At 38.7% G+C, this 47,540-nt stretch carries 38 protein-coding genes and 3 pseudogenes; 10 read left to right on the top strand and 31 right to left on the bottom strand.

The genetic code is table 11. The annotated features are described in order from the left end of the window. Positions 1 to 313: 313 nt before the first annotated feature. The 5 genes and pseudogenes from EUBHAL_RS13190 to aroE all read right to left on the bottom strand — a co-directional run. Positions 314 to 1,711 carry an alanine/glycine:cation symporter family protein gene (locus tag EUBHAL_RS13190; protein WP_005350935.1) on the bottom strand — a complete coding sequence of 466 codons (1,398 nt, stop codon included), beginning with the start codon at positions 1,709 to 1,711 and terminating at the stop codon, positions 314 to 316. A gap of 304 nt (positions 1,712 to 2,015) precedes the next feature. Further along, positions 2,016 to 3,041 carry a ribitol-5-phosphate dehydrogenase gene (locus EUBHAL_RS13185; protein ID WP_005350933.1) on the bottom strand — a complete coding sequence of 342 codons (1,026 nt, stop codon included), beginning with the start codon at positions 3,039 to 3,041 and terminating at the stop codon, positions 2,016 to 2,018. Then, positions 3,041 to 3,751, bottom strand: coding sequence for an IspD/TarI family cytidylyltransferase (locus tag EUBHAL_RS13180; RefSeq protein ID WP_022170333.1), 711 nt, complete (start codon positions 3,749 to 3,751; stop codon positions 3,041 to 3,043). The genes EUBHAL_RS13185 and EUBHAL_RS13180 overlap by 1 nt, the downstream gene beginning before the upstream one ends. A gap of 94 nt (positions 3,752 to 3,845) precedes the next feature. Then, entirely contained in the window at positions 3,846 to 4,340 is a 495-nt protein-coding gene (locus tag EUBHAL_RS17015; RefSeq protein ID WP_081452309.1) for an HD domain-containing protein, read from the bottom strand. A 195-nt stretch (positions 4,341 to 4,535) separates the two neighbouring features. Further along, positions 4,536 to 5,405: pseudogene (gene aroE / locus EUBHAL_RS17010) on the bottom strand (shikimate dehydrogenase); the annotation flags it as partial. Positions 5,406 to 6,122: 717 nt separating this feature from the next. On the opposite strand from aroE, the gene EUBHAL_RS13170 reads away from it, so the two are divergent. The 3 genes and pseudogenes from EUBHAL_RS13170 to EUBHAL_RS13160 all read left to right on the top strand — a co-directional run bounded on the left by EUBHAL_RS13170 (position 6,123) and on the right by EUBHAL_RS13160 (position 8,868). Then, positions 6,123 to 6,830 (top strand): DUF421 domain-containing protein, encoded by a 708-nt coding sequence (locus EUBHAL_RS13170; RefSeq protein ID WP_005350927.1) that lies wholly within the window; start codon positions 6,123 to 6,125, stop codon positions 6,828 to 6,830. 517 nt (positions 6,831 to 7,347) lie between these two features. Beyond that, positions 7,348 to 7,869 carry a 2-oxoacid:acceptor oxidoreductase family protein gene (locus EUBHAL_RS13165; RefSeq protein ID WP_005350925.1) on the top strand — a complete coding sequence of 174 codons (522 nt, stop codon included), beginning with the start codon at positions 7,348 to 7,350 and terminating at the stop codon, positions 7,867 to 7,869. Between the two features lie 128 nt (positions 7,870 to 7,997). After that, positions 7,998 to 8,868: pseudogene (locus EUBHAL_RS13160) on the top strand (thiamine pyrophosphate-dependent enzyme). Between the two features lie 172 nt (positions 8,869 to 9,040). Here the strand turns inward: EUBHAL_RS13160 and EUBHAL_RS13155 are convergent. The 5 genes and pseudogenes from EUBHAL_RS13155 to EUBHAL_RS13135 form a co-directional block, all read right to left on the bottom strand. Next, positions 9,041 to 9,487: a GatB/YqeY domain-containing protein gene (locus EUBHAL_RS13155; protein WP_021907052.1), complete on the bottom strand. Its 447-nt coding sequence runs from the start codon at positions 9,485 to 9,487 to the stop codon at positions 9,041 to 9,043. 247 nt (positions 9,488 to 9,734) lie between these two features. Next, positions 9,735 to 10,838: an RNA-guided endonuclease TnpB family protein gene (locus tag EUBHAL_RS13150; protein WP_044923567.1), complete on the bottom strand. Its 1,104-nt coding sequence runs from the start codon at positions 10,836 to 10,838 to the stop codon at positions 9,735 to 9,737. 41 nt (positions 10,839 to 10,879) lie between these two features. Further along, positions 10,880 to 11,207, bottom strand: a pseudogene (gene tnpA / locus EUBHAL_RS13145) (IS200/IS605 family transposase). A 516-nt stretch (positions 11,208 to 11,723) separates the two neighbouring features. Next, on the bottom strand, positions 11,724 to 14,135 hold the full coding sequence (gene leuS, locus EUBHAL_RS13140) for a leucine--tRNA ligase (protein WP_022170596.1): 2,412 nt from the start codon (positions 14,133 to 14,135) through the stop codon (positions 11,724 to 11,726). Positions 14,136 to 14,224: 89 nt separating this feature from the next. Continuing rightward, a complete protein-coding gene (locus EUBHAL_RS13135; protein ID WP_135960945.1) occupies positions 14,225 to 15,247 on the bottom strand; it encodes a L,D-transpeptidase in 1,023 nt (340 codons plus the stop codon). A 216-nt stretch (positions 15,248 to 15,463) separates the two neighbouring features. Here EUBHAL_RS13135 and EUBHAL_RS13130 point away from each other — a divergent pair, with 216 nt between their 5' ends. The 5 genes from EUBHAL_RS13130 to EUBHAL_RS13110 all read left to right on the top strand — a co-directional run bounded on the left by EUBHAL_RS13130 (position 15,464) and on the right by EUBHAL_RS13110 (position 23,963). Next, complete coding sequence (locus EUBHAL_RS13130) at positions 15,464 to 15,829, top strand: VOC family protein (protein WP_005350901.1); 366 nt, start codon at positions 15,464 to 15,466, stop codon at positions 15,827 to 15,829. A 29-nt stretch (positions 15,830 to 15,858) separates the two neighbouring features. Continuing rightward, positions 15,859 to 18,543, top strand: a complete 2,685-nt coding sequence (locus EUBHAL_RS13125; protein WP_005350900.1) for a transglycosylase domain-containing protein — start codon at positions 15,859 to 15,861, stop codon at positions 18,541 to 18,543. 307 nt (positions 18,544 to 18,850) lie between these two features. After that, positions 18,851 to 21,382 carry a glycyl radical protein gene (locus EUBHAL_RS13120; protein WP_044923563.1) on the top strand — a complete coding sequence of 844 codons (2,532 nt, stop codon included), beginning with the start codon at positions 18,851 to 18,853 and terminating at the stop codon, positions 21,380 to 21,382. Between the two features lie 290 nt (positions 21,383 to 21,672). Beyond that, complete coding sequence (locus tag EUBHAL_RS13115) at positions 21,673 to 22,965, top strand: PocR ligand-binding domain-containing protein (protein WP_005350895.1); 1,293 nt, start codon at positions 21,673 to 21,675, stop codon at positions 22,963 to 22,965. Next, a complete protein-coding gene (locus EUBHAL_RS13110) occupies positions 22,965 to 23,963 on the top strand; it encodes a response regulator (RefSeq protein ID WP_005350893.1) in 999 nt (332 codons plus the stop codon). Before EUBHAL_RS13115 ends, EUBHAL_RS13110 begins: the two co-directional genes overlap by 1 nt. Before the next feature lie 9 nt (positions 23,964 to 23,972). Here the strand turns inward: EUBHAL_RS13110 and spoVAE are convergent, their stop codons facing one another. The 7 genes from spoVAE to EUBHAL_RS13075 all read right to left on the bottom strand — a co-directional run bounded on the left by spoVAE (position 23,973) and on the right by EUBHAL_RS13075 (position 29,384). Next, positions 23,973 to 24,329 (bottom strand): stage V sporulation protein AE, encoded by a 357-nt coding sequence (spoVAE, locus tag EUBHAL_RS13105; RefSeq protein ID WP_005350887.1) that lies wholly within the window; start codon positions 24,327 to 24,329, stop codon positions 23,973 to 23,975. Between the two features lie 9 nt (positions 24,330 to 24,338). Further along, positions 24,339 to 25,355, bottom strand: coding sequence for a stage V sporulation protein AD (locus tag EUBHAL_RS13100; RefSeq protein ID WP_005350884.1), 1,017 nt, complete (start codon positions 25,353 to 25,355; stop codon positions 24,339 to 24,341). Positions 25,356 to 25,681: 326 nt separating this feature from the next. Beyond that, positions 25,682 to 26,443, bottom strand: a complete 762-nt coding sequence (truA, locus tag EUBHAL_RS13095) for a tRNA pseudouridine(38-40) synthase TruA (protein ID WP_005350883.1) — start codon at positions 26,441 to 26,443, stop codon at positions 25,682 to 25,684. A 25-nt stretch (positions 26,444 to 26,468) separates the two neighbouring features. Continuing rightward, positions 26,469 to 27,338, bottom strand: coding sequence for a hypothetical protein (locus EUBHAL_RS13090; protein ID WP_005350882.1), 870 nt, complete (start codon positions 27,336 to 27,338; stop codon positions 26,469 to 26,471). Positions 27,339 to 27,468: 130 nt separating this feature from the next. After that, positions 27,469 to 28,362, bottom strand: a complete 894-nt coding sequence (locus EUBHAL_RS13085; RefSeq protein WP_044923560.1) for a TlpA disulfide reductase family protein — start codon at positions 28,360 to 28,362, stop codon at positions 27,469 to 27,471. A 16-nt stretch (positions 28,363 to 28,378) separates the two neighbouring features. After that, positions 28,379 to 29,251 (bottom strand): 4Fe-4S binding protein, encoded by an 873-nt coding sequence (locus tag EUBHAL_RS13080; RefSeq protein ID WP_005350880.1) that lies wholly within the window; start codon positions 29,249 to 29,251, stop codon positions 28,379 to 28,381. Continuing rightward, positions 29,244 to 29,384: a CD1871A family CXXC motif-containing protein gene (locus EUBHAL_RS13075; protein WP_070101355.1), complete on the bottom strand. Its 141-nt coding sequence runs from the start codon at positions 29,382 to 29,384 to the stop codon at positions 29,244 to 29,246. Before EUBHAL_RS13075 ends, EUBHAL_RS13080 begins: the two co-directional genes overlap by 8 nt. A 152-nt stretch (positions 29,385 to 29,536) precedes the next feature. Between EUBHAL_RS13075 and EUBHAL_RS13070 the strand changes: the two genes are divergently transcribed. Together EUBHAL_RS13070 and EUBHAL_RS13065 are read left to right on the top strand one after the other, a co-directional pair. Beyond that, positions 29,537 to 30,214 (top strand): response regulator transcription factor, encoded by a 678-nt coding sequence (locus EUBHAL_RS13070; RefSeq protein ID WP_005350878.1) that lies wholly within the window; start codon positions 29,537 to 29,539, stop codon positions 30,212 to 30,214. After that, positions 30,211 to 31,359: a sensor histidine kinase gene (locus EUBHAL_RS13065; RefSeq protein ID WP_005350876.1), complete on the top strand. Its 1,149-nt coding sequence runs from the start codon at positions 30,211 to 30,213 to the stop codon at positions 31,357 to 31,359. Before EUBHAL_RS13070 ends, EUBHAL_RS13065 begins: the two co-directional genes overlap by 4 nt. Before the next feature lie 34 nt (positions 31,360 to 31,393). Here the strand turns inward: EUBHAL_RS13065 and EUBHAL_RS13060 are convergent, their stop codons facing one another. The 14 genes from EUBHAL_RS13060 to EUBHAL_RS13000 form a co-directional block, all read right to left on the bottom strand. Continuing rightward, positions 31,394 to 31,843, bottom strand: a complete 450-nt coding sequence (locus tag EUBHAL_RS13060) for a SpoVA/SpoVAEb family sporulation membrane protein (protein WP_005350875.1) — start codon at positions 31,841 to 31,843, stop codon at positions 31,394 to 31,396. 341 nt (positions 31,844 to 32,184) lie between these two features. Then, entirely contained in the window at positions 32,185 to 33,144 is a 960-nt protein-coding gene (locus tag EUBHAL_RS13055) for a ketopantoate reductase family protein (protein ID WP_005350874.1), read from the bottom strand. Between the two features lie 210 nt (positions 33,145 to 33,354). Next, positions 33,355 to 33,948, bottom strand: coding sequence for a ribosome biogenesis GTP-binding protein YihA/YsxC (yihA, locus tag EUBHAL_RS13050; protein WP_005350873.1), 594 nt, complete (start codon positions 33,946 to 33,948; stop codon positions 33,355 to 33,357). 143 nt (positions 33,949 to 34,091) lie between these two features. Further along, on the bottom strand, positions 34,092 to 36,398 hold the full coding sequence (gene lon / locus EUBHAL_RS13045) for an endopeptidase La (RefSeq protein ID WP_005350872.1): 2,307 nt from the start codon (positions 36,396 to 36,398) through the stop codon (positions 34,092 to 34,094). Between the two features lie 271 nt (positions 36,399 to 36,669). Continuing rightward, the gene (clpX, locus tag EUBHAL_RS13040; RefSeq protein WP_005350871.1) at positions 36,670 to 37,968 is read right to left on the bottom strand and encodes an ATP-dependent Clp protease ATP-binding subunit ClpX; all 1,299 of its coding nucleotides are present in this window, start codon (positions 37,966 to 37,968) and stop codon (positions 36,670 to 36,672) included. Positions 37,969 to 38,169: 201 nt separating this feature from the next. Further along, positions 38,170 to 38,754, bottom strand: coding sequence for an ATP-dependent Clp endopeptidase proteolytic subunit ClpP (gene clpP, locus EUBHAL_RS13035; RefSeq protein WP_005350870.1), 585 nt, complete (start codon positions 38,752 to 38,754; stop codon positions 38,170 to 38,172). A 69-nt stretch (positions 38,755 to 38,823) separates the two neighbouring features. Next, the gene (gene tig / locus EUBHAL_RS13030) at positions 38,824 to 40,143 is read right to left on the bottom strand and encodes a trigger factor (RefSeq protein WP_005350868.1); all 1,320 of its coding nucleotides are present in this window, start codon (positions 40,141 to 40,143) and stop codon (positions 38,824 to 38,826) included. Between the two features lie 271 nt (positions 40,144 to 40,414). Continuing rightward, positions 40,415 to 40,636 carry an alpha/beta-type small acid-soluble spore protein gene (locus EUBHAL_RS13025; protein ID WP_005350867.1) on the bottom strand — a complete coding sequence of 74 codons (222 nt, stop codon included), beginning with the start codon at positions 40,634 to 40,636 and terminating at the stop codon, positions 40,415 to 40,417. Between the two features lie 518 nt (positions 40,637 to 41,154). After that, positions 41,155 to 41,817 carry an HAD family hydrolase gene (locus EUBHAL_RS13020; protein ID WP_005350865.1) on the bottom strand — a complete coding sequence of 221 codons (663 nt, stop codon included), beginning with the start codon at positions 41,815 to 41,817 and terminating at the stop codon, positions 41,155 to 41,157. 212 nt (positions 41,818 to 42,029) lie between these two features. Then, positions 42,030 to 43,052, bottom strand: coding sequence for an alpha-hydroxy-acid oxidizing protein (locus EUBHAL_RS13015; protein ID WP_044923553.1), 1,023 nt, complete (start codon positions 43,050 to 43,052; stop codon positions 42,030 to 42,032). A 208-nt stretch (positions 43,053 to 43,260) separates the two neighbouring features. Beyond that, entirely contained in the window at positions 43,261 to 44,445 is a 1,185-nt protein-coding gene (locus EUBHAL_RS13010; RefSeq protein WP_044923569.1) for an AI-2E family transporter, read from the bottom strand. Between the two features lie 320 nt (positions 44,446 to 44,765). Next, entirely contained in the window at positions 44,766 to 46,160 is a 1,395-nt protein-coding gene (mgtE, locus tag EUBHAL_RS13005; RefSeq protein ID WP_044923551.1) for a magnesium transporter, read from the bottom strand. Between the two features lie 287 nt (positions 46,161 to 46,447). Beyond that, positions 46,448 to 46,603, bottom strand: a complete 156-nt coding sequence (locus EUBHAL_RS15965; RefSeq protein WP_005350850.1) for a hypothetical protein — start codon at positions 46,601 to 46,603, stop codon at positions 46,448 to 46,450. 271 nt (positions 46,604 to 46,874) lie between these two features. Beyond that, complete coding sequence (locus EUBHAL_RS13000) at positions 46,875 to 47,384, bottom strand: NUDIX hydrolase (RefSeq protein ID WP_005350848.1); 510 nt, start codon at positions 47,382 to 47,384, stop codon at positions 46,875 to 46,877. Positions 47,385 to 47,540 lie beyond the last annotated feature (156 nt).

Genomic DNA, 47,540 nt, shown 5'->3' with positions numbered 1-47,540 from the left:
AGGCGTCAGATGGTTACGGCATTCCGAGGAGTTAAAATTCTAAAGGACTGACGTTTAAACCATTACTGGAATTGGTTTAAAAATTTATTTGTTTTTACAGTTTTTTGTAGTTTTTTCGCGTTTTCAATGAAAACATCTCACTTTTCAAGAGATAAAGCTATAAACAGTTTTAAATTTCCAATTCATAAAAAAGTAGTAACCTAACCATAAATTATTGTATTACTATGATAATAGTTTATGTATCAATCCTATAGAGTTTAATTTTCTGGATATTTCTATGTCTTTGGTCTTCTTGCCTGCGGCAAATCAGAAATTATCTTTCCCTATCGATTATCTTCTGGAATGCTTTCACATCTTTCGCTATTTCTCCGCTTAACAATATCATGCAGATCAAATTCGGTATCGCCATCAACGCATTCGCAATATCTGAAAAGTTCCATACAAGTTCCAAAGTCTGTGTTGCACCAACATAAGCAACCAGTGAGAAAATAATTCGATAAACCATATTCAGTTTATGGGTTCCTACCAGATATTCAAAAGCTTTTTCTCCATGATATTCCCATCCAAGAATTGTGGAGAAAGCAAATAATGTAATACCTATTGTTACGAGATATCCACCAACTTTTCCGAGTACTGTGGAAAATGCAGCGATGGTCAATGCGGAGCCAACATAAAGCTGTCCTGTTGCCGGGTCAATCTGTCCAAGCACACCAGAACTTGCGATGGCGAGACCCGTGATCGTGCAGACAACAATCGTATCCCAAAAAGTTCCAGTCATATTAATATAAGCCTGCCTTACCGGATTATCCGTTGTTGCGGCTGCGGCTGTGATTGCAGCAGAACCCATTCCAGCTTCATTGGAAAAACACCCACGGGCTACACCGTAACGTGCTGCATTCATCATGGATGCTACGATATTTCCACATAAAGCACCACCTACTGCTTTCACACTAAATGCCATTTTAAATATCATAGAGATTCCTGCTGGAAGGTTATGTATATTTCCAAGAATGACGATAATTCCGGCAGCTACATAAAAAATAGCCATAACAGGAACTACTACGGAAGAAACTTTAGAAATGGTCTTGATTCCTCCAATAATAATTAAAAGTGCGAGTACTGTGATCACAACGCCAACCACTGTTACTGACACACCAAAGGTTGCGTGAACGGATGTTGCAATAGAATTTCCCTGTGTCATATTTCCGATACCAAAGGAAGCAATTACTGCAAACAGGGCAAACAGCCAGCCAAGTACTGCACCTAGCTTTTTATTTTTCAGCCCTTTTTTCATAGTATACATTGGTCCTCCGGACATTTCGCCTTTTTCGTTAACCTCTCTGTATTTAATCGCTAACATACATTCAGAAAATTTAGAAGAAAGCCCAAAACAGGCAGATATCCACATCCATACTAATGCTCCTGCTCCACCAGAAACCATAGCAGTTGCAACACCTACGATATTTCCGGTTCCGATTGTTGCCGCAAGGGCGGTTGTAAGTGCGGAAAACGGGGAAACATCTCCTGTTCCACGACTCTTTGTTCGCGCCTCTTTACTCAGAGTCTTTTTTAATGCCCATGGAAGATTTCTCCATGTCAGGAAGTTACAACGAACTGTTAAAAGTACTCCTGTTCCTACCAAAAGAACCAGCATCACTGGTCCCCATACAAAAGAGTCTATCTGTGATACAATGTTACTTATTTTTAGCATACTTTTTGCTCCTCTCTTTTTTTAGATTTTCGTCTACAAAAGACTTTTTCTGTTATTTCATATAAGAGTCTGCAAAAATTTTTCTGCCCTATTTTGCAATATTCCAGAGCATATTTGAAACACGCTCTAAATCTATCTCTTAAAAAGTATACGAAACAACAAAAAGGAGCAACGAAAATCGTTGCTCCTTCAACTTATGAATTAAGTATATCATATATGTCAATTATGTCAATATGCATTTTTAATTCTTAATTCCTGCATTTTTCAGTTTTATAGCTTTGAATTTCTATAATCATCAAAGCTTCTACTTGTTCCATATCATAATGGTTTTACCCATCATCTTATTAATATCCATCTCAAATGCCCTTGTCATATCTGCAATAGAGTTCACTTCAACCTGCGCTCCTACGATATTGCTGAGGTAACCGAGAATTTCTGGATATTCCTGATATAATTCAACTGTTTTCTCAAAATCGGCTCTTCCACTTCGGCTGCTTCCATAAAGATGAAGCCCCTTCTCTAATACCATACGGGTATTGATTGGAACCGCATATTCTGATACCCCAAGAAGGGCAATTGTTCCTTCTGGCTGGATAATATCAATCATCTGATCAATTGCTTTCTGAGAAGCGTCACCACCTACACACTCAATCGCATGGTCAACCTTAAGGTCTTCCGGAATCTCCCATACAAGATGGGTCTCATCGGCAAAAGTAAAACCACTCAGCTTATCTTCATTCGTTCCAAAGATAACCAGCTTGGTATCTGGATGCATATAGTGGAAAAATACTGCGGTAATGTAACCTAAGTTACCATCTCCCCAGATACCTACAACATTCTTCCTCGCGTGAGTAAAACGTTCAAAACGACGAAGGGCATGTACACTAACACTGACAATCTCTGTGAATGCAGCTACAGTTCGATCAATATCCTGCGGTAAACGCACCAGTCTGTCTCTGTCTAAAGCGACATTATCCTGCATAAATCCATCAAAACCGCTTGCACGGAACTTGGAACTTCTCAGATAATTTTCAGCGATAACATCGTCCTTCTCCACTGGTGTATTCGGAATCATAACAACAAGTTCACCCGGCTTGAATTCTCCTGTCGCATCATACACCACATCACCAATCGCCTCATGAATCAGAGCCATCGGCAGCTTCTTTGCCATAACATCCGCCGGACGTGTTCCCTGATAATAACGCTGGTCTGCATGACAGATAGATAAATGCGTTGGACGCACAACTACCTTATCACTATTTAAATCAATATCGTTAAATGCTACTTCAAATCTCCTGGGTGCTACCAGACGATACACTGTATTTAACATTATTTCTCTTCTCCTTTAATCAAAGTTTCAGCAACTCGCAAGTCATATGGATAAGTGATCTTGATATTAAAAACTTCTCCCTCTACTAAATGTACGTCCTGCCCCTTGATAACGAAAATCTTGCAGGCATCTGTAAGAATCTCTTTTTCTTCTTCTGTCAGTCCCTCGTAAAGCTCTTTTAACTTCTTTGCCTTAAAAGACTGCGGTGTCTGTCCCTGATACATAATAGAACGGTCAGGAATGTTACTGATAATCTCATGTCCTGCACTTTCTACAATAGTATCGGAGGCTGGGATAACGGTATCACAGGCACCGTATTCCTGCGCATAACGAATGTTATCTTCAATAATACGATAGGTAAGGAATGGACGAACAGAATCGTGTGTTACGATAATCGTATCATCATCCAGACCATATTCTTTTTCAATGTAACGAATAGAATTCATGATTGTCTCATTACGGGTAGAACCACCCTCAATCACTACAATCTTACTAGAATCATTAAAGTTCTTCTTAACCAGATTCTTCGTATGATTAATCCACTGAGAAGGGCAAAGTACGATTAACTTCTCAAACTTACTGTTCACATAAAACTTCTCTAATGTATGAAGAATGATCGGCTTGCCACCAACGCTAAGATACTGCTTTGGTTTCTCAACATTTCCCATTCTGCTGCCGATTCCTCCGGCTAAAATTACTCCAAAAACCATGTTTCCTCCTTTATCGGGCATCTGCCCTTTAGCAAGTAAAATAATGTAAGTTTATCATATACCAAAGAGGGAAAACTGTCAATTGAATTACTATTTAATTAAGGAATAAGCCAGAAAGATATTTCGTTCCGGTGTTGGTTTTAAAAATATTTTTCTGTACTTTTTGGGCTGCTTCCCTGCTGCTTCCGTCTTCAAAGAGATTTACTAAGAAATCAGCTTCCACAAGGATTTGGTAGTCTAGTCCTTCTATCTCGTTATATGTATGGTGGTGGGCAATAAGGAAAAGTACCCGGTCGATGACCGCTTCATCATATCCCAGTGCAAGCAACATCGGTTCTGCTACTGCAGGGCCTTCTTTTTCCTGATATTTTCCATTGGAACTTCCGTATTTTTCTTCGCTTATTTTTATTCCGATGTCATGAACAATCGCTGCGGTTCGGAGGATATGCATTGTTTCCGTATCAAGGGATTCTGACTCACCAATTAATTTTGCAAATTCGTAGACTTTGAGAAAATGCTGTACTCTTTTGGGGTCTCCGGCGTAATATTCCATCATTTTTTCTATTAGTTTTCTGTCTTGTTCATCCATGATATTCTCTTCTCCTTGTGTTGCCTGAAAACGCCCTGGGGTTCTCCTAGTATTTTCCATTATATTGACTGTATCTGTTATATCTGTTTTCATATTTTTTACTGTATCTTTTGTTACCTTTTCCTGTATCGCTATATTTTTCTGTATAGTTTTCTCTTCCTGTACAGTTTCATTTTCCAAATTAAACTCTCGTAAAAGTGCTTCTTTCATCATATCTTTCGGTGCCATATTTTCTGTCCAGAGACAATAATTTAATGCTGCCTGGTTTACTAACATACCAAGTCCGTTGACGGTAGCTGCTCCGCGAGCTTTCGCCTCTTTTAAGAACTTTGTTTCTGGTGGATTAAATACAACATCGCATACCGTCATGTTCTTCCTGATATCTTCATATGTTATATCTGGTTTATTTTCATCAGGATAAAGCCCCACATTAGTACAGTTCACGAGAACTTCTGTGCCTTCTGGAATAGGTACGCTTCCTTTCCATGTAAAATAAACTCCCTGCGCTTCTGTTTTTTCAGAAATTAAATCGGCAAGTTCTTTACCTCTTTCTTCATTGCGAGCAACAATATTAACTGTTTCCGCTCCTGAAATCGCACATTCTACAGCTACTGCTCTTGCTGCGCCGCCGCTTCCAAGTACAGTTATTATCCGTCCATTTAGTTCTATCCCTGTCTCCATTAATGATGTGACAAAGCCTTTTCCATCAGTATTTTCCCCAATGAGTTGCCCATCCTGTACACGAATGGAGTTTACTGCTCCAATAATCTTTGCCGCTGGAGAAAGTTCATCCAGAAATGGAATGACTGCAATCTTGTGTGGAATCGTAAGATTCAATCCTCTCATGCCAATGGCACGTATTCCTGCAATTGCATCTTTTAAGTTTTCCTTTTCTACCTTCATGGTAATGTATCTGTAATTTAATCCTTGTGCTGCAAAACCTGCCTCCATCATGGGGCCGGTAGGATTTTCATCTACTGGGTTACCAAAAAGACCAACGAGTTCTGCTCTGTAATTTTTGCTCAAAATATACTCCTTTCTAAAATATTTAGACCGGAGTTTCATACCAAACAGGCAATTACGAATCGTTGCCATCCCAAAGTTTTTAACTTCACCAGGCTGTGGCAATATGTGCAAATATTCGTATTTGCCTGTTTGGTATGAAACTCCTCCCTTAAATACTTTTATAACATTAGTAAAGCAATTGCGAATCATTACCATCCCAAAGGTTTTGACTTCACTAGGCTGTGGCAATATGCGCAAATATTCGTAATTACCTATTAGCTCTGAAACTCCTCCTCTCAACACTTTTGCAATATTAGTAAAGTGATTTATACTATTGGTATCAAAAATTTTTTCGCTATTTGTAATTGTATTCTGAAGGTAATGGCATCTTAAATTTCGTATTATCCACATTTTCCTACAGTAATAAAATAAATAGACTATTTTTAAAAAGACATATTTTCTTTCATTTGATAAACATTTTACCACGAAAATTTTCTACCGTAAAATGTATATTTTTTACCTCAATTTCACATCTTAATTAGAACTTAAGTAGTACTCAAATTTGCTGTTGCATTTCACACAACTAGAATTTCTGCTTTGCAACATGCCAAAGTCAGAACTTTTTGGCATACTATATGGCATTTACGGTTTCGGAGCAAGTGCAAGATGCCCTAAAGGCATTTTGCGCGCAGCGACTACAGAGTAAATGCCATATAGTATGCTGGAAGGTTCGTCTCTTTAGCCAGCCCCAAAGCACAAATTCTCCAAGGAGGTTTTATGGATATTTTATATGTTATTTTTCTGTCTGTTTTTTCTCTAGTTGTCCTTTTTCTTCTGACAAAATTAATCGGTTATCGACAAATGTCAGAGATGAGCATGTTTGACTATATTAGTGGTATCACAATTGGTTCGATTGCTGCTGAAATGGCTACAGCTCCTGATTCGAGTTTTTTAGAACCGCTTACAGCTATGATTGTTTATGGGCTACTAACGGCTTTTCTTGCTTTTATTACGGGAAAAAATATGAAGATACGGCATTTTATTTCTGGTTCGCCTTATATTTTGTTTAATGATGGGCATTTATATGAAGGAAATTTTAAGAAAGGACATATTGATCTGTCCGAATTTCTTGTGCAATGCCGTTTAAATGGATTTTTTGATTTGAAGGAATTACAGACGGCGATTCTTGAAGAGAATGGTCGCATCAGTTTTCTTGCAAAATCGGAGCATCGTCCTGTCTCACCGTCGGATTTGAATTTATCGCCGCACAAAGAATGGCTGCTTCCAACCTATATCATGGATGGGAAAATTCTTTATGAGAATCTCTTACATTCCGGAAAAGATGAGGAATGGCTCAGAAAACAGCTTTCTGCACATGGCTGTAAACGCCTGTCTGACATATTTCTTGCAACAGGGAATCAACAGAATACTTTAAATGTTTATTTTAAAAATAACCGCAGGGGAAGTAGTGTTATCAAAGAGTAACATCCTTCCCTTCTGTGGAACTTTTCAGTGGTATCCTTAAAGGCATGCATCTTCTTGCCGGAAGGCTGGTAACTTAATTTTTGAATTTTTTTCTCTTTTAGACTTCACAAATGAAAGTTTGTCTGTTATAATCGATTCGTTTCTATCATAAATCGACATTTTTCTCAACTTTTATTTCATTTTCTTTTTGTCGGATTTATGGTAGTACATAGGTTTAACAAAATTCATATATAAGGCTATTTTAAACAATGATTTTTTATACGATTACCATTGTTTATATTTTTTACGTCTTTTTTCCGTGTAGTACGGACATGAGTTTTTTATAGAAACACATTTCCTTTTACTTAGGAAGAAATGTACTCTCAGAATTTCTACTATCTGAACGTATTTGAAAATGCTTTTTTATTTTTCAAACACAATCTAAAACGGATATATAATTGCGATTACTTAACATTTTGAGAGTACACAGAATACAAATTGGAGGATAACATGAAAGATTTAATTGAAATCCGCTGGCATGGTCGCGGCACTTCTGCTTGCTGATGTAGCTTTCAGTACTGGAATGTATGTGCAAGGATTCCCTGAATATGGTCCAGAGCGAATGGGTGCGCCGATTACTGCATACAATCGTCTGAGCAATAAGCAGATTCGCGTCCATTCTAATATTTATGACCCTGATTATGTGGTTGTTGTGGATGAAACGCTTTTAGATTCTGTCGATGTAACAGAAGGCCTGAAAGAAGAAGGGGCAATCATCATCAATACAAAACATGCAAAAGAAGAACTTTTACCAAAATTAAATGGCTATAAAGGCCGCGTATACACAATTGATGCCAGAAAGATTTCCTTAGAAGCACTTGGAAAGTATTTTCCAAATTCACCGATGCTTGCTGCTATCGTAAAAGTATCCGGTGTTATGGATGACGAAGCTTTCCTTGCAGAGATGCAGAAGTCGTACGCACATAAATTTGCTTCAAAACCAGAGGTGATCGAGGGTAATATGAAGGCTCTCTCCCTTGCTTTACAGGAGGTACAATAATGATATCAGATATCAACAAACTCGAACTTGATGTAAAATGGCAGAATCTTACTCCGGGATGCACCATCGTCGGAAGCTGTACTGCAGAAGTGTTTCGCACAGAAGAACGTTTATCCCCGGGCCATAGAATGTGTGCCGGATGTGGTGCAACTATCGCTGTAAGAAATGTACTGCGTGGACTTCACGAAGAAGACGAAGCGGTTATCACCTGTGCAACCGGGTGCCTTGAAGTATCCTCCTTCATGTATCCATACACTGCATGGAAAGATTCTTTTATTCATAATGCTTTCGAAAATGCCGGAGCAACCTGCAGTGGAGTAGAAGCTGCCTATCGTGCTTTAAAGAAAAAAGGAAAAGTAAAAAAGCACTCATAAATTCATCACTTTCGGTGGTGATGGCGGTACATACGATATCGGATTCCAGTCTTTATCCGGTGCAATGGAACGAAATCATGATATGGTTTACGTCTGTTACGATAATGGCGCTTACATGAACACCGGTATCCAGCGTTCCTCCGCAACTCCAATGTATGCTGACACAACAACTACTCCTGTCGGTTCCGAATCTGACGGAAAAGCACAGAATCGAAAAGACTTAACACAGGTAATCGCTGCACATAATATTCCTTATGTTGCACAGACTACCTTTGTGCAGAACTTCAAAGACCTGCACACAAAAGCAGAAAAAGCAATCTACACAGAAGGGGCTGCTTTCTTAAATGTCATGGCTCCATGCCCAAGAGGATGGCGTTACAACACACCAGACATTTTAGAAATCTGTCAGCTTGCAGTAGATACCTGCTTCTGGCCATTATTTGAGGTCATTGACGGCGAATGGATCGTAAACTATGTTCCTAAGAAAAAACTGCCAATCGAAGACTTCTTACGCCCACAGAGAAGATTCAAACATTTATTCAAACCCGGAAAAGAAGAATTAATCGCAAGAATCCAGGCAGAGGTTGATAGAAAATGGGAAGAATTACTGGCAAAAGCTAAATAGGACTTTGCTGCAGGCAAAGAGACGCCCCCGAAGAGAGTCTAACTCCTATATTTGTGACTTTAGTCGCGGCGGTTTGAATGCTCGCTTTAAACGCTCGCATCCAAACCTTGCTCCGAGGCCACAAATATAGAGGTTAGATTCTCTTCGGGGGCGTCTCTTTTGCCTGCGGCAATTACTTCAACATCGAGGCAACCATCTGGTTTACGAGCTTACCATCAGCCTTACCTTTTACCTTTGGCATAAGGTCCTTCATGATTTTACCTCTGTCCTTACCTGTTGGTTCTGTAATTCCAAGTTCGTCAAGTACGGACTGAATTGTTGCTTTGATTTCATCTTCACTCATCTGCTTTGGCGCAAATTCTTCATAAACAGCGATTCTCAGTTTGCACTGGTCGATAATATCTGTACGGTCAGCAGGTGACATCTCAATCGTATCTTTGCACTGTTTGATTTCTTTTGCAATGATACTGTTCTCCTCTGCCTCTGTTAAATCTTCTCTCTTATCGATTGCCTTCGCCTTTAAAGCACCAAGAAGCATGGATAATGCATCTTTTCTTTCTTTATCTTTTGCTTTCATTGCTGCGTACATTGCAGTACGGACTTCTTCGATTTTACTCAACTTAAACCCTTCTTTCAAATAGTATAATCGTTATTCAAGTAAAACTTTACTACTATTTCCAACCAAAATCAAGGGGGAATTCTGTGACATGCTCCCACCACTTAAATCATAGATTTTGAAGTGGGGGCTTCTTGCTCAATGGCTCTACTGAGCCAAGTATCTACAAGCTATCCTCGCGTGCCCCGCGATTCTTTTGCCCGGACATGGGTATATTTTCTTATTATCAGCTTGTCCAGATACGGACAGTTTATGCTGTCAACATCCTTCTTGCTTCTTCACGTATGTTGATTGCCGCATTACGATCTCTGTCCATCTTATTTCCACACGCACAGTGATAGACTCTTTCGGATAATTTCAGCTCTTTCTTTATCCTTCCACATTTACAGCATTTTTTACTAGAAGGAAAGAAACGGTCTACCTTTATCATTTTCTTTCCTTTCCATGCCAGCTTATAGTCTAACATTTCCCTAAACATTCCATATCCATTATCCTGTACGCTTTTTCCGAAATGCAGGCACTGACCCATTGCTTTCATATCGATATCTTCCACTGCAACTGCATCATAACCGTCTGCAATCTTTCGGCTAAGTTTGTGCAGATGATCCCTTCGCTGATTTCGTATCTTTTCATGACATCTGGCAACTTTCTTTTTCTGCAGTTCATAATTATGACTTCCTCGTACGCATCTTGATAACTTTCGCTGCTCCCTTGCCAGTCTTTTTTCATTTTTTCTGAAAAATCCTGCTTCTTCTGTCTCAACCTTTTCTGAAAACACTGCCATCCCCTGCATTGCATAATCAATCCCAAGTATCTTTGCAGTACTGTAATCCGGTTCAGCAGCTTGGTTTTCACAGCTGTATCCTTCATAAAATAAGCTTGCAAAGTATTTTCCGGATGGTTCCATACTGACCGTCACTGATTTCAGGCGAAGGCCTTCTGCTGGCTCCCTGTGTTTTTTCATGGCGATCCATTTTAATTTAGGAAGCCGAATCCGCTTACTTTCCACCAGGATATTTCCATTGACCACATTCGTTGTATAGCTGTTTTTGGAATGATGTTTTGACTTAAACCTTGGAAATCCAATCTTGGGATTCCGAAAAAAATTCTTATAGGCCTTTTCCAAATGAAGCTGGACATTTGCCAGCGCCAGCGAATCTATTTCCTTCAGAAATGGATATTCCTTTTTATACATGGCCGGTGTGTTTTTTAACATTTTCTTCGTCTTTTCATACTCCCGGATCTTATCATTGAGCATCTGATTATACAGAAAACGACAACAGCCAAATGTTTTGCCAAGAAGTATCTTCTGTTCTTCTGTCGGATAAATTCGGAAACGACATGCTATGTTCAATACTTTTTCCCTCCTTGGGTTTCAATGTCTTGATGGATTACTTATACCCGAACCCCTCCTTCTGTCAGCAGGGCAGAAACTCTGACTCCAAAAGGCTTCTTTCCAAAGCTTTTCCCTGATTTCCGGATACTCCTTTTTCAATAGTCTACTACTGGCACTTTTTCAGGCATTGATAAATTTACTAAGTTCCATTCTCGACTGTGCATGGAACATTACATACACATGATCAATGTCATGATTCCATTCTTCCAGAACAATCCCATACCTTGGAGCAATATGTTCCCATATCCCTTTTGCTCTTTCTGAAATTGGATTATCAATGACTTTTCTTCGATATCTCACTACCATGATCAGATGATAGTACATCATATATACTGAATGCGCATTATGATTTATTTTTCCTTTTCTACTGACTCTATTATACCATGGATTGCATTATTGAACAAGTGTTCTCTTTTTATTTTTACGCAATTCATCTCCCACCTGCAGAGGAAGGAGAATTCTTGCTATATTATGTTAAATAAGAATTTGCCGCAGGCAAAATAGATGCCCTCAAAGAAAAAAGCTCCAGTGGAGGTTTTGAGAGCAAGTTTCTGCTTTATTGGGCAAAATGGAGCGTTTAGCACAACGGAACAAAATCAATAAATTTTCTAGGGGTTCTTCTTAATAATCCTTCTGGCGATTTCCCAAAGCACCCCAACATTAAATAGTAATTTCCGTCCAACAAAAAACAGCTCCCACCGGGAGACGATATCCTATATTTGTGGCCTTAGAGCGAGGATTGAATGCGAGCGCTTAAGCGAACATTCAACCCGCAGTGATAGAGTCACAAATATAGGATATCGTCTCCCGGTGGGAGCGTCCGTCTTGCCTAACGGCAAATTACTATTTAACAACCAAGTTTACGATTCTTCCCGGTACATAGATTTCTTTACGGATTGTTCCATTGACTTTATCCCCAAGTGCCTCTTTCGCCTTTGCAAGAATCTCGTCCTTATCTCCATCTGGATTGATGGCGATTGTGCATTTGGTCTTTCCGTTAATCTGTACTGGAATCTCGATTTCATCGTCTTTCATAGCTTCCTCATCGTATTCTGGCCATGTTGCGTGGAATACAGAATCGGTATGTCCAAACTGTTCCCAAAGTTCTTCGGAAACATGTGGAGCAAATGGAGCTAATAAGATGATATATGTTTCCAATGTTTCTTTATCTACGCCGCCTTTTTTAGACAGTTCCATCAGTTTATTGTTGTATTCCATGAATCCACTGATTACTGTATTTAAGCTGAAGCTGTTCAGACGGTTTGTGATGTCATGAACCAGTTTATGACGTACTTTGATTAATTCTGGTGTTGCCTTTACATCGTTATCCTTATTGTCAAGAGCAAGCTTCCAGAAACGTTTGAGGAAACGGTTTACACCTTCGATTCCCTTATCATCCCATTCAGAATCAAGTTCTGGTGGTCCTACAAAGAGTTCGTAAATTCTTAAGGAGTCACATCCGTAGTCCCTTACAAGATCATCTGGAGATACGACATTTCCTTTGGATTTACTCATCTTGATACCGTTCTTACCAGTAATCATACCCTGGTTAAAGAGCTTCTTGAATGGCTCATCAAAGTCGATTACCCCAATATCGTTGAGGAACTTTGTATAGAATCTGGAGTATAACAGATGTAATACGGCATGTTCCACACCACCAATGTACATATCTACTGGAAGGTACTTATCTGCTTTTTCTCTGTTTACTAATTCTTTATCGTTCTTGTTATCAACGTAACGTAAGAAGTACCAGGAAGAACCTGCCCACTGAGGCATTGTGTTTGTCTCTCTCTTTGCTGGAGCGCCACAGCATGGACATGTTGTGTTCACCCATTCTGTAATGTCAGCAAGTGGAGATTCTCCTGTTCCTGTTGGCTGGTATTTTTCTACCTCTGGTAACAGTAATGGAAGCTCTTCTTCTGGAACTGGTACTGCACCACATTTTGGACAGTGTACGATAGGAATCGGCTCACCCCAGTAACGCTGACGGCTGAATACCCAGTCACGAAGCTTGTAGTTTACAGTTTTTCTTCCGATGCCCATCTTTTCGATCATGAGAGGCGCTTCTTTTTTCAGTACAGAAGATTCCATACCATTCCACTCACCAGAGTTAATCATTGTTCCGGCAGCTTCTGTGTACGCTTCTGTCATGTTCTCGATTTCTTTTCCATCTTTAGCAATTACCTGAATGATTGGGATGTTGAACTTTGTAGCGAACTCAAAGTCACGGTCATCATGCGCAGGTACACACATGATCGCACCTGTACCGTAGTCAGCAAGTACATAGTCAGATAACCAGATTGGAACTTTTGCTCCATTTAATGGGTTGATTGCATAAGAACCTGTGAATACACCAGTCTTTTCTTTGTCCTGAAGACGATCTACGTTAGACTTCATGGAAGCGTTGAAGATATACTTTTCTACAGCTTCTCTTGTTTCATCTGTAGCAAGTTCTTTTGCCATTGCGTGTTCCGGAGCTAATACCATAAATGTTGCTCCGTGGAGTGTATCTGGTCTTGTTGTATATACAGTGATTTTCTCGTCTTTTCCTTCTACAGGGAAGTCAACTTCTGCACCGTAACTCTTACCGATCCAGTCTGTCTGCATCTTTTTAACCTTTTCAGGCCAGTCAAGCTTATCAAGGTCATTTAACAGACGGTCTGCATATTTTGTGATACGAAGCATCCACTGTTTTAAGTTCTTCTTTGTTACAGGAGAACCACAACGCTCGCAGCATCCGTCTACTACTTCCTCATTAGCAAGACCTGTCTTACAGGAAGGGCACCAGTTGATTGGCATTTCTTTTTCGTAAGCAAGACCTGCTTTAAACATTTTTACGAAAATCCACTGTGTCCACTTGTAGAAGTTTGGATCTGTTGTATTTACTTCCATATCCCAGTCATAGATAGCTGCGATTTCATTAATCTGTCTCTTAATATTCTTAATATTAGAAGCTGTAGTAATTTTAGGGTGTGTTCCCATCTTAATCGCATAGTTCTCTGCTGGAAGGCCAAATGCATCCCATCCCATTGGATGAATCAGGTAATATCCCTGAAGCATCTTGTAACGGCTCCATACATCACTGATTACATACCCTCTCCAGTGTCCTACATGAAGTCCGCTTCCTGATGGATACGGGAACATATCAAGACAATAATATTTTGGTTTCTTTCCATCGTTTACGTTGATTGGGGTTGCTTCCCATTTGTCACGCCATTTCTGCTCAATGGCTCTATGGTTATAAGGTTCTGCCATAGGTTTTTCCTCCTGTATCATAAAATATAATATAATTATATCCAATTCCTTCAGTTCTTAACTGACGGGTGGATGATAGTTAGCATAAATTATTCTGCTGTTTTTTCTTCTGTAGTTAACTCTGTTGGAGCTTTCTTTTCTGTTGTCGTCTGCTTTGGCTTCTTTCCAACTTTAAAGGTAAATGTTTTTGTTACGCTTACTGCTGTATATGGATCAGTAATGGTACACTGTACTTTATAAGTACCTGCCTTCTTTGTGTTTACCTTTCCCTTTACCTTCATCGACTTTAACAATGCATCGGATGAAGCATAGGAAGAACTGACATTTACCATATTTTTTATATTAAATGTACTTCCATAAACAATCGTCTTTGTTGCCTTTTTCTTTAAAGTAAGTTTTGGACGGTACGGATTACGGGAATCTGGATCTGTAGGATCCCATCCAGCTCTCTTTTTAGTAGATACCCTTACTTTTGGGCGAGTCGGCTTCTTTAATGTACGTCCTTCTCCAATTACTACCTTTGTTCCAAGACGGCAATGATCATAAATCCACTTGGCATCTGTCACAGCCAGACGGATACAGCCTGCAGAAGCCTGCTGTCCTAACTTATTATATTCCTTTGTGGATACCTGACTTTTATTGATACTATAATAAGGTACAGAATGGAACAGGTATGCTCCGTGGATTCTTGTACTATACTGTCCGTAAACCCCGTGAATCAATGGTCTCCATTTATACTTTGCTGTTGTATTATATGTACCTCTTATTGTTCTATAATTTCTTCCAGTAGAACAATACATTGCTTTTACAAGCTTGCCGGTTTTTGAATTGATTACGTTAACAAGATTTGTTCTGCGGTTCACATAAATCGTATACTTGCTGGCAGCCTGTACATCCACTGTATTAAAACGGATAAAGGCAAATGTAAAAACAAACATTGCAGCTAGTAGTAGCATTCTCTTTTTCTTCATCTTTCCTCTCCTTTCTCTCTTCTGAAATATTGCATCTTGAAGCATTCTTGAAAAATCATTCTGACACTCTCCTGCAAATGTAACATACATCTTGCTGTAAGCATTTTTCAAACACTTTCTGGTAATTACGCAAAACTCCATTTTTATTATATAATTTTTCTCGTTTTTGTAAAGCAGAAGTTTGTAAATTTGCAAATTTGCCCTGCCCGTGCTTCTATGTTATAATACAAATCATAGCAATCGTAACTATAGTGACTCCATTCACAAACAGTATATATATTCGGAAGGTCTTTTTGTGAATCATTTTCCAATAGTTACAGGCAAATTTATAGTTGACATGTACAAAGGAGGTTTACCATGATTGAATTTAACCATTTTAACTTTAATGTTCTTAATTTAGAAAAGAGTATCGCTTTTTATAAAGAAGCAATTGGTCTTTCTGTTGTCCGCGAAAAGGATTCCAGTGACGGAAGCTTCAAGATTGTATATCTTGGAGACGGACGTACCGGCTTTACTCTTGAATTGACCTGGATGCGCGACAGAAAAGAGCCTTATAACCTTGGAGATGAAGAATTCCATCTTGCATTCAAGACAGATGAGTATGATGCTTTTCATAAGAAACATGAAGAGATGGGATGCATTTGCTACGAAAATCCTTCTATGGGAATCTATTTTATCAATGATCCAGACGGATATTGGATTGAAATCGTTCCGGTAAGATAACTTTTTCATCCATATGACAGGATATACTTATGAATTATAATGAACCATCTATAAAAAAGAAACGAGAAGAACTTTCATCCCCAAAGAAAAGAAGACGAACAACCGCTTCGGCAGTTGCTTTTCGTGTTATTTTATTTCTTATTTGTGCGATATGTGTCAGTGGAGCCGGATTAGCTTACGGCTCCTTTAAAGGTATTATTGCCAGTGCACCTAAAAATGTCTCTCTTTCACCAAAATATTCTTCTACGATTATCTATGACGATAATAATAAAGCAGTGCAGCCTCTTCATGATTATTCCTCTAATCGGATTAAGGTAAAGTCTGAGGAGCTTCCGGATAATCTGAAAAATGCTTTTATTGCTATTGAAGATGAACGTTTTTATGAACATGACGGTGTTGATTTTAAGGGGATTTTGCGTGCTTTGTGGACAGATCTGCGCAATGGTTCCACCTCACAGGGAGCCAGCACACTGACACAGCAGCTTATTAAGAATAATGTATTTGAAGCTGGCGGTGAAAGTAATATCATTGCAAAGATTAAACGAAAGATTCAGGAACAGTATCTTGCAATTAATGCAGAAAAAACAAAGCCGAAAGAAGAGATTCTTACCGACTACCTAAATACCATTAATTTAGGTAAAGGTAACCTTGGGGTGGAAACCGCTTCCAAATATTATTTTGGCAAGTCAGCAAAGAACCTCACCTTATCAGAATGTGCCGTTTTAGCTGGAATCACAAAAAATCCGACTTACTTAAATCCGGTAGATTATCCTGAGGCGAATGATGCACGTCGTAAACTAATTCTAAAAAAGATGTATCAATTAAATTATATTTCTGCGAAAGAATACCAGCAGGCTTCTGAGGATAACGTTTACGCAAAGATTAAGAGCCATACCGCCAAGGGAAACAAAAATTCTGTATATTCCTATTTTACAGATGCGCTTATCACCCAGATTGTCGCTGATCTTCAGGAACAAAAGGGATATACGCAATCGCAGGCTTACCAGCTTGTTTATCGCGGTGGCCTGAAAATTTATTCTACACAAAACACAAAGCTACAAAAGATTGCAGATTCTGTTATTAATAATCCAGATAATTATCCGGTAGCTACCAAGTTTTCCTTAGAATATAAACTTCAGGTAACGCATGCTGACTCTTCATCCAGTACTTATACAGAAATAAATGTTGCTTCCTATTTCCGCAAAAAGAAAAAAGATCCAACTTATAAAACGATTTATAATTCAAAAAAGGAAATGAAAGCCGCTGTAAAAGCATTTCGAAAGTCTGTAATGAAAAAGGGAGACAAAAAGAAGGCCGAATCCATACATTATTCTATGGAACCCCAGCTATCTTACTCTCTCATTGATCAAAAAACAGGCCAGGTTAAAGTTCTAGTAGGCGGACGCGGACAAAAGCAGGACGATCTCGCCTTAAACCGCGCAACATCTGTAAAGCGGCAGCCGGGTTCAACATTTAAGATTTTATCTACTTATGCTCCCGCTATTGATACAGGAAGTATGACACTGGCAACGGTATTTGATGACGCCCCATATCAGTATGAGAATGGACAAAAAGTTACAAACTATGTTTCAACAAGTTATAAGGGACTTACAACTGTCCGTGATGCCATCATAGATTCTAACAATATTGTTGCAGTAAAAGCCCTCACAGACCTGACTCCTCAGGTCGGTTTTGACTTTCTGCAAAAACTTGGTTTTACAACTTTAGTAAATAATCGGGTAAGTACAAATGGTACTTATGAAAGTGATGTAAACCAGTCTCTGGCTCTTGGTGGAATTACAGATGGTGTAACCAATGTGGAATTGACCGCCGCCTATGCGGCCATTGCCAATCAGGGAACTTATAACACCCCTGTTCTTTATACGACTGTAAAAGACAGTAATGGCAATGTTCTGTTAAGTAACAAAAAGAAATCTCGCAAAGTAATAAAGAAATCAACCGCCTGGCTTCTTACAAATGCGATGGAGGATGTTGTTAAAAAAGGAACCGGCCGGGCTGCGCAGCTTGATTCAGATATGGCCGTTGCCGCCAAAACAGGTACTACTTCTAACAACTATGACTACTGGTTCTGCGGATATACGCCATACTACACGGCATCTGTCTGGACAGGTTATGACTATAACACTTCTTTTGATAATGATGAAGATTACCATAAAGTAATCTGGAAAAAGATTATGGATCGCATTATCAGCGAAAAGAAACAAAAAGTGAAAAGTTTTCCTTCCAATAAAAATATTAAAAAAGCGGAGATCTGTATCAAATCCGGCAAGAAAGCTCTTCCTAATGTTTGTTCAAAAGATCCTGAAAAGTCAATGGTCCGCACAGAATATTTTGCATCGGGAACCGTTCCGAAAGATAGTTGTGATGCGCATATCGCAGTTACTTTCTGTTTAAAATCTCATTTAGTTGCACAGAAGTTCTGCCCAGATAAGTTCCGCTACACAAAGATTTTCCGTGTTCGTCCAAAACACTCTTCTCATAAGACGGATGATGAACCTTACTTCCTGAATATTGATATCAACAATAAGTGCAATATTCACACGGAAGAATGGCATCAGAAAAAATTAGAGAAGAAAAAGAAAAAACAGGAAGAGAAATTAAAAAAACAACAGAAACAACAGCAGTCAGGGAATGATACTACAGACACTTCTATCAATAACATTGAAAAGCAAATCAAAAAACTGCTAAACTAAAAGGAACTTACCAAAGTTAAACCTACAAGAATATCCCATGTTAGATATATTTTTTCCTCTAACATGGGATATTTTCATTTTCTTTTCTCTTTCACTTTCATATTTTCCAATAAAATATACTTTTTATTACTACTCTGTTTTTCCTGCAAAAAGTTAAACTTAAATTAGTTTTGAAAATCCTTTTTTTGGTTTGTTCCTTATTGGTATTTTCCTTCTGTTAAAAATATAATTATATTATGTATTTCGTGCGACGGATACATAGATACCGGAAAACCATGAGAACAAAGTTTAAAGGAGGATGAATTTTATGTTAGCAAAAGGTTTTTCAAAACCAACTGATCGAGTTGAGCGTCTTAGAAGTATGATTGTTGATGCAGTTCCATGTATCGAGGCTGAACGTGCCGTACTTATTACCGAGTCCTATCAGGCAACAGAAGGACTTCCAATGATTATGCGTCGTGCTAAAGCTCTCGAGAACATTTTAAACAATCTTACTGTTACAATCCGAGACGATGAGCTTGTAGTTGGTACCCTTACAAAAGCTGTTCGTTCCTGTCAGCTTTTCCCTGAAAACTCTTACAAATGGGTTATGGACGAGTTCGATACCATCGAAACCAGAATGGCTGACCCATTTAAGATTTCTGAAGAAGATAAGGCTACTTTAAGAAAAGTTCTTCCTTACTGGGAAGATAAGACAATCAGTGACCTTGCTTCTAGCTATATGTCCGAAAAAACAAAAGAATGTATCGCTAACGGTGTATTTACTGTAGGTAACTACTTCTTTGGTGGTGTTGGACATATTATCATTGATTATGATAAAGCTATCCGTCGTGGTTACAAGGCAATTATTCAGGATGCTGTAGAAGCACTCGAAAGCTTCGACTGCAACGACCCTGACTTCATTCAGAAAACACAGTTCTGCAAGGCTATTATCACCGTATTGTCTGCTGCTATCAACTTTGCAAAACGTTACTCTGACAAAGCAAAAGAGATGGCTGCTGTTGAGACAAACCCAACAAGAAAGGCTGAATTACTTCAGATTGCCGCAAACTGTGAAAAGGTTCCTGCAAATGGTGCTACAAACTTCTATGAAGCTTGTCAGTCTTTCATCATCACACAGATGATTCTTCAGGTAGAGTCCAGCGGACATTCTGAATCTCCAGGACGTTTCGACCAGTATATGTACCCATATCTTGAAAAAGATTTAGCAAGCGGTGCTATCACAAAAGATTTCGCTCAGGAATTATTAGACTGTGTATTTGTAAAATTAAATGACCTTAACAAAGTTCGTGATCAGATTTCTGCTCAGGCATTTGCAGGATTCCAGGTATTCCAGAACATCGGTGCCGGCGGACAGACAGAAGATGGTATGGACGCAACAAATGAATTATCTTATATGATGATGGAAACCGTTGCTCACCTTCGTCTTAGCGCACCTTCCTTCTCCATCCGTGTATGGCAGGGAACACCTGATGAATTCCTTTATCGTGCATGTGAGCTTGCAAGACTTGGTTATGGTCTTCCTGCTATGTACAACGATGAAGTTATTATCCCAGCTCTTACAAACCGTGGAATTTCTCTTCATGATGCCCGTGGTTACGGTCTTATCGGCTGTGTAGAACCATCTGTACCAGGAAAAGAACAGGGCTGGCATGATGCTGCTTTCGTAAACGTTGCTAAGATTCTTGAAATCACTATCAACAATGGTAGAATCGGCGACCTTCAGATCGGACCTAAGACTGGAGAAGTTGATACATTTAAGACTTTAGAAGACTTTATGCAGGCATTCCAGAAACAGATTGAATACTTTGTATACTATGTAGCAGAAGCAGATAACTGTGTAGATTACGCTCATATGGAACGTGGAGAACTTCCATTCCTGTCAAGCTTTGTTGCTGACTGTATCTCCGATGCGAAGGGAATCTGTGCTGGTGGTGCTAAATACAACTTTACTGGTCCTCAGGCATTCGGTGTTGCCGACAGTGGTGACTCTGTATACGCAATCAAGAAACATGTCTTTGATGACAAAGATATCACTTTTGCTGAGTTAAAAGAAGCTATGGATGCAAACTTCGGTTACCCTGTTGATGGTGAAGTTGCTCCTTGTGCTGCATCTGCAGAAACAGAAATCGAAAAAGATTTATATGACCAGATCTGCAAGATTCTTGGTAAAGAAGGCATTAATATCAATAAGAGCGCTGCTACTGCCGCTCCTGCTTGTGGAAGCAACAATGAAAAATATGAGCGTATTCGTGCTATGATGGATGCTACAGACTGCTTCGGTAATGATATTGACGAAGTTGATATGATTGCAAGACGTTGTGCACAGATGTATTGCTACGAAGTTGAAAAATACAGAAACCCTCGTGGTGGACAGTTCCAGGCTGGTATTTATCCTGTATCTGCTAACGTATTATTCGGTAAAGATGTTGGAGCACTTCCTGATGGACGTCTTGCTAAGAAACCTCTTGCTGATGGATGTTCCCCAAGAGCTGGTAAGGACGTAAAAGGCCCTACAGCCGCAGCCGCTTCTGTTGCCAAACTTGACCATGAAGTTGCTTCTAACGGTACTCTTTACAACCAGAAATTCCTTCCTTCCGCAGTCGCCGGAGATCAGGGTCTTATGAACTTTGCCGCTGTTATCCGAAGCTACTTTGAGAAGAAAGGTATGCATGTGCAGTTTAACGTTGTTGATAAAGAAACACTTCTTGACGCACAGGCACATCCAGAAAATTATAAAGATTTAGTTGTTCGTGTTGCTGGATACAGTGCAATGTTTACTGAACTTGCAAAAGAAGTTCAGGATGACATCATCAGCAGAACAGAGCAGCATTTCTAAATTTTAATTGGCACTAACTGAGTAAATAAACGAGAATAGAAATTTATTTCAAAAATTATTTTAGAAACTTATTGATTTTTAATATTTATAATCCTTTTGCATCATAAAATTTCCGGGGCTGCCACAGGAGGACCTTATCCTACCCTCTTACTGTGGCAACCCCTTTGAGGGTTTTACAGCAATTCTATAAAATACTACAAAAACTAAGCACTCTATAACGTAAATTACTGCGCTATGCCACATCATCTTTTTACAGTATTTTATGAAATTACTATAGAAGGGAGAGCACATTGTACACTGAAAAAGATTTATTTTCTAATAATGACGAACAAAATAGAGGAAATTTCGATACAGATGTCGGTATCCTTGAATTATTTGGTAAAGAACCTTTAGAAAATCTGCAGTCTATCATTTCAAAAGTTACCGGACTCGGTTTTGTTACTGCCGATTTTCGCGGGGAACCACTTACTTGCATGACCGGATTTACCCCTTTTTGCAAATTTACCAGAGAGCGTGGAAATAATGGAAAATTGTGCAATCTCTCTGATGCATTTGGTATTGTCCGTTCTGCTATCACCCGTAAATACTGCATCTATTTTTGTCCTTGTGGATTGATGGAAGTTGCTATTCCAATCATCGTTCATGGAAAGTTCTTAGGCGGCTTTCTTTCCGGCCAGGTCAGATGTAACGATGCCCCAGATGATATTCCACGCTTCTCTGGTCTTATTCAGCCAGAATATCTTGAGGAAGATCAGGCTCAGGTTGATGAATACTTTGCGCAATTACCAACTTATGAATACCAAAAATTTTCAGATATTGCTGAACTTATCTACCTGATGGTAAACCAGCTTGCCGAAAATGAAATGCTTCGCCAGCAGCAATATGATTCCCACAAAATACAGGAACAAAAGCTGACTTCTAAAATTAATGAACTAGAATATGAAAATTCTTCCCTGACGAAAGAATTAAATTATATGCAGGCAAAATTGACCCCTCATTTTATTTTGTCCCTGCTCACTGACATTGCAAATCTTTCTGTCTTAGAAAATGCACCAAAAACAAACCAGATGGCTGTCGCTCTGGCTCAGTATTTGAAATACAGTTTGTGCACTACAGGAGATAATATCTTACTTTCCGATGAGTTAAAGCAGATTGAATCCTATTTTAACATGCTAAAAATCAAATATGAAGATGCCTTTACCTACTCTATTACTGCGAAAAAAGAAATAGATATGCTTAGAATACCTTCGCATATTCTTTTTCCATTTTTAGACCGGGCAGCCTCACTGATCACAGTAAATACTGGACACCTTGATATTGCCATTTCTATTTCCTGTGAAAATGGATATACCACGATCGATATAGTATCGGATTATAACCCGGATAATGAAGAAAGTAATCCTGCTTCTTCTTTCAAAAACTTTCCGGATAATGATACGTTTCGCTCTCTTATCAGCAATATCCGACAGAGACTCTACAGCATTTTTGGCAATAATTATGAAATCAAAGAGAGTTACCAGAACAATTCTAAAATCCATGATATAATCAAGTTACCAATCTCTCATGAGGAAAGGATTATGTAATGTACAATGTATTAATTGTAGACGATGACACATTAATGCGAAATGCACTGCGTGCCATGATTTCACGCTTTAAAAACTTTCAGATTATCGGGGAAGCAGCAAATGGCGCTGAAGCGATTGCCATCTGCCGCCTCTATCCTGTACATCTTATTTTTATGGATATCATTATGCCTGGCATGACCGGCATTGAAGCTGGCAAAAAGATAAAAGAAGACTCCCCTCAGACAGAAATATGCATCCTCTCTGCCTACTCCGACTTTCATTTTGCCAAAGAAGCAATGGAATTACATATCAAAAAATACTTTTCCAAGCCAGTATCTTTTCTTGATATAAGCACCTATCTGGAGAATTTTTCTCCTTCTACTTATAAAAGTGTCTGCCCTCAGCTTTCTCAGGCTTTGGAATTAGCTAATTCTCAGAGTTTTTCAGAAACCTATGCTGGCCTTTCTTCTATCATTAATGAGATTTTCTCCAGCCAGAATGCAAGTATTGAATCTTTAAAAAAGACTTTTATCGAGATTGGACATGGCCTTTTAGATTCTCTTGAGTATGCGGATCAGCGTAACGAAATCACGGATTTATTTCCTTTACCTGATACCTGGCTTGTTAATGGCGAAATCATGAAAATTTGGCTTTTTAAAATAATGGATTATATCTACCAACAAAAAAGCATACGGCGTTATAGTATTTTAGAGGGCGTTTTCCTCTTTATCGAGCAGCATATCAAAGAAAAAATTTCTTTAGGCCAGATTACAGAAGGCAGCATGATTAGCCAGGGATATTTAAGTCGTATTTTTCGTGACCAGTTCGGCATCAGCACAATGGAATATATCCGTCTTCGCAAGATTCAAATGGTCAAGATTAACTTTATCTTTACCACACACAACACTTCTGACGTTGCCTTTATGCTAGGCTTTAACGAGAGCAGTTATCTTCAGAAAGTATTTCAGAAAATAGAAGGAATCTCTATTCAAGAATTTAAAAAACGGCTAAAATGAAGCAAAGCATTATCTTTTCATTTTTGGCTGGAAAATAAGTGAGGCTATATAAGAAAAGATAAGTGCAGAACTTGTTCCGGCAGCAGCAGCTTTTAACCCGCCTTTAAATAAACCGATTGCCCCTTCTTCCTTTACTGCTTCTATCACTCCTTTTGACAGGTTATATCCAAATCCAGACAGCGGGACACTTGCACCACAGCCTGCCCATTTTATAAGAGGTTCATATAATCCTGCAGCTCCAAGAATGACTCCTGCTATTACTAATAACACCATCACTCTTCCGGGCATTAACTTCGTATTATCAAGAAAAATCTGTACTAAAGTACAAATGAGGCCTCCTACAACAAATGCTTTTAAATATATCATCCTTTTCCCCTACTCCTTTCCGGATTCTAACCAGACTGCATGTGCAATTGCCGGAATCGTTCTTCCCTCATTTGCTGACACTTGCGATAATAATGCCCCTGTCGGTACAAACAACACTCTTTTCCATTCTCCACTGGCAAGTTTCGGCAATATCACTGCTGAAAGCATTAATGCAGAACAGGCACATCCACTTCCTCCTGCATGGGTATCCTGACTTTCTTCATCAAATATCTGCATTCCGCAATCCATATGATTTTTCTTAATATCTTTATGATTCTCGTCAAGCAATTCAAAAAGTAACTTCTGCCCCACTGCTCCCAAATCTCCAGTAATAATTCTATCAAAATCTACTGATTCCATCTCAAAATCTATAAAACTTTGATAAATCGTATCGGCGGCCGCCGGAGCCATACACGCTCCCATGTTAAACGGGTCCTGCACACCATAATCCTTTATTTTCCCCGTTGTAATTCCCCGAATCTGCACATCGCCTTTATCCTCATTTAATAAAAAGGCTCCCGCTCCAGTTACCGTCCACGTCGCACTGTATGGACGCTGACTTCCATAGCCAAGAGGAAAACGAAACTCCTTTTCTGCACTCGCAAAATGACTCGAACACCCTGATAACACCAAATCCGCAAACCCTCCATTCACTGCCATCGCCCCTATAGACAAAGCAGCCCCTATACTAGAACAGGCTCCATATACACCGTAATAAGGAATTTCAAGTTCTGCAATTCCAAAAGAAGAAGCAATAAGCTGCCCTAACAAATCACCACAAAAAGCCATTCTCACATCTTTCTTCTTCTTTTTTCCCTTTCGCAGCGCAATCTCTCCAGCAGTTTTCAAAAAACAACTTTCACTCTCTTCCCAGTTTTCTTTACCAAACATCGGGTCTTCTACAATCAAATCCAGATGTTTCCCTATCGGTCCCTCACCCTCTTTTTTACCACCCACACAGGCATGGCTTAGTATCTTTACTGGATTTTGAAATAAAATACTCTGCTTTCCCTGCATTTGCTTCATAAAATACCACCTTTCTTTCACTTTGATTCATCATCTTACTGAAAGATAGTATTTTCTAAATCAGAAGAATTTATGTATTCTGATTTAATTCATCCCAGACTTATTAAAGAGCGAAACTTTCTAGATTTCTAAATTTGACTCATTAAATATTGCTGAAAAACAGAATACTGGAAGGAAAATAATCCCTATCTGTGGCCTCGGAGCAAGCGTTGAATGCGAGCGCATAAGCGAACATTCAACGCGCCGCGACTAAAGTCACAGATAGGGATTATTTTCCTTCCAGTATTCGTCTATTTAGCCAACACCTATTTGTCTAATCCCCGAAATCAATAATCCACTTTAATAAGACACAACCCCTGTGCCGGTGCTGTTGGTCCTGCCATCTGGCGGTTCTTTGCTTCAAGAATTTCTGGGATCTGTTCTGGTTTTATCTTCCCTTTACCAACTTCCAGAAGTGTTCCCACAAGTATTCGCACCATATTCTGAAGGAATCCTGTTCCATGGAAATCAAAATAAATAAAACTTCCCTTTCTCGTAATTTCAATCTTGTCTACAACACGTACTGTAGACTTTTTCATACGAGGATTTCCACAAAAACTTTTATAATCATGCTTGCCTTCCAGATATGCGGCTGCCTGCTGCATTTTTTCCACATCTGGACGTTTTTCTAATACAGCCACATATTTTCTCTGAAATACAGGCTTAACTGGTCCATCATAACAGGTATAACGATACAGTTTCCCTACAGCTTTATATCTGGCATGAAAACGTTCAGAAGCTTCTCTCACTTCTTTTACTGCAATGTCATCAGGAAGATATCGATTCATATAATCCCGAATCTCATCAGGAGTCCTCTCTCTCCCGCCTCTTTCTTTATCTGTAGCATCAAAAACTGCATTTGCAACCATCCCTCTGGCATGTACCCCGGCATCTGTCCTGCCTGCACCAAGAACATCAATAAACTCTCCACACATTCTTGTAAGAACATTCTCAAGCTTTCCCTGTATCGTATCTCTGTCTGGCTGATGCTCCCACCCATAATATCGGCTTCCATCATAACAAATCGTCATTTTATAATTTTTCTTCATTGTATATTCTCTCTTTCTCTTAGCACTATACTCCCATATGTATTGCTGAAAGAATTAATCCTACTTCCTGTTCCATACCTACAAGCATATTGCTTCCATTCAAGCTCACTTCTTCCTCTTGTGTATAATCTACTACTGTAACATTCTTCTCCCCAGTAAGCATCCTATAACTTGTCTTTCCAAGTTTTTTTGCTTTTTCCTGCTCTTTTCTCTGTAATTGCTTGATATAAGTACATACTTGTTCACAAAAAGTATCTTGCATATAGTTTTTATCTTTTTGTTCATTCTCATATCTTCCTATACTCTCATTGGTTCTATTCATTAATTCTCTACCGACCATCACAGGGGAAGAAGAAATTACTGCCAAAAGTCCAATCACCCTTGCCATCTGGCGTTTCTTCACATCAAATCCATTCTTGACGAAAAACATATACCACTGTATCGCCTTGGCAACTTCGGCAGGTCCTCCATCTGCAATCATTATACTTCCAGTAAGAGCTTCTATATCTTTTTGGTCTGCATACAAATTCCTGACTCCCTCTTCTAAAACAGGAATACGCATAGAAAGTTCCTCCATACCATAATAAGAAGCTGCCAGCATTCCTCCACTAATTAAATCTTCTCTCTCTTTCATAACCATCTGAAGTCTTCTTAAAAGTGGAGTTATCGTCTTATCTGGCTTACCTGCAAAATAAGCCGCTATCAAAAAAAGGCTATCTCCTCCTTTAAAACCAGCTTTCTTCAGCTCAGCATATCCCCTCCAGACTTTCTCCTTCCACAATTCCTGTGCCTTATAATTCTTCTCTTCTATATCTTCCTCGGCAACCGTCTTCCCCATATTCTTCTGTTCGTCGATATAAGAAAATATCCTATCTAACTGATTTCTGTCTTCCATTATTTTGTACTCCCAATCAATTACCTTTTTTAGATTTCTCTTTTACATTTCTTTTGTATTATATATTACTGTGAATGACTTTGTAAAATATTTTTATTCTTTTTTAAACAAACAGTATAGGATAACTTAATTATTTATTTGCACTATCCGCCTCTATTACGGACTTAATCCGCTTCATAAGCGTATCATAATTCTCCTGATTATCAATTCCGCCAACCATTGGCTCTCCTACAATATTACCTTTTCTGTCTACAAGAATTGTTGTCGGAAATGCCATGATCTCAGAGGCATATTTTCCTGCATCTGAATTAGCATCCAATGCGAAATTTCGGTATTTTGCTCCCTGACTTTCAAGTATTTTCTTTGCTTCCTTAATTGTAGCTTCTTTTCCATCGAATGTATCGGTATTAACCCCTACAACTTCTCCTCCCATCGACTTTATCGCATCATTTAATTCATTAAGCTTTGATAATTCGGCAACGCAAGGCTTGCAGCCTGTAAACCAGAAATTCATAACCGTTACTGCATTTTTAGAAAAAAGATTTTCCTCAACGTCATTTCCATCAAAATCTTTTCCTGAAACATTATTAAAAGCAATGGTATCATCATCTTTGGAATCAGAAGCACCTGATGTATCTAATTTGTTGTCGACTTCTGTTATCTGCTCTTCAATTCCACGGATTGTCTCAATATCTTCTTTTAATGTTTTTAATTCATCATCCGTAAAAGAGTTTTTGTTTGATTCCACTGTGGAAGCAAGGTATTCGGCATAATTATCCGAGCCGGCATCTGCTTTGGACATCTTACTAAATACTTTTTCCCAGACATCTTTATGTTTTTCAAAAATCTCATTTTCCTGCTGGTATAAATCATCCAGTTTCGCCTGCAAATCTTCTGTCTTTTCCGTTCCCTCTGATACAGATGAAGAGTCTGCTTTTCCAACATCTCCCTTTCCTGTACATGCAGTAAATGATAACGCTACGCAAAGTGTAAGAATCATGATAATAGTTCTTCTTGTTTTCATAATAAAAAACCTCCTTTTATTTGTCATTAAATTTTATAAACTGATAGTGGATTGCATCTTTTGGACAAGCTTTCATACAGGCACCGCATCGTATACATTCCGGATGATTTGGACTCTTTATAACATCAACATCCATTTTACATACTTTTGTGCACTGATGACATCCAACGCATTTATCATCTTCAACCTTTATGCTGAGAAATGAAATCTTATTAAATAGTGAATAAATCGCTCCAAGTGGACAGATCCATTTGCAAAATGGTCTGTAAAACAGGATACTTAAAAGAATTACCATAATTAAAATGATAAGTTTAAAAGAAAACAGCTTACCAAGTGCCGACCGAATAGCCGTATTGCCAAGTGATAACGGTATTGCCCCTTCCAAAACTCCCTGAGGACAAATATATTTACAGAAGAACGGATCTCCCATTCCAATCGAATTTGTTATAAATATTGGAAGAAATATAACAAAAACGAAAAGAATCATATATTTAAGATACCTTAATAATCTTAATTTTTCTGTGGAAAACTTTTTCCCCGGGATTTTATGAAGTAAATCCTGAAACCATCCAAACGGACACAAAAAGCCACATATAAATCTTCCTAACATTACACCAAGTAAAATAAAAAATCCGGTTATATAATATGTAAATTTAAACTGCGATGAACCAACTACTGCCTGAAAAGCTCCGATCGGACAGGCTCCTGTCGCTGCAGGGCAGGAATAACAATTCAATCCCGGCACACATACTGTTTTTGCATTTCCCTGATATATTTTTCCCTTAAACAAATTAGGAAGATGTATATTGGTAAGCAATGTGGCAGCCGCCTGTATCCCGCCACGCAGGCTGGCTATTTTTTTTGATATTAAACTTGTTTTTTTATCCAATTCCTACACACTCCAAACATAATTTTATTGCTTTACCAAGCACAACGGCAGCTTCGCCTCTAACAGCGCCATAGCTCATCATACTCACACCGGCGATGAGTAAAATAAACTGTGATATTTTCCTGCATTTCAAAATATTTATTACCCCCTTACTCATTAGATACTTAAAATTGTTTCTATACAAACTTTTAAGTATACTGTTATTATTGTCTTTGTTGACCTTGTGACTCTCGTATTATACAATAAGTGGTGTAAAATTTCTGTTAAGCGAATGGAGAGATTATTTTGAGATTATTAATTGTTGAAGATGAAAAAGAATTATGTGATACCATTTCAAAAAGCTTGTACGAATCAGGCTATGAAGTAGATACCTGTTATGATGGATATGAGGCTCTTGATTATATTTTGACGGAAGACTATGATCTAATTGTGCTTGATCTTAATCTTCCCGGCATGGACGGAATGGATATTCTAAGAGAACTAAGAAAAGAAAACGAAGAAACGAAGGTTCTTATCTTATCCGCACGAAGTCAGATTATAGATAAGGTGGAAGGATTAGATGCCGGAGCTAATGATTACATGGAAAAACCTTTTCATATACAAGAACTAGAAGCCCGTATCCGAAGTCTTACAAGACGTAAATTTGTACAAAAAGATATATGCTTGCATTGCAAAGACATAAAGTTTGATACGAAAAAGCGGGAAGCATATGCCAAAGGAATACTCGTACCTTTAACCAGAAAGGAAAATGGTATTTTAGAATATTTACTTCTTAATCAAGGCAGGCCTGTAAGTCAGGAAGAACTGATTGAACATGTTTGGGATGCTTCCATAGACAGTTTTAGCGGCTCTATCCGGGTACACATGTCATCTCTCAGGAAAAAATTTAAATCAGTGCTCGGTTATGATCCCATCGTAAACAAGATTGGCGAAGGTTATAAGCTTGTGGAGGGTGTGTCATGAAAAAAATGTCGCTTCAGTGGAGACTCACTATTATAACTACTTTACTAATCGCAATGATATGCGGAAGCCTTACTATATTTATCTACAAAAACGGAGTCTACTATATCGATTCTCTGCAAAATACTGTAGATGCTAAAAGCGAAGATAATAATGAGAAGAATCCAGATGAAATCTATATCAGTATTCCAGATGAAGAGTGGAACAATTTTGCAAAGAATTTTTCCATTCAGGTATATAATAATAAAGCTGACTACAAAAAAAGCAGTCTGCTATTTTCAACACTGTTATCTCTTCTTGGAGGTGTGATTACATTTTTTATAAGTGGCCATGCACTAAAACCACTATGTGATTTCTCAAAGAAAATTGAAGAAGTGCAGGCACAAAACCTGTCGGATTCCCGAATAGAAGAAAATAAATTCTCTGAACTGAACCAGCTTAGTGTTTCATACAATAAAATGCTTGAACGACTGTCAGAAGCATTTAAGCTGCAAAGGCAATTTACCGCTAATGCTGCCCATGAGCTTCGTACACCGCTTGCTGTGATGCAGCTTCAGATAGATTTGTACAATTCCTCAAAGCATCCGAATAATGATACATCTGCACAACAAACTATAAGCATGATTACCGAACAAACAGAACGGCTCAGCAAAATGGTAAGAACGCTTCTTGATATGAGCGAGCTTCAAACAATAGCACGAGATGAAGAAATCGCAATATCTGCTCTTGTTGAAGAGGTTCTTGCTGATTTAGAACCTCTTGCACAGGAAAAAGGAATCAACCTTATCGAAAAATGCGACAATGTACTCTTAATGGGAAGTGATATTCTCATCTATCGACTTGTATATAATCTTGTCGAAAATGCCATAAAATATAACTTTTCCGGTGGAACAGTCACAGTAAACGCCACACAGCAAAACAGTCAGCTTCATCTTACAGTTGAAGATACTGGAAACGGTATCCCCGAAGAACTTAAAGAACGGATATTTGAACCTTTTTTCCGTCTGGATAAATCCAGAAGCCGGGAACTTGGCGGCGTGGGACTCGGTCTTGCACTTGTCCGTGAGATTGTAAGGGTGCATAACGGCAGCATTTTAGTTAAAAATAATGCGAACTCCGGCACAACTTTTGAAGTGATTTTTCCATAACAATAATTTATAACCATCTACTATATGCAACATACTATAAAAAAAATATCCAATAAACACATCCAATTACCCAGCTTGTAAATACTCCATATAAAATAACCGGACCTGCTATCGTAAAAATTTTCACTCCAATTCCAAAAACCTGTCCCTCTTTTTGATATTCAATTGCTGGTGATGCAACAGAATTTGCAAAACCAGTAATTGGAACGAGAGTTCCCGCACCACACCACTTTGCCAAAGGTTCATAAAGCTGAAAACCCGTCAACACAACACTGATCAATACAAGGCAAACGCTTACTACAATGTATGAATTTTCCTCACTCACACCAACTCTATTATACGCGATCTGACGGATCAACTCTCCCAAAACACATATCGCTCCTCCAGATACAAACGCATGCCAGCAGTTTGAAAATGAGCTGAATTTAGGGGTCAGCTTTTTTACCTTCTCTGCGTATTCCTGATTACTAAATTCTTTTTTCATACATTTCACTCTCCTTCAAAATTTTCATATAGTATACTAAGTATGTACTAATACACTGAAAATATTCTCCCACCCCAGAAAATTAATTTCTGATTTGCCGCAGGCAAAGGAGACGCTCCCAAAGAGAGACTATTTCTTCTGTCCCCATCCCCAAATTTTTTTCAACTGATTTGTAGGACTGAAATACACAGAACCCTCCTCCTCTGTAATCTATAAAAATGCGCCTTAGAGCAAGTTCAAGTTGCGGATGAGCAGCTTGGACGCAGTGAAACGAAGCATTTTTATAGATTACAGAGGAGGAGGGTTCGTCTGTTTATTTTTCAAATTCTACAAATCAGAAGTTATTTCGCGCAGGTCGTTTCTGCATTTTTCCCATCATAATCAAAAAGCCCATCATTCTTCTCCTCCAATGCCTTTATCATATGATATGTATATTCATTATATGGTGTTGGAACGCCAAGTTCTTTTCCCATTCGCACTAACGCTCCGGAAAACATATCTATCTCCGTATGACGTCCGGCATCAATATCCTGCAATGTAGAATAACGTGCTGTTGGAGGAACCGCACTTCCCCGGGCGGACTTTATATCTACCTTGCTCATATCAATTCCTTTTGCCGCTGCAACAGCCTCGACTTCCTTCTTAAGTCCGTCACTGATTGCCTTCATATGTGTACTGTCGCTATAACAGCCAACTCCCGCTCCAAGAATCGCCTGCGGAAGATTATTACAGATATTTAAGCGATATTTACTCCACATCTCCTCACGAATATATTCTGTCGCACGAAAATGTAAGCCTGTATCTGCAAAAAGCTCCTTAATCTCCTCTACTCTCTCACTCTCAAATGGCGCAGAAATCTCTCCGAAGATTATTCCAATCGTAGTCTCCGGATCAAAACAATAACCTGTTCCTTCTTTATGAGAAGCTACCTTAATAATCGAGTGCAAAATATGAGATGCATCTACTTTCTCAGATATAATCTCTTCACTGTCTACTCCGTTCATAAGGCTCATGATAATTGTATTATCTCCAACTGCTTCTTTAATACTGTCAACAGCCCCCGGTAAAGCTCCATACTTCAGAGAAACAATCAAAAGGTCAACTCCATTAGCTTCGCTTGGAGTCCACACTTCTGGATGATACACTTTTTCATTAATCAAACATCCATTTTTCTCAAGACGTTCTTTTCTCTCTCCCTCCGCAATTACGCCAAGCTTAATATCCTTACGATTTGAAAGTCCCCAGATAATATATGAGCCTACTGCTCCGGCTCCGAGAACTGCTACTGATTTTATCCGCATGTTTATCACCTCATAAATTTTTGTAAAAAACCGCTTCTATTATATCAATTAATCAGGGTTTTGAAAATACCGAGTTGCCGCAGGCAGTGACAACTCGGACAAAACCATACCATAGTATAGAACCCATCTATGTCTTCGTCAACTAAAACAGACAAACTTTATCCAGCCACAGATATAGGTTCTATTCTCTCTTGGGGTTCGTCCGTTTGTTTATTCTTCAGCTAATGCATATTCCTCGATCAGTTCCCAGATTTCATCTCTTCCTGCTTTTGTGACAGCAGAAAATGGTACGATTGGAACACCTTCGATTACTTTTAAAGTATCTTTTAACAGTTTTAACTGTTTTTGAAGCTGGCTTCGTTTGATTTTATCGGCTTTGGTTGCTACAATTACCGGAGAGAAACCGTTGCTTAAGATCCAGCGGTACATCTGTACATCATTATTGGTTGGCTTATGGCGAAGGTCAATGAGTAAGAATACCATACGAAGCTGTTCAGAAGTATGAAGATAGTTTTCTATCATCGGTCCCCATTTTGCTGCGACTTCTTTAGATACTTTGGCATAACCATATCCTGGAAGGTCTACAATATACATTTCTTCATTTACGTTGTAGAAGTTAATGGTCTGTGTTTTTCCTGGCTGTCCTGAAGTTCTTGCTAAAGACTTTCTGTTTACAAGGGCATTAATGAGGGATGATTTCCCTACGTTTGATTTACCGGCAAATGCAACTTCTGGTAATGTGTTTTTAGGAAGCTTACTTGTAATTCCGCATACAGTTTCTAAGTTTACATTTTTTATAACCATGTTTTTCCTCCTTTCTCTAACTTTTTAAACCATGGTTCAATATATATATATCAGTTAATCTAAATCATAAATTTTAATATGTATTGATTATTTAGCTATTATCTTTGATAGAAATCAATGACTTAATTATTCAAACATCGTAGTTACTTTTTCATAGCATGTTCAATCACTTCATTCATATCCTCAACATAAGTAATCTTCATGCCATCTGTAATTTCTTCATCAAGTTCTACAACGTTTCGTTTATTTCTTGCTGGAACAAGGACTTCTTTTACACCAACGGTTTTAGCTGCTAAGAGTTTTTCTTTTAAGCCGCCGATTGGAAGAACTTTTCCTCGAAGAGTGATTTCTCCTGTCATAGCAATATCCCCTCGAACTGGGATGCCTGTAATTGCAGAAAGGATGGCAAGTGCCATTGTGATTCCTGCAGATGGACCGTCTTTTGGTACGGCTCCTTCTGGAATATGCAGATGAATATCATGTTTTTCAAAATAACCGCTGTCAATTCCATAGTTTTCAGCAATAGAGCGGACATAACTAAGACCAATCTGTGCAGACTCTTTCATGACATCGCCCATACATCCGGTAAGCTCCATCTTTCCTTTTCCTGGCATGACATTTACTTCAATGGAAAGCGTATCTCCACCAACACTGGTCCATGCAAGTCCTCTCACAACACCAATCTGCGGTTTTAAGTTCTCATCTTCATCCTCAAATGGCGCTGGCCCAAGAAGTTCTTTTAAAGACTTTTTCTTAATATCGACCTTTTCTTCACCTTCAACGATTTTGCGGGCGGCTTTGTGCATAAGCTGTCCAATAGTACGCTCAAGATTACGTACTCCGGCTTCTCTTGTATAAAAATGAATAACCTCACGGATAACTTCATCAGAAATGCTTACCTGTTTTTTTGTAAGTCCGCTTAACTTTCTCTGCTTCTTTACAAGATAATTTTCTGCGATGTGGAACTTTTCATTCTCTGTGTAACTGGAAAGCTCGATGATTTCCATACGGTCACGCAAAGGTTTTGGAATTGGTGTAAGGTCATTAGCTGTTGCGATAAAGAATACTTCGCTTAAATCTAAAGGTACTTCAAGATAGTGATCACGGAAGTTTACATTCTGCTCTCCATCTAACACTTCAAGAAGTGCAGATGCTGTATCTCCTTTATAATCGCTGCTTACCTTGTCTACTTCATCCAAAAGCATGAGGGGATTCTTTACACCTGCCTGACGGATTCCCTCAGCAATTCTTCCTGGCATTGCTCCGACATATGTCTTTCTGTGTCCACGGATTTCTGCCTCATCTCGCACACCACCTAAAGAAATACGAACATACTTCTTATGAAGTGCTCTGGCTATGGACTTTGCAATCGAAGTTTTTCCCGTTCCCGGAGGACCTACGAGACAAAGAATCGGTGTCTCTCCCTTTTTCGTAAGGAAACGAACAGCAAGATAGTCAAGGATTCGTTCTTTGACTTTTTTAAGTCCGTAATGATCTTCCTCTAAGATTTCCATTGCTTTTTCAAGGCTCTTGCTATCTCTTGAAACCTTGTTCCACGGCATTTCAAGCATTGTCTCGATGTAGTTCTTCGTCATTGTACTCTCTGCCGCAACAGGAGGCATCTTTTTGTAACGCTTGATTTCTTTTTTGATTTTATCTTTTACTTCTTTAGAGGCTTTTAATGCCTCACATTTTTCGAGGTATTCGTCTGCTTCTGAGACAATGTCATCCTCGCCAAGTTCCTCTCTGATTACCTTCTGCTGCTCTCTTAAAAGATAATCTTTCTGGTTTTTATCTACATTTTTCTTTACTTTTTCTGCAAGTTCATTACGGATGATACTGATTTCCACTTCTTCTTTCAAAATGGCAAGGAGCATCTCTACCTGTTTTTTCACATCAGACTCTTCTAAAATCTGCTGCTTCTTTCCAAGTTCAAATGGAAGCTGGGATGCCAGTTCGTTAATCAGTAGAAGTAATTCTTTTTCATCAATGGCTTTTTGAAGCTGTGGTGCAAAAAATCCCGGATTCTTCTCGGAAAATTCTTGCGCTTCCTCTTCTAACATTCTAAAAAATGCTTCCTCTTCCACTGGATTTTCCGGGTAATTTGTATCAGGAATCTCTTCGACTTCTGCCTTCACACATCCATCAAATTCTATATAAGATGTGATTCTGGCTCTTGCCTCACCCTCTACAAATACTCTCAATACGCCCTGTCCGGCTTTTACCATCTGAAGAATCTTCGCAACTGTTCCTACAGTATATAAATCCTCTTCCTCCGGCTTATCTAAAGATGGGTCAATCTGATTCACCAGAAAAATCCGTTGTTCATGATTTACCGCCTGTTCTAAAGCTGCCATTGACTTTGGCCTTGATACTTCAAAATACACAGAAGTATTTGGGTAAACCATCTTGCCCCGCAATGCAAGCAAAGGTAATATTTGTTTCTCCATTTGTTCCTCCTTTTTCGGAGTATTTTTATGTTTATTTTTTATAATAAATTAGTAATATACTATCTTAATGATATTTTTCTAAATAATTAGCTTTTCATCAAACTATGTTATCTTCAGCGAGCAATACTGTCTATTGTCTCATTTAACCATTTTATTGACAAAAAGCAGTCTACATTATTTATATGAAAATCGTACTATTATATAAAAAGGCTGGCACAAAGGTAACAAAAAACTCCCTCCTGTGTCAGCCTGTGCCTCTTAACAGTACATGTTAAGCGATTTCGTTGTTATTTTTCTTTTGACGCTTTCTTGTAACCGTCTTTTTGGTTACTGGCTGGTCATGATAAGTCAGCTCCGGCTCACCGCTTCCATCCACTGTCTCTTTTGTAATTGTACAGGATTCTACTAAATCATCCGATGGAATCGTGTACATTAAATCCATTACTACAGATTCCATGATAGAACGAAGTCCTCTGGCTCCTGTATTTCTCGCAATTGCCTTTTCTGCGATTGCTTCTAAGGCATCATCAGTAAACTTAAGCTCTACACCATCCATCTCAAATAACTTCTGGTACTGTTTTACTAATGCGCTCTTTGGCTCTGTAAGAATCTTTACGAGAGCATCTTTGTCTAATGGATTCAGAGATACATTGACAGGAACACGGCCAATGAATTCTGGAATTAATCCAAACTTTACAAAGTCTTCTGGAAGAACCTGTTTTAATAAAACACCTACGTCCTTCTTTCGCTGTTCCATAATCTCTGCCTGGAAACCGATAGATTTCTTTCCAATACGGTTCTCAATAATCTTTTCAAGGCCATCAAAGGCTCCACCACAAATAAATAAAATATTTGTCGTGTCAATCTGAAGGAATTCCTGATGCGGATGCTTTCTTCCACCCTGTGGCGGAACAGAAGCTACAGTTCCCTCTAAAATCTTTAATAAAGCCTGCTGTACTCCCTCACCAGAAACATCTCTTGTGATAGAAGTATTCTCTGACTTTCTTGTAATCTTATCAATCTCATCAATGTAAATGATACCAGTCTGTGCACGCTCGATATCGTAATCTGCCGCCTGAATCAGCTTCAGTAAGATATTCTCTACGTCTTCTCCTACATAACCTGCTTCTGTCAATGCTGTCGCATCTGCAATGGCAAATGGTACATTTAACTGTCTTGCTAATGTCTGTGCAAGAAGTGTCTTACCAGAACCAGTAGGTCCAAGCATGATGATGTTACTCTTCTGAAGTTCTACATCATAGCTTCCACCTGCCAGTATACGCTTATAATGGTTATATACTGCTACGGATAAAACCTTTTTCGCCTCATCCTGACCGATAACGTAATCATCTAAGAAAGCCTTCATTTCTTTTGGCTTCATCAGATTGATTTCCTGTGTGTCTTCATTAAAATTTTCAAACTCGTCTTCCATGATTTCTGTGCATACTTCAATACATTCGTCACAGATATAAACGCCCTTTGGACCAGCTACGAGCTTTCTTACCTGATCCTGCGTTTTATTACAAAATGAACATCTGAATTGCTTGTTGTTGTCGGATCGTGTTGCCATATTGTCACCTCACTCCTGCTTGCAATCTGTCTCATAGAAAAGTTACCACAACTATAATTGATAGCTGTGGTAACCCTATTATTTCATGTATTTCCGAAATCTTTCAGCCCGCCCTAAAACGTTTATATAACACGCATCTTTATGAAAGCATTTTCCAAACACGCACTAGAAGCAGATATACTGAGATTTCAAAAATACATCTTACTGTCTTTTCTCAACCACGGCATCAATAAGACCATATGCTTTTGCCTGCTCGGCTGTCATATAGTTATCTCTTTCCGTATCCTGAACGATTTTCTCGTATGGCTGACCAGTATTCTCTGCAAGAATTCTGTTTAATTTTTCTTTTGTATGCAGAATGTGTTCTGCCACAATCTCAATCTCTGTAGCCTGTCCCTGAGCACCGCCGGATGGCTGGTGAATCATAATCTCAGAATTTGGAAGAGCCAGACGTTTTCCTTTTGCGCCGCCGGCCAGAAGGAATGCTCCCATACTGGCTGCCATACCCATACAAATTGTGGATACGTCGCACTTTACAAACTGCATGGTGTCATAAATCGCCATTCCAGCAGTCACAGAACCACCCGGACTCATAATGTATAAGCTGATATCCTTCTCAGGGTCTTCAGACTCTAAGAAAAGGAGCTGAGATACGATTAAGCTCGCTGTGGTATCGTTCACTTCTTCACCAAGAAAAATAATTCTCTCTTTTAAAAGACGGGAATAGATGTCATAAGATCTCTCCCCATGACTTGTCTGTTCAATGACATAAGGTACTAAACTCATAATTCCTCCTGTTTCTACATAAACAGCAACCAGAAATTTTAATTATGTGTAACTATCTTTAAGTTACTCCTATTTTTCTTCAAAATCAAGCTCTTCAGTAGCTTCTGTTACATTTGCCTGATTCAGTACAAATTCAACTGCTTTCTGGACTGCGATATCTTTCTTCATGTTCTCTTTCTGTTCTTCTGGAATCATGCCTTCGATCTGACTTGCTTCCATCTGATACATCTGAGCCATCTTTTCAAATTCTTTCTTTAAGTCTTCTTCGTTTGCTTCAATATTCTCTGCTGCAACAATTGCTTCAAGAACAAGGCTTCCCTGTACTCTCTTTAATGCGTCGCCCTTCATGTTTTCTCTTAAAGCATCCATGTTCTGTCCGGAGAACTGAACATACTGTTCAAGAGAAAGTCCCTGGTAAGAAAGTCTCTGTTTGAACTCATCTACCATCTGGTCTACCTGGAAGTCAACCATAGCATCTGGGATATCCATCTCAGAAGACTCTACGATCTGCTCGATAAGAGCGTTCTCTGCGGCAGATTTAGCCTGCTCTTCTTTTGCTGTAGCAAGTTTTTCTTTGATATCGTTCTTGTACTCTTCAAGAGTATCGAACTCTGTTGTATCCTGTGCGAAATCGTCATCGATTTCTGGGAGCTGTTTTTCCTTGATTCCAAGAACTTCTACATGGAATACTGCAGCCTTACCAGCTAAATCTGGTGCATGGTATTCTTCTGGGAAAGTAACCTCTACGTCTTTTTCTCCACCGATTTCAACGCCGATTAACTGCTCTTCGAAATTATCGATAAATGTGTGGGAACCGATTACTAACTGCTGGTTCTCTGCTGTACCACCGTCAAATGCAACACCATCAACAGTACCTGCATAGTTAAGAGTAATGATATCTCCATCCTGTACAGCTCTGTCTTCTACAGTGATTTCTCTGGCATTCTGTTCCTGAGCCTCTTTTAATTTAGCTTCTACTTCTTCATCAGCTACTTCTACAGAATCCATCTGTACGTCTAAGCCTTTATATTCTCCTAATTTCACTTCTGGTTTTACAGCTACTTCTGCTGTAAAGATGAAGTTCTGTCCTTTTCCAATCTGAGTTACGTCTACTTCCGGACGGGAAACTACTTCAAGACCGCTCTCTTCTAATGCTGCTGCATAAGCTTCTGGCATAAGTTCGTTAGCTGCATCTTCGTAGAAAACTCCTGCGCCATATTCTTTCTCAATGATATACATAGGTACTTTTCCTTTACGGAAACCTGGCAGATTAAAAGAGCCTTTCTTCTTATTATAAGCCTTCTTCATTGCTGCATCAAATTTAGATGCCTCTACCTCGATAGTAAGCTTGGCCATATTATGCTCTAATTTTTCAACCTGTACGCTCATTTTTAGTATCCTCCTTAATATGTTCCTTATTTAAAGTTTATTCATAGTAAACTCATTTTGTATTTTAATTATATGAAAACACATTTAAACATTATAGCATGAGAAATATTCACTGTCTATAACTATTTGACGAAAAACTGATAGAAAACTTGCAGAAAACCACCGAAAAAACATCAAAATAAGCCGTCTGTCCTCATTTTCAAGGGCAGACAGCTCATTCTTACGGTATTCTGATTTCAGTAAGGGACTCTTCTAAAGAACCAGCGAAAATTTAGCGGCTCTGACCAGCCATTTCCTCTTCCTGTCTCTTGATCATCTTACGAACCATTTCTCCTCCGATGGAGCCGGCATCTCTTGCAGTAATATCTCCGTTATATCCCTGTTTTAAATTCACACCAAGTTCGTTGGCTACTTCCATTTTAAAACGGTCCATTGCGTCTCTTGCTTCCGGTACTTCTACTCTGTTAGATGAAGAATTTTTATTACTTGCCATTGTCTCTACCTCCGTAATGAATCTTCGATTTGAATACCGTAATCCTATTGTGTGCAAATAGGGAGAAAATATGATGGTAAATGTAGGGAGATTTTTGTGATGATTTTTGTTTCAATAATCCAAGTGAGCTGTTATTGAAATGTTGCCAGGGGTTCTGAAATTAAAATATCTGCGATTATCCTTAATTTTCGAGTCGTTGCCATCCCAAGGCTTCTACTCCGCTGTGTTGTTGCAATATGTGCAAATACTCGAAAATTAAGGATAATCGCAGATATTTTAATGTTGAAGATTGTGACAACATTTCAATAATTTTAGTTTTGGAATTGAAACAAAAATCATTCATCCAAATTATGGGTACATTATATAAACAGACCCCAGAATCCTAAATAATCTATATTTGTGACCTGGGAGCAAGGTTTGAATGCGAGCGCATAAGCGAACATTCAAACCGCTGCGACGAAAGTCACAAATATAGTTTCTTAGGATTCTGGGGTCGTCTGTTTCCCTGAGGAGGGGTGCTACTCAATCCCTATGAGGGATAGAATTTCATCCGGCTTTTTGATTATGATTTTGGCTCCGTGTTGTTTTAAGAATTCTTCACCCCGGAAGCCCCAGTCGCATAGAATTTCATCCATGCCGCTGTTTCTTGCTGTTTCAATATCCACATCGGAGTCTCCGATATAAACGGAGTTTTCTGCAGTGCTTCCGAGCTGTTTCAATGCTTCGATTACCGTATCTGGTGCTGGCTTTTTTCGGATTCCTTCGCTTTCTTTTTCTCCAATTGCAACAGGAATTAAATCTTTAAAATAGATTGCATTTAATTCTTTTACTGCAAAGTCTGCCTTATTGGAAACAATTGCAATCTTGATATTATTTTCTTTTAAAGTGTGAAGTAACTCCATAATGCCAGCATAAGACTTTGTTGTATCGTTACAGTGCTTTCCATAATGTTCTTTGAACAAAGTAAATGCCTTATCAAAGTTTGGATCGTCTTTTCCTCCTGGAATGGCTCTCTGCATTAGCAAAAGAATCCCATTTCCTACATATCTTCGCACTTCATCTAAAGTATGCTCTGGATAGCCACACTGTGTCATTGCATAATTCACACTGTTTTTTAAATCTTCTAATGTATCAAGTAAGGTTCCATCAAGGTCAAATACTACGGTGTCTTTTTTATTCATGTTTTGTATTCCTTATCCTCTTAATATATCTTTTTATATGTTCGCATCTAATCATAACTCAATTCGTTAGTTTATTATTATAAACTTCAGATATATATATATATTCTATTTCCAGAGTGTGCTTGAGAAATCAAAAATATCTGCGCACACTGTAGTTTCGGACAAACCACATATGTCATTTGCCCGAAATCAAAAATCTTATTTAACTATATCTACATTGGACGATACAGCATACTGCGGCTGATGTCTTTAATGGATGCGGCTCCGCACATTGCCATTGTGTCAGAAAGTTCTGCGGCAAGTTTTTCGATGTATAGTTTGACACCTTCTTCTGCGCCGCCGTAAACTGCCTGTACAAATGGACGGGCAATAAGTACGGCATCAGCTCCCATTGCTAATGCTTTGAAAATGTCGGTTCCCTGACGGATACCGCCATCAACAAATATCTTCATACGTCCCTGATTCCACTCTACGATTCTCTCCAATACTTCTGCAGTTGCTGGTGTCTGGTCAAGAACTCTTCCACCATGATTAGATACTACGATTGCACTTGCTCCGGCATCAAATGCTTTTTTTGCTCCTGCTACTGTCATAATCCCTTTTACAATGAACGGAATTCCTGCCGCATTGACAATCTCACCAAGCTGCTCTACTGTCTTACTTCCTGCCGGTGGATTAAGATTCTTAAGAAATGGAAGTCCTGCTGCATCAATATCCATGGCAACCATTTTCGCTCCACAATCCTGCACCATATCCATCTTTTCACGGATTGTCTCGATATTCCAAGGCTTAACTGTTGGGATCCCCTGTCCGTGATTCTTCTTAATCGCTGCCGTTGCTGCCTTAAATACATCTGGATTTGTACCATCTCCTGTAAATGCTGCAATTCCATTTGCTGCACAGGCAGAAACTAAAATATCATTATAGGTCAAATCATCATATTTATCCCCGTAGTGAAGCTTCATTGCTCCAACAGGTCCTGCAAAAAATGGATAATCAAACTTCTCTCCAAACAACTCAATGCTTGTATCTGGTGTTACATTCTCGCAAATAGTATCCATATTAATTCGGATATCTTTCCATGCGTCATAGTTTCTTATAGCAACGTCGCCTACCCCTTTAGCACCTGGGCCTGGCATCTGGTTTTTGCAGGCTTTTCCGTTACACTGTGGACAAACTTTACAGTATGGTCCAATCTCTGATTTTGCTTTTTTCATTACCTCTTCATATGTCATACCACTACCTCCTAATTCAAATCGCATAGTATAGGTTATTTATACACCCTCGGAAATAAAAATGCAATTTCTGATTTTGTGCCAGCATCCACAGTCAGCTCTCAGAGAATGAAATAACCTATATTTGTGGTCTCGGAGCAAGGTTTGGATACGAGGCCACAAATATAGGTTATTTCATTCTCCGAGCGCGTCTCTTTGCCTGCGGCAATCAGGATTTATGATATTTTTCCTCGTAATCCGTTATCATGGATTCTCTCTTATGTTTGCGAAGTCCGCGGTAAACCAGTTTCCTTATGATGTCATAAATAACCGCAAACAGTGGAACTCCGATAACCATACCGACAACTCCCCACATTCCGCCAAATAATAAAATGGCAAATAATACCCAGAAACTTGAGACACCAGTTGTATTTCCAAGAATCTTCGGTCCGATAACATTACCATCAAGCTGCTGCAATACGAAAATAAAAATAATAAAGTAAAGACAATGCATTGGATTTTCCAAAAGAAGTAATAAACCGCATGGAATTGCTCCGATAAATGGACCAAAAAACGGAATAATGTTTGTAATTCCGATGATCACACTGATAAATGCCGGTGCCTCAAATCCCATAATGGATGTTCCTGCAAAACATAAAAGTCCGATGATTGCAGAATCAATAATTTTTCCTACTAAAAATCCATTGAACATTTTGTCTGTGTAGCGGATTTCTTCCTCAATAATTTTTGCCCACTTGTCAGAAAATACTCCGTGTAAAATGAGTCCAGCCTGCGCCCCAAAAAGCTTTCTGCTTCCAAGAAGATAGGCCGAAATCAATAATCCCAGGAAAATATTTTTAACAACGCCAAGTACTCCAAATAACTGTACGCTGAGGCTGTTGATAATACTCTGCACTTTCTGTATCGTGTCTACATTTAAAAGACTGTCGATATTGCTTTCTGCCTGACTTGAAAATTCTTCAAAATATGCCTGTAATTCTGGCTGATTTTCAAGCATATGTTCAATCCAGTTATTTACTACAATAAGTTTCTGCGGCACCATCTGGATAATCTTCATAACACTATCCCATACCTGCGGAATAATCATCATGATAATGAGCCATATAACCGCAATTGCTACGCATAATGATATTACGATTGCTATAAAACAGATAAATCTTCTTGCTTTTGTCTTTGCTTTCGGGAAAATCTGAAATAGTTTTTCTTCTATTTTATTACACAAAGGAGCCAGAAGATATGCGAATACCACTCCATATAAAAATGGTTTCAAAATCTCAGTAATCCCCTTTAAAACGGAAATAATAACTGGCATTTTAAATAATACAAATGCACATAAAATCCCCGATGCCAATATCGCCGCTCCGATAATTCCTATTTTTAAATATCTTTTCATCTCGTCATCCTTCACCTGCTACGCGCTTCCTTTCTTCCGATGTTTCGCATAATGCTTTCGTAAATCCCCCTGCATTTTTAAAGTTCCCATATAAAAAGCAGATGAAACAGATTCCTTCATTTTCGAACAAACTTTAGTATACATTACCTTCCTGTATTTTACAACTTACAAAATGATTAAAATTCAAAGCTATAGCAGACGCAAACTTAGAACCCCAAAAGACAATATCCCCCATATCTGTGACCTCGCAGCTCCGAGGCCACAGATATGGGGGATATTGTCTTTTGGGGTTCGTCTCGTTCGTCTGTCTTTTTAATAAATCAAACCATATGCAGTACATGAATCAGCAACAGCCATGCTAATCCATAATAGGTAACAACAGCAACCAAGTCATTGATTGTCGTAATCAGTGGACCTGATGCAACTGCTGGATCAATCTTAATTTTGTGAAAAAACATTGGCACGAGGGTTCCTACCATGCTTGAAATGACCATTGCTGTCATAAGTGAGAATCCAACGCAACCGGAAATTACAAAGGCATGTGCAACTGGATTATGCTTGAGCAGCCAGATATAGAATCCGATAAATACAAATGCTAAAACGCCAAGGAAAAGGCCATTGCATAAACCGATTCTCATTTCTTTTACTACAAGACCAAGTTTCTGTTTTGTGCTTAATGTCTCGTCCATTAATACACGGATCGTTACAGCTAATGACTGGGTTCCGACATTTCCTGCCATGTCAAGGATTAATGACTGAAAACACATAACAACAGGAAGTACGGCAACAACAGTCTCAAAGACACCGACAACAGAGGAAACTCCCATTCCGAGGAATAAGAGAATAATCAACCACGGAAGTCGTTTTTTCATACTTTCAATTGTTGTTTCTTTTAAATCTTCTTCTGCAGTAAGACCGGCTAACTTTGCATAGTCTTCTCCCATTTCTTCATCAACGGCCTCAATGATATCCATTGCTGTGATAACACCGATTAATAAATTATCTTCTGTCAGAACCGGGATAGAATCCTCTGCGTAATCCTTGATTCTCTCAATACAATCATCTATCATTTCGTGGTCATTTACATAAGGATAAGAGGTACTGATAATGTCTTCTAAATTGTCTTCCTGTCTTGCCACGATTAAATCTTTTAAATCAATCGCACCATAAAATTTATCATTTTCATCTAAAACATACACTGTGGAAATGTTATCGTTTTCCCCTGCCTGCTGTACTAATTCACGCATCGCCTGGCGAATCGTCAGATTATTATGAATCACAATGAAATTGGTAGTCATTTTGCTACCCATCTCATCATCCTCGTAAGAGAGAATCATCTTAATGTCATGTCCCGATTCCTCATCGAGCAATCCGACCAGTTTTTCCTGCGTGGAATGATCCATCTCATCTAAAATATCAACCGCATCATCGGAATCCATAAAAGAAAGCACTTTTGCAGCCTCATCTAAAGGCAGTTCCTTCAAATAAGAATCCGGGTCATCAATATACGAAAAAATCTCCGCAATCTGTTCAGGCCCAAACATCTGGTACCAGCTTTTTCTCTCGGACTCTGACAGAAGCTCAAAAGCCTCTGCAATATCATTTTCATGGTAATCAGCAATTCGGTCAAGCATTTCCTCTTTTGAAAAAGAGCCATGCATAATCGCAAGAATCTCTTTTGCATAATCCGGTTTCTTTAACATTTTCTCCATCATATCTCTCCTTTCTTCCCCAAAAAGGGCATAAAAAGTCCACCGCTTTCTGTGTACTGTCTCTCGCCTTATAGCCAACAACATAATTTTCATAAAAAGAAAATAAGTTATTCAAAAATATCACTACTACAGGTACACCGATTCAAAAACCATTCGGCAGTTCATCAGCCAGCTATTCACTGTATGCGATTCTCTCACATACTGAATTTGTGTGCGAACTGTACAGGAATCCATCCACGCGGTGGAGAAAAAAGAAATATTTAAAAAATATCATATAGAGACATCCAAAATCAGGCACAGCTAAAAATGAAATCCACGTTCAGCCATGTCAAAATCTTCTTACTGCCACCGCAAATCATACTTCGCCCCGCACTATCACAACTGTCCATGTATTTCACTTCCTTTCCTGAATCTAATCTTAAATCAATCTTAAAACCGTTTGCCATTCTACTATAATGCATCCGTAAAATCAAGTCTTTTTGCCTTAATTACAAAGATATCTCTTCATTTTTACGCTAATTATACGCTGCTTTACAAAGTAACTTTTAATTATATTTTTACATAAATATCATTAACAGGATATCTTTATAAAATTCTTAATATGACAAATCGTTTTCTCAACAAAATCTAAAAACACGCTATTTTTCTATAACAAAAAATTCTATAAAATGTCTCAAAAAAATTCGCCTTTTGTTTTTTCAAATGCACTCTACAACATTATTTTTCAAACGAAAATGCCTGCTTAATACTATCATAATGAAGAAACTTACCTTCCGCAGCAAATCCTTCAATCTGCTCCTTTGTTGCAAACATATATCCATCAATCTCTGCTTCCTGAAATGATACATCATTCTCATCAATATCCATTACAAAGCGATATACATCTACAAAATAGTTATCTCCCTCACCAGGATTCTCTCTCTTATAAGTAAACAAATATCCGCCTTCCGCATTACGCACATCAAGACCCGTCTCTTCCTTCACTTCTCTTTGTACCGCTTCTTCAGAAGACTCTCCAGCCTGCACACCGCCACCGGAAACTTCCCACCAGCCAGGTGCCCATGCTTTTGTCATAACACGTTTTGTAATTAAAAAAGTTCCATCTGGTCTTGCGATAACACCAAGAACGGTCAGATGGTACTCTCCATCTTTTAAGCACCAGTCATTGCGCTTCATCATTCGTCCAGTTAACTGTTTATTCTCATCATAAATATCCCAAAATTCCATTGTAATCATCTCCTGTATAAATTCTTCATAATTGTCTTGTCCATAATAACACGACAGCGAGAAGAAAACAATTCTGATTTGCGCAGCAAAGGAGACGCTCTCAGTAAAGTCAGAATTTATGTTTTAAAAGATTTGCGGATTAGAAATAGACAGCCT

The sequence above is a fragment of the Anaerobutyricum hallii DSM 3353 genome (assembly GCF_000173975.1).
Lineage (GTDB): Bacteria > Bacillota > Clostridia > Lachnospirales > Lachnospiraceae > Anaerobutyricum > Anaerobutyricum hallii.
The sequence above is the reverse complement of the archived record's forward strand: the minus strand, read 5'-3'. Positions and strand labels throughout refer to the sequence as shown.

What these genes read in the sequence shown, in the direction of transcription:
- EUBHAL_RS13025 (WP_005350867.1), bottom strand. Translation starts at nt 40,636, where the DNA reads ATGGCAAGTAATAAAAATTCTTCATCTAACAGAGTAGAAGTACCGGAA.
- EUBHAL_RS13185 (WP_005350933.1), bottom strand. Translation starts at nt 3,041, where the DNA reads ATGTTAAATACAGTGTATCGTCTGGTAGCACCCAGGAGATTTGAAGTA.
- lon (WP_005350872.1), bottom strand. Translation starts at nt 36,398, where the DNA reads ATGGAGAAACAAATATTACCTTTGCTTGCATTGCGGGGCAAGATGGTT.
- EUBHAL_RS17015 (WP_081452309.1), bottom strand. Translation starts at nt 4,340, where the DNA reads ATGGATGAACAAGACAGAAAACTAATAGAAAAAATGATGGAATATTAC.
- EUBHAL_RS13190 (WP_005350935.1), bottom strand. Translation starts at nt 1,711, where the DNA reads ATGCTAAAAATAAGTAACATTGTATCACAGATAGACTCTTTTGTATGG.
- EUBHAL_RS13125 (WP_005350900.1), top strand. Translation starts at nt 15,859, where the DNA reads ATGAATTATAATGAACCATCTATAAAAAAGAAACGAGAAGAACTTTCA.
- EUBHAL_RS15965 (WP_005350850.1), bottom strand. Translation starts at nt 46,603, where the DNA reads ATGGCAAACGGTTTTAAGATTGATTTAAGATTAGATTCAGGAAAGGAA.
- EUBHAL_RS13165 (WP_005350925.1), top strand. Translation starts at nt 7,348, where the DNA reads ATGGTCGCGGCACTTCTGCTTGCTGATGTAGCTTTCAGTACTGGAATG.
- EUBHAL_RS13010 (WP_044923569.1), bottom strand. Translation starts at nt 44,445, where the DNA reads ATGAAAAGATATTTAAAAATAGGAATTATCGGAGCGGCGATATTGGCA.
- clpX (WP_005350871.1), bottom strand. Translation starts at nt 37,968, where the DNA reads ATGGCAACACGATCCGACAACAACAAGCAATTCAGATGTTCATTTTGT.
- tig (WP_005350868.1), bottom strand. Translation starts at nt 40,143, where the DNA reads ATGAGCGTACAGGTTGAAAAATTAGAGCATAATATGGCCAAGCTTACT.
- EUBHAL_RS13065 (WP_005350876.1), top strand. Translation starts at nt 30,211, where the DNA reads ATGAAAAAAATGTCGCTTCAGTGGAGACTCACTATTATAACTACTTTA.
- EUBHAL_RS13015 (WP_044923553.1), bottom strand. Translation starts at nt 43,052, where the DNA reads ATGACATATGAAGAGGTAATGAAAAAAGCAAAATCAGAGATTGGACCA.
- EUBHAL_RS13020 (WP_005350865.1), bottom strand. Translation starts at nt 41,817, where the DNA reads ATGAATAAAAAAGACACCGTAGTATTTGACCTTGATGGAACCTTACTT.
- spoVAE (WP_005350887.1), bottom strand. Translation starts at nt 24,329, where the DNA reads ATGATATATTTAAAAGCATTTGTTGTAGGAGGCCTCATTTGTACTTTA.
- EUBHAL_RS13130 (WP_005350901.1), top strand. Translation starts at nt 15,464, where the DNA reads ATGATTGAATTTAACCATTTTAACTTTAATGTTCTTAATTTAGAAAAG.
- yihA (WP_005350873.1), bottom strand. Translation starts at nt 33,948, where the DNA reads ATGGTTATAAAAAATGTAAACTTAGAAACTGTATGCGGAATTACAAGT.
- EUBHAL_RS13170 (WP_005350927.1), top strand. Translation starts at nt 6,123, where the DNA reads ATGGATATTTTATATGTTATTTTTCTGTCTGTTTTTTCTCTAGTTGTC.
- EUBHAL_RS13060 (WP_005350875.1), bottom strand. Translation starts at nt 31,843, where the DNA reads ATGAAAAAAGAATTTAGTAATCAGGAATACGCAGAGAAGGTAAAAAAG.
- EUBHAL_RS13055 (WP_005350874.1), bottom strand. Translation starts at nt 33,144, where the DNA reads ATGCGGATAAAATCAGTAGCAGTTCTCGGAGCCGGAGCAGTAGGCTCA.
- mgtE (WP_044923551.1), bottom strand. Translation starts at nt 46,160, where the DNA reads ATGATGGAGAAAATGTTAAAGAAACCGGATTATGCAAAAGAGATTCTT.
- EUBHAL_RS13000 (WP_005350848.1), bottom strand. Translation starts at nt 47,384, where the DNA reads ATGGAATTTTGGGATATTTATGATGAGAATAAACAGTTAACTGGACGA.
- EUBHAL_RS13135 (WP_135960945.1), bottom strand. Translation starts at nt 15,247, where the DNA reads ATGGAGTTTTGCGTAATTACCAGAAAGTGTTTGAAAAATGCTTACAGC.
- EUBHAL_RS13085 (WP_044923560.1), bottom strand. Translation starts at nt 28,362, where the DNA reads ATGAAAACAAGAAGAACTATTATCATGATTCTTACACTTTGCGTAGCG.
- EUBHAL_RS13180 (WP_022170333.1), bottom strand. Translation starts at nt 3,751, where the DNA reads ATGGTTTTTGGAGTAATTTTAGCCGGAGGAATCGGCAGCAGAATGGGA.
- leuS (WP_022170596.1), bottom strand. Translation starts at nt 14,135, where the DNA reads ATGGCAGAACCTTATAACCATAGAGCCATTGAGCAGAAATGGCGTGAC.
- EUBHAL_RS13090 (WP_005350882.1), bottom strand. Translation starts at nt 27,338, where the DNA reads ATGGAAGACAGAAATCAGTTAGATAGGATATTTTCTTATATCGACGAA.
- EUBHAL_RS13100 (WP_005350884.1), bottom strand. Translation starts at nt 25,355, where the DNA reads ATGAAGCAAATGCAGGGAAAGCAGAGTATTTTATTTCAAAATCCAGTA.
- EUBHAL_RS13110 (WP_005350893.1), top strand. Translation starts at nt 22,965, where the DNA reads ATGTACAATGTATTAATTGTAGACGATGACACATTAATGCGAAATGCA.
- clpP (WP_005350870.1), bottom strand. Translation starts at nt 38,754, where the DNA reads ATGAGTTTAGTACCTTATGTCATTGAACAGACAAGTCATGGGGAGAGA.
- EUBHAL_RS13120 (WP_044923563.1), top strand. Translation starts at nt 18,851, where the DNA reads ATGTTAGCAAAAGGTTTTTCAAAACCAACTGATCGAGTTGAGCGTCTT.
- truA (WP_005350883.1), bottom strand. Translation starts at nt 26,443, where the DNA reads ATGAAGAAAAATTATAAAATGACGATTTGTTATGATGGAAGCCGATAT.